This window comes from Paenibacillus sp. J23TS9, from assembly GCF_018403225.1.
GTDB lineage: Bacteria > Bacillota > Bacilli > Paenibacillales > Paenibacillaceae > Paenibacillus_AQ.
Genome location: NZ_BOSG01000011.1, coordinates 1 through 49,291 on the forward strand (window position 1 = coordinate 1; position 49,291 = coordinate 49,291).

General features: G+C 47.4%; 47 protein-coding genes, 1 tRNA gene, 1 rRNA gene, 1 other RNA gene and 2 riboswitches. Of the genes, 14 read left to right on the forward strand and 36 right to left on the reverse strand.

The features are described from left to right. Positions 1-419: 419 nt before the first annotated feature. The 14 genes from KJS65_RS29105 to rpoE form a co-directional block, all read right to left on the reverse strand. On the reverse strand, positions 420-686 hold the full coding sequence (locus KJS65_RS29105) for a pro-sigmaK processing inhibitor BofA family protein (RefSeq protein ID WP_213653248.1): 267 nt from the start codon (positions 684-686) through the stop codon (positions 420-422). 43 nt (positions 687-729) lie between these two features. After that, complete coding sequence (locus tag KJS65_RS29110; RefSeq protein WP_213653249.1) at positions 730-1,008, reverse strand: DUF2508 family protein; 279 nt, start codon at positions 1,006-1,008, stop codon at positions 730-732. Between the two features lie 157 nt (positions 1,009-1,165). Next, positions 1,166-1,765 carry a recombination mediator RecR gene (recR, locus tag KJS65_RS29115; protein WP_213653250.1) on the reverse strand — a complete coding sequence of 200 codons (600 nt, stop codon included), beginning with the start codon at positions 1,763-1,765 and terminating at the stop codon, positions 1,166-1,168. A gap of 25 nt (positions 1,766-1,790) precedes the next feature. After that, a complete protein-coding gene (locus tag KJS65_RS29120; protein WP_213653251.1) occupies positions 1,791-2,102 on the reverse strand; it encodes a YbaB/EbfC family nucleoid-associated protein in 312 nt (103 codons plus the stop codon). A 47-nt stretch (positions 2,103-2,149) separates the two neighbouring features. Then, the gene (gene dnaX / locus KJS65_RS29125; protein ID WP_213653252.1) at positions 2,150-3,898 is read right to left on the reverse strand and encodes a DNA polymerase III subunit gamma/tau; all 1,749 of its coding nucleotides are present in this window, start codon (positions 3,896-3,898) and stop codon (positions 2,150-2,152) included. A 223-nt stretch (positions 3,899-4,121) separates the two neighbouring features. Next, an RNA gene (gene ffs, locus KJS65_RS29130) (signal recognition particle sRNA large type) lies at positions 4,122-4,389 on the reverse strand. A 106-nt stretch (positions 4,390-4,495) separates the two neighbouring features. Next, positions 4,496-4,693, reverse strand: coding sequence for a 50S ribosomal protein L31 (gene rpmE / locus KJS65_RS29135; RefSeq protein ID WP_127607030.1), 198 nt, complete (start codon positions 4,691-4,693; stop codon positions 4,496-4,498). Positions 4,694-4,803: 110 nt separating this feature from the next. After that, a complete protein-coding gene (locus KJS65_RS29140; RefSeq protein WP_213653253.1) occupies positions 4,804-6,084 on the reverse strand; it encodes a radical SAM family protein in 1,281 nt (426 codons plus the stop codon). Between the two features lie 26 nt (positions 6,085-6,110). Further along, complete coding sequence (gene rho / locus KJS65_RS29145; RefSeq protein ID WP_213653254.1) at positions 6,111-7,442, reverse strand: transcription termination factor Rho; 1,332 nt, start codon at positions 7,440-7,442, stop codon at positions 6,111-6,113. 183 nt (positions 7,443-7,625) lie between these two features. Next, a complete protein-coding gene (locus KJS65_RS29150; RefSeq protein ID WP_213653255.1) occupies positions 7,626-8,879 on the reverse strand; it encodes a UDP-N-acetylglucosamine 1-carboxyvinyltransferase in 1,254 nt (417 codons plus the stop codon). A 199-nt stretch (positions 8,880-9,078) separates the two neighbouring features. Next, positions 9,079-9,933, reverse strand: a complete 855-nt coding sequence (fba, locus tag KJS65_RS29155) for a class II fructose-1,6-bisphosphate aldolase (protein ID WP_213653256.1) — start codon at positions 9,931-9,933, stop codon at positions 9,079-9,081. A gap of 177 nt (positions 9,934-10,110) precedes the next feature. Beyond that, the gene (locus KJS65_RS29160; RefSeq protein ID WP_136607626.1) at positions 10,111-10,494 is read right to left on the reverse strand and encodes a response regulator; all 384 of its coding nucleotides are present in this window, start codon (positions 10,492-10,494) and stop codon (positions 10,111-10,113) included. Positions 10,495-10,667: 173 nt separating this feature from the next. Further along, the gene (locus tag KJS65_RS29165; protein ID WP_213653257.1) at positions 10,668-12,272 is read right to left on the reverse strand and encodes a CTP synthase; all 1,605 of its coding nucleotides are present in this window, start codon (positions 12,270-12,272) and stop codon (positions 10,668-10,670) included. Positions 12,273-12,667: 395 nt separating this feature from the next. Beyond that, a complete protein-coding gene (gene rpoE, locus KJS65_RS29170) occupies positions 12,668-13,216 on the reverse strand; it encodes a DNA-directed RNA polymerase subunit delta (RefSeq protein WP_213653258.1) in 549 nt (182 codons plus the stop codon). Positions 13,217-13,620: 404 nt separating this feature from the next. Between rpoE and KJS65_RS29175 the strand changes: the two genes are divergently transcribed. Beyond that, complete coding sequence (locus KJS65_RS29175; protein ID WP_213653259.1) at positions 13,621-14,787, forward strand: S8 family peptidase; 1,167 nt, start codon at positions 13,621-13,623, stop codon at positions 14,785-14,787. A gap of 72 nt (positions 14,788-14,859) precedes the next feature. Here the strand turns inward: KJS65_RS29175 and argS are convergent, their stop codons facing one another. Together argS and KJS65_RS29185 are read right to left on the reverse strand one after the other, a co-directional pair. Further along, positions 14,860-16,539, reverse strand: a complete 1,680-nt coding sequence (argS, locus tag KJS65_RS29180; protein ID WP_213653260.1) for an arginine--tRNA ligase — start codon at positions 16,537-16,539, stop codon at positions 14,860-14,862. Further along, entirely contained in the window at positions 16,536-16,961 is a 426-nt protein-coding gene (locus tag KJS65_RS29185; RefSeq protein WP_213653261.1) for a YwiB family protein, read from the reverse strand. Before KJS65_RS29185 ends, argS begins: the two co-directional genes overlap by 4 nt. Positions 16,962-17,192: 231 nt before the next feature. On the opposite strand from KJS65_RS29185, the gene KJS65_RS29190 reads away from it, so the two are divergent. Then, a complete protein-coding gene (locus KJS65_RS29190; protein ID WP_213653284.1) occupies positions 17,193-17,738 on the forward strand; it encodes a GNAT family N-acetyltransferase in 546 nt (181 codons plus the stop codon). 57 nt (positions 17,739-17,795) lie between these two features. Here the strand turns inward: KJS65_RS29190 and KJS65_RS29195 are convergent, their stop codons facing one another. The 3 genes from KJS65_RS29195 to speE all read right to left on the reverse strand — a co-directional run bounded on the left by KJS65_RS29195 (position 17,796) and on the right by speE (position 20,883). After that, positions 17,796-18,989 (reverse strand): WD40/YVTN/BNR-like repeat-containing protein, encoded by a 1,194-nt coding sequence (locus KJS65_RS29195; RefSeq protein ID WP_213653262.1) that lies wholly within the window; start codon positions 18,987-18,989, stop codon positions 17,796-17,798. 182 nt (positions 18,990-19,171) lie between these two features. Continuing rightward, positions 19,172-20,041, reverse strand: a complete 870-nt coding sequence (speB, locus tag KJS65_RS29200; RefSeq protein ID WP_213653263.1) for an agmatinase — start codon at positions 20,039-20,041, stop codon at positions 19,172-19,174. A 14-nt stretch (positions 20,042-20,055) separates the two neighbouring features. Beyond that, entirely contained in the window at positions 20,056-20,883 is an 828-nt protein-coding gene (gene speE, locus KJS65_RS29205) for a polyamine aminopropyltransferase (RefSeq protein ID WP_136607617.1), read from the reverse strand. A gap of 357 nt (positions 20,884-21,240) precedes the next feature. Between speE and KJS65_RS29210 the strand changes: the two genes are divergently transcribed. From KJS65_RS29210 to KJS65_RS29220, 3 genes are all read left to right on the forward strand, one after another. Continuing rightward, positions 21,241-23,292, forward strand: coding sequence for a transglycosylase domain-containing protein (locus KJS65_RS29210; protein WP_213653264.1), 2,052 nt, complete (start codon positions 21,241-21,243; stop codon positions 23,290-23,292). Positions 23,293-23,478: 186 nt separating this feature from the next. Next, positions 23,479-24,540, forward strand: a complete 1,062-nt coding sequence (locus tag KJS65_RS29215; protein WP_213653265.1) for an endonuclease/exonuclease/phosphatase family protein — start codon at positions 23,479-23,481, stop codon at positions 24,538-24,540. 19 nt (positions 24,541-24,559) lie between these two features. Then, complete coding sequence (locus KJS65_RS29220; protein WP_213653266.1) at positions 24,560-25,207, forward strand: DNA-3-methyladenine glycosylase; 648 nt, start codon at positions 24,560-24,562, stop codon at positions 25,205-25,207. 93 nt (positions 25,208-25,300) lie between these two features. Here the strand turns inward: KJS65_RS29220 and KJS65_RS29225 are convergent, their stop codons facing one another. Next, a complete protein-coding gene (locus KJS65_RS29225; protein WP_136607613.1) occupies positions 25,301-25,810 on the reverse strand; it encodes a YwhD family protein in 510 nt (169 codons plus the stop codon). A gap of 203 nt (positions 25,811-26,013) precedes the next feature. On the opposite strand from KJS65_RS29225, the gene KJS65_RS29230 reads away from it, so the two are divergent. The 6 genes from KJS65_RS29230 (at position 26,014) to KJS65_RS29255 (ending at position 31,995) form a co-directional block, all read left to right on the forward strand. After that, entirely contained in the window at positions 26,014-28,002 is a 1,989-nt protein-coding gene (locus tag KJS65_RS29230; protein ID WP_213653267.1) for a M1 family metallopeptidase, read from the forward strand. An 11-nt stretch (positions 28,003-28,013) separates the two neighbouring features. Next, a complete protein-coding gene (locus tag KJS65_RS29235; protein ID WP_213653268.1) occupies positions 28,014-28,847 on the forward strand; it encodes a hypothetical protein in 834 nt (277 codons plus the stop codon). A 265-nt stretch (positions 28,848-29,112) separates the two neighbouring features. Next, a riboswitch (cyclic di-AMP (ydaO/yuaA leader) is annotated at positions 29,113-29,252 on the forward strand. Positions 29,253-29,257: 5 nt separating this feature from the next. Continuing rightward, positions 29,258-29,722 (forward strand): C40 family peptidase, encoded by a 465-nt coding sequence (locus KJS65_RS29240; protein ID WP_136607610.1) that lies wholly within the window; start codon positions 29,258-29,260, stop codon positions 29,720-29,722. A 387-nt stretch (positions 29,723-30,109) separates the two neighbouring features. Continuing rightward, a riboswitch (cyclic di-AMP (ydaO/yuaA leader) is annotated at positions 30,110-30,247 on the forward strand. A gap of 4 nt (positions 30,248-30,251) precedes the next feature. Further along, entirely contained in the window at positions 30,252-30,743 is a 492-nt protein-coding gene (locus KJS65_RS29245; RefSeq protein WP_213653269.1) for a C40 family peptidase, read from the forward strand. Positions 30,744-30,987: 244 nt separating this feature from the next. Beyond that, on the forward strand, positions 30,988-31,479 hold the full coding sequence (locus KJS65_RS29250) for a GNAT family N-acetyltransferase (RefSeq protein WP_213653270.1): 492 nt from the start codon (positions 30,988-30,990) through the stop codon (positions 31,477-31,479). Between the two features lie 156 nt (positions 31,480-31,635). After that, positions 31,636-31,995, forward strand: coding sequence for a c-type cytochrome (locus KJS65_RS29255; RefSeq protein WP_136607607.1), 360 nt, complete (start codon positions 31,636-31,638; stop codon positions 31,993-31,995). An 84-nt stretch (positions 31,996-32,079) separates the two neighbouring features. On the opposite strand, the gene KJS65_RS29260 is transcribed toward KJS65_RS29255, so the two are convergent. Both KJS65_RS29260 and KJS65_RS29265 read right to left on the reverse strand, forming a co-directional pair. Continuing rightward, complete coding sequence (locus KJS65_RS29260; RefSeq protein WP_213653271.1) at positions 32,080-32,385, reverse strand: 4a-hydroxytetrahydrobiopterin dehydratase; 306 nt, start codon at positions 32,383-32,385, stop codon at positions 32,080-32,082. Between the two features lie 190 nt (positions 32,386-32,575). Next, positions 32,576-32,869, reverse strand: a complete 294-nt coding sequence (locus tag KJS65_RS29265; RefSeq protein ID WP_213653272.1) for a hypothetical protein — start codon at positions 32,867-32,869, stop codon at positions 32,576-32,578. A 339-nt stretch (positions 32,870-33,208) separates the two neighbouring features. On the opposite strand from KJS65_RS29265, the gene motA reads away from it, so the two are divergent. Together motA and motB are read left to right on the forward strand one after the other, a co-directional pair. Next, positions 33,209-34,009 (forward strand): flagellar motor stator protein MotA, encoded by an 801-nt coding sequence (gene motA, locus KJS65_RS29270; protein ID WP_136607605.1) that lies wholly within the window; start codon positions 33,209-33,211, stop codon positions 34,007-34,009. Then, a complete protein-coding gene (motB, locus tag KJS65_RS29275; RefSeq protein WP_213653273.1) occupies positions 33,993-34,802 on the forward strand; it encodes a flagellar motor protein MotB in 810 nt (269 codons plus the stop codon). Before motA ends, motB begins: the two co-directional genes overlap by 17 nt. 88 nt (positions 34,803-34,890) lie before the next feature. On the opposite strand, the gene rluF is transcribed toward motB, so the two are convergent. Both rluF and KJS65_RS29285 read right to left on the reverse strand, forming a co-directional pair. Next, entirely contained in the window at positions 34,891-35,595 is a 705-nt protein-coding gene (gene rluF, locus KJS65_RS29280) for a 23S rRNA pseudouridine(2604) synthase RluF (RefSeq protein ID WP_213653274.1), read from the reverse strand. A 14-nt stretch (positions 35,596-35,609) separates the two neighbouring features. Next, complete coding sequence (locus KJS65_RS29285) at positions 35,610-37,904, reverse strand: ATP-binding protein (protein WP_213653275.1); 2,295 nt, start codon at positions 37,902-37,904, stop codon at positions 35,610-35,612. 343 nt (positions 37,905-38,247) lie between these two features. On the opposite strand from KJS65_RS29285, the gene tadA reads away from it, so the two are divergent. Beyond that, positions 38,248-38,754, forward strand: coding sequence for a tRNA adenosine(34) deaminase TadA (tadA, locus tag KJS65_RS29290; RefSeq protein ID WP_280531369.1), 507 nt, complete (start codon positions 38,248-38,250; stop codon positions 38,752-38,754). Positions 38,755-38,843: 89 nt separating this feature from the next. Here the strand turns inward: tadA and KJS65_RS29295 are convergent, their stop codons facing one another. The 12 genes from KJS65_RS29295 to rrf all read right to left on the reverse strand — a co-directional run bounded on the left by KJS65_RS29295 (position 38,844) and on the right by rrf (position 49,284). Beyond that, complete coding sequence (locus KJS65_RS29295) at positions 38,844-39,926, reverse strand: hypothetical protein (protein ID WP_213653276.1); 1,083 nt, start codon at positions 39,924-39,926, stop codon at positions 38,844-38,846. Between the two features lie 301 nt (positions 39,927-40,227). Continuing rightward, on the reverse strand, positions 40,228-40,386 hold the full coding sequence (locus KJS65_RS29300; RefSeq protein ID WP_213653277.1) for a small acid-soluble spore protein P: 159 nt from the start codon (positions 40,384-40,386) through the stop codon (positions 40,228-40,230). A gap of 21 nt (positions 40,387-40,407) precedes the next feature. Then, on the reverse strand, positions 40,408-40,584 hold the full coding sequence (locus KJS65_RS29305) for a hypothetical protein (protein ID WP_213653278.1): 177 nt from the start codon (positions 40,582-40,584) through the stop codon (positions 40,408-40,410). Positions 40,585-40,604: 20 nt separating this feature from the next. Next, positions 40,605-40,949: a hypothetical protein gene (locus tag KJS65_RS29310; protein ID WP_213653279.1), complete on the reverse strand. Its 345-nt coding sequence runs from the start codon at positions 40,947-40,949 to the stop codon at positions 40,605-40,607. A 160-nt stretch (positions 40,950-41,109) separates the two neighbouring features. Beyond that, positions 41,110-41,198, reverse strand: a tRNA-Ser gene (locus KJS65_RS29315). 76 nt (positions 41,199-41,274) lie between these two features. Next, on the reverse strand, positions 41,275-42,561 hold the full coding sequence (gene serS, locus KJS65_RS29320; protein WP_213653280.1) for a serine--tRNA ligase: 1,287 nt from the start codon (positions 42,559-42,561) through the stop codon (positions 41,275-41,277). A 260-nt stretch (positions 42,562-42,821) separates the two neighbouring features. After that, complete coding sequence (pdxT, locus tag KJS65_RS29325; protein ID WP_213653281.1) at positions 42,822-43,400, reverse strand: pyridoxal 5'-phosphate synthase glutaminase subunit PdxT; 579 nt, start codon at positions 43,398-43,400, stop codon at positions 42,822-42,824. A gap of 23 nt (positions 43,401-43,423) precedes the next feature. Beyond that, a complete protein-coding gene (pdxS, locus tag KJS65_RS29330) occupies positions 43,424-44,305 on the reverse strand; it encodes a pyridoxal 5'-phosphate synthase lyase subunit PdxS (RefSeq protein ID WP_136607596.1) in 882 nt (293 codons plus the stop codon). 148 nt (positions 44,306-44,453) lie between these two features. Continuing rightward, a complete protein-coding gene (locus KJS65_RS29335) occupies positions 44,454-45,761 on the reverse strand; it encodes a D-alanyl-D-alanine carboxypeptidase family protein (protein ID WP_213653286.1) in 1,308 nt (435 codons plus the stop codon). Positions 45,762-45,992: 231 nt separating this feature from the next. Then, the gene (guaB, locus tag KJS65_RS29340) at positions 45,993-47,450 is read right to left on the reverse strand and encodes an IMP dehydrogenase (protein ID WP_213653282.1); all 1,458 of its coding nucleotides are present in this window, start codon (positions 47,448-47,450) and stop codon (positions 45,993-45,995) included. 266 nt (positions 47,451-47,716) lie between these two features. Next, positions 47,717-49,030 carry an S-layer homology domain-containing protein gene (locus tag KJS65_RS29345; protein ID WP_213653283.1) on the reverse strand — a complete coding sequence of 438 codons (1,314 nt, stop codon included), beginning with the start codon at positions 49,028-49,030 and terminating at the stop codon, positions 47,717-47,719. A 137-nt stretch (positions 49,031-49,167) separates the two neighbouring features. Beyond that, positions 49,168-49,284 (reverse strand): 5S ribosomal RNA (gene rrf / locus KJS65_RS29350). Positions 49,285-49,291 lie beyond the last annotated feature (7 nt).

The window sequence follows — 49,291 nt, forward strand, 5'->3', positions numbered from 1 at the left end:
GCGTTCGTCCTGAGCCAGGATCAAACTCTCCAAGAAAGTTGATAGCTCATTTTGAAACTGACGAGATATAATGAAATTTTGAATTAAGCAATGCTAATCAAAATATTCATTACTGTTAATCTCATTTGTGCTCCACCATCGATTCAGACAGAAGTCTTGAACCCGATGATTTCGCGTTTCGACCTTGCAAGCAAGGTCTGTATCTCACTCGTTGTTCAGTTTTCAAAGATCAAATTCTTTCGTTTTCGAAGCCGCTCAGTTAGCTCAGCAGCAACTCTTATAATATATCATGCTGCCCATCATTTCGTCAAGCACTTTTTTTAAAATCTTTTTTCTTACCTTGTTTATCAGTCCGGTAAGCTTGTACCTTTTTGAAAGGGGCGAGTTATAATGTACCACAGTTTTAAGAGGTCCGTCAACTACCCCATTAAAGAAATTTTCAAACCGTACAAAAGAGCCACTCCCGGAAGGCCTAAAACCATTACCGTCCCTACGGTGGTGGGATTCAAAGGAATATATACCTCCGTCATTAACCCTGAGAAATTCACCAAATAGAGTCCCAATGCAGCAAGTACCAGGTGCGTGCCAAACACCGTCAACCAACCGAAGCCGATCTTCTTCCTTACTACAATAAACAAGATCAGCAATAAAGACACCAGCAATACTCCCATGACCGCCAGCCTCATTCTGTTTTCCTCCTTTTATTAAAAGATCCGCCGCTTTGCTTGCTCACGCCTCTGCCTTGTGGCGGATCGGCAGCTGAGCCCGGTTCAGCCCTATTCGCTTAGCAGCCCTCAAATTCATCTGGTACTTAAGCTCCGCTGCCTCAAGCATATATATCGCATAGTCTATCTGCTCTTCCCCTACCGCTTCTTCAAAGACAATCCTCGCCCGTTCCCAATCGGTTTGCGCCTTTCGTACATCCATATAGACCGCCAGTTCCTCCTCCTGCTTCTCCTTAAGCTGCCACGCAGGTACTTTCGGTTCTCCCCTCCGAAACCATGCCATTGAGCATGCCCCCTCTTCCAAAAAGTGATGCCTGTATTCTTGCGCGCTCTCCATTTTCATTCATACGGTCCAGGGGACAAACTTAGAACCAAAAAAGGGAAGCCCCAAATGAGGCTTCCCTTTTCTGTAGCAATATCATTTCCGTCTAAAAAATCAATCAGTTCAATTGACGCCGGCCTTCAAGCGCCTTGGATAATGTCACTTCATCCGCATATTCCAAATCTCCGCCTACCGGGAGTCCGTGAGCAATTCGGGTAACGATGATTTCAAACGGGCGAACAAGCCGTGAAATATACATCGCCGTTGCCTCGCCTTCGATGTTTGGATTCGTTGCCAGAATAAGCTCTTTAACGCGTTCATCACTGAGACGCGTCAGAAGCTCCTTCAGACGGATGTCATCCGGGCCTATACCCTCCATAGGTGAAATTGCTCCCTGAAGGACATGATAATAGCCGCCAAACTCTTTGGTGCGTTCCATGGCCACAAGATCCTTGGGATCCTGTACCACGCATATAACGGATGGATCGCGCGTTTTATCCTGGCAAATCCGGCAAGGATCGGTGTCGGTGATATTGCAGCACACGGAACAATAGTGAAGATTGCGCTTCACGCTGACGAGTGCCTTCGCAAAATCAATTACATCGTCTTCCTTCATATTCAGCACATGAAAAGCCAGCCGGGCCGCAGTCTTCGGCCCAATGCCTGGCAGTCGTGTAAATGCGTCGATCAGCTTCGCGATCGGTTCGGGATAGTACAAACGCAGGATCTCCTTCTGCCTTAAATTAGAACAAGCCCGGGATTTTCATTCCGCCTGTAAACTTGCTCATGTCTGAATTGGCAATGTCATCAGCTTTAGTCAATGCGTCGTTAACAGCGGTCATAACCAAGTCTTGCAGCATTTCCACATCTTCTGGATCAACGGCTTCCGGCTTGATTGTAATGGACAGCAATTTCTTATGCCCATTCACTTCTACTGTCACCACACCGCCACCGGAGCTACCTTCTACCTTTTTTTCAGCGAGAGCTTCTTGGGCTTTCAGCATTTGCTCCTGCATTTTTTTCACTTGCTTCATCATTTGGTTCATATTATTCATAAGTATCGTCTCCTCTTAGGCTTATTGGGGTGCACTTAACGTGCGGATCAATCCTTTATGATCACGAGATCCTCTCCAAAGATTTGGAGTGCCTCATCAATCCATGGCTTTGCATTCGGGTCTTTACCTTCGTGCTCATTCTCCAGCTTCAATTCCTCTTTCTGCTGGGTACCTGCGCCTTCCAGCGCCGCAGTCCAATCCTTTTGCATCATGGTGACCAAATGGTAAGGCTTGCCGAACTTGTCATTCAGCACGCTCTCAATAACCTGTTTATTCGCAGGCTTCTCCGTAGTTTCCCGGTGGATATTGTTTTTGAAAGCAACCAAAACCGCATCCTCCAGCACCGAAACCGGATCCCCATCCATAAACCAAGCGTGAACAGTGACTTTCTCTTCCTTGACTCCCTGAAGAACCTGTCCCCACTGCCGATGTACTTCCACAAATTCCGGGCTGCTCTTCTGAGCCAGAAACTGCTCCATATTAGATGGAATTTTGGCCGTAGATGATGCTCTTGGTGCGGGAGCACTATGTGAAGATCGGGCGGATGCCCCTGTGGAAGCCCCGGAAGGCACAGTGCCTGTCTGTATGAGCTTCTCCAGTTTCTTCTCCAGCGCGGCAACCTGCCGTTTGAGCTGATTCACTTCATCGGAGTTTACAGGTGCTGCAGCTTGATGCTGCGCCTGGGATTGATCATACTCTACAGCAGCCCCCTGCGGAATACCACAGAGCTTCAAAAGCGCTACTTCAAACAGCGTTTGCGGCTGGGAAGCATATTTCATCTCACTTTGGTAGCGATTCAAGGTGTCGATCATATAGAACAGCTGCTGCCTTGAAAAGGTTGCGGCCATCTCTTTGTATTCCTCCGGATGCAGCACCCGGTCCGTCAGCTTGTCAGCATTCGGAATCATTTGAATCATCAGAAGATCGCGGAAATAATACAGAAGGTTTTCCATGCACTTATCCGCACTTTTACCTTCCTGCATAAAATCCTCCACCATTTGCAGCACAAGACCTGCATCACCCTTGTGAATAGCTCCAGCTAGTCTGCCAAACTGCTCAGAGGCTATCCCCCCTGTCATGCTTAGCACCTGTTCATAGGATACATGACCGCCTGTAAAGGATGCAATCTGATCCAGAATGCTCAAGGCATCCCGCATACCGCCATCCGATAAGCGGGCTATATATTGAAGAGCCTCATTATCAGCTTCCATTCCCTCTTCTTGGACAATTTGACGAAGTCGCTGCGTCTGTTCCTCCAGAGAAACCCTCCGGAAGTCAAAACGCTGACAGCGTGAAATAATGGTGGCCGGCAGCTTATGAGGCTCCGTTGTTGCCAAAATAAACATGACATGCGGAGGCGGTTCCTCCAGTGTCTTTAGCAGCGCGTTAAACGCTTCTGTCGTCAGCATATGCACTTCGTCGATGATGTACACTTTTTGTCTAACTTCTGTCGGCGCATATTTAACTTTCTCACGCAAATCGCGGATTTCTTCCACACCCCGGTTCGATGCGGCATCAATTTCCTGAACGTCCATGACCGCTCCGGTCGTTATTCTCCGGCAGGATTCACATTCATTGCAGGGCTCGGCTGCCGGACCGCGTTCACAGTTGACGGCCTTGGCCAAGACTTTGGCCGCGGTTGTCTTACCGGTTCCACGCGGACCGCTGAACAGGTATGCATGAGAAACCCGCTGTTCGCGAATGGCGTTCTGCAGTGTCTGAATAATATGCTGTTGTCCAACCATGTCCTGAAACGACTGTGGCCGCCAGGCACGGTAGAGCGCTATATGTTTCACTTTGCTATACCCTCTTTCAACTTCCACTTGCGTGCGTGTTCATCGCTTCATCATTATACTATAATCCGGCGCTATACAAAACGTCTACACGCTATGGATGTATTCGCTTTTTTTAGCAATCCACCCAAATAATATGGGCAGCAGGCTTCACTCTCGGTTCAAGAAAATAAAAAGCACCCTTGCCCCTTCGGGCAAAGATGCTGACATTTTATCATAAGTTATACCGTGCACCCGTTATTGATAATTGCGATCCAAGCGGCACCCCTGAGTAACAACTCGGGCTAGGCCACCCTCCGGCACAAAAGCTGGCTTGCTTATGGCTGCTTCCTTCCGGACCTGACCAGATTCACAAGTGCTCATTGCGGAGGACCCAACCGTCAACATTGCACGCAGGGACCAAACCTCACATCGACAAAACCTCTAACAGGAATTCAACCTCGCTACAGCGGATTGCGAGTTACAGGGCACCGCTACCTCCCCGTCTAGCACGGTAAGGATTAGTATAGTTCATTTCGAGATAAAGTGCAACCCACGGCAAATGTTGCCTAAAAAAAATCCCCTGTTCGTGTGGCGAACAAGGGATTTGTTGTATGCGTATTAGATACCGTATTTCTTTTTAAATCTATCAACACGGCCGCCGGCATCCAGGAATTTCTGTTTGCCTGTGAAGAATGGATGGCAGTTGGAGCAAATCTCAACGCGCAGGTCTTCTTTAACGGATCCTGTTTCAAACGTATTGCCGCAAGCACATGTTACGGTCGTTACGTGATATTTTGGTTGAATTTCTTGTTTCATGTCTTTCACCTCTTTTTGCCCTGAGTCTCATGCGTACACAGAGTTATAATGACACAATATATATATTATAACAGGGACAAACATAATAATCAATGAATTGTTGGAAACTGCTAGTCCCGCGCCAACACAGGCTTTTTCGGTCGTCTCAAGGCCTCAGGAGGCACATGGGTATAAGAACCAATGACGACATCCGGCAGCTCTTCCTGGAAGATCTCGATCATTTGCTTCATACCCAGAATTTCACCCTTAGCTGGCGGGATCAGTTCCAGATAGCTTTCCGGATCAATATTCAAATTACGCATCTGAATCAGCTTCAATCCTGTGCGACGGGCAAACTCCACCATTGCCTCAATTTCTTCCTCACGATCGGTTACACCCGGGAAAATGAGATAGTTAATGGATGTATATACTCCTTGGTCGGAGGCATATTTCAATGATTTTTCCACATTGGCGAGCGTATATTTACGCGGCTTGTAATAAGCGTTGTAGTGGTCATCCAGCGCACTGATTGTACTCACCCGCATCAAATCAAGGCCAGCATCAACGATACCACGGATAAAATCCGTTAAACCGGCGTTGGTATTGATATTAATGTACCCCATATCGGTAATGGAGCGGACTTCACGCATCGCTTCAATAATGATCTTGGCCTGCGTGGACGGTTCACCTTCACAGCCTTGTCCAAAACTGATAATGGATTCCGGCGTCTTCAGATGCTCCAGCATGATCTGAACCAGCTCTTCCACCTTTGGTTTAAAGTTCATGCGCGTCTGCGGAGCCACAAAGCCACTGTCATCCGGCTGCTCCGAAATACAGCCAAAACAGCCAGCATTACAGGAATAGGATACCGGTACAGCTCCTTCCCAGCGATTCAAGAAGGTGTTGGAGGCTGTAAGGCATTCATAGCCAAGAGCACAGTTGGACATATGTTCATACAAACGGTTATCGGGATATTTCTCAGTCAGACGCTTTACCCCAAGCTTAAGATCCTTTACATCGCAATTGAGCGGATTCCACTTTTCGGGATCATCTGAAAGACGTGCTGTTGTATAAAAACGGCCGTCCTTCCATACCACTGCGGAATATCCGAACAGTGGCAGCTTGTATTCCTTATCTGTCTTCACATATCCAGGCAGACACAGCCGGGTAAATCCTTGAGGAAGCAGAGCCCCAACGGCCTGAGCATCACCAGGTAGTGGCTTCATCTCCCCGGTTTCAGGGTCCATGCCAATAGCCCGGGTATTCGGAAGCCCCACCAGCGTGGCTCCATCCGGTAGCGGAATCAGTTCATCCTCCAAGATTTCCACGATCATATCACCACTGCGGGCTAGCCCGTAGAGTGAGGGATGATCGAATACATTGCCTTTCTCATCTGCATATACCAGGTACATGATGTTCTCCTCTTTGTTCGAAAAGTTTAGGTCGATGGCACGGATGCTGCAGCAGGTCTTGATGTCCGGCGGTTCCCGTTGCTGCTGTGGCTGCTGGACCCCTTGCTGTTCACACTGCTGACATCAAAGGATGCCAAAAATTCCGCATTGGTTTTGCAATCACGCAGCTTCTTTAAGAAGCCTTCGACAAAATCAGCTGATTCATTCATATTTTTACGGATCGCCCAAATGGTATCCAGTTCTTCTTTCGTTAACAGCACTTCTTCGCGGCGTGTTCCTGAGCGGCGAATATCGATGGCAGGGAAAATACGGCGTTCTGCCAGCTTACGGTCCAGATGCAATTCCATGTTGCCCGTTCCCTTAAATTCCTCGTAAATGATGTCATCCATCCGCGATCCTGTATCAATCAGTGCCGTCGCTAAAATGGTCAGGCTGCCGCCTTCCTCCACATTTCGGGCAGAACCAAAAAAGCGTTTCGGACGGTGAAAAGCAGCCGGGTCGATACCACCGCTTAGTGTACGTCCGGACGGAGGAATCACCAAGTTGTAAGCACGGGCCAGGCGGGTAATACTATCCATCAGAATGACAACATCTTTTTTATGCTCTACCAGACGAAGTGCACGCTCCAAGACAAGCTCTGCCACTTTGATATGGTTCTCCGGCAGTTCATCGAACGTCGAAGCAATCACTTCACCTTTAACGGAACGCTGCATGTCCGTCACTTCTTCAGGACGTTCATCAATAAGCAGTACAAAAAGTTCAATTTCGGGATTGTTGGTAGAGATGCTGTTGGCAATTTCTTTTAAGAGGAGCGTTTTACCTGCTTTTGGAGGTGCAACGATCAAACCGCGCTGTCCCAAACCGACGGGCGCAAGCAAATCCATAATCCGGGTAGACAAATGGTTAGGGGATGTTTCAAGCACGAGCTTCTTTTGCGGAAAGAGAGGTGTAAGTGCTGGGAAGTGAAGACGTTCCGCGGCTGTTTCCGGGCTTTCTCCGTTGACCGCATTAACCTGAAGCAAACCGAAGTATCGTTCATTCTCTTTCGGCGCCCGGCATTTCCCCGAGACTACATCTCCTGTTCTAAGATCAAACTTGCGGATCTGTGAGGCAGAGATGTAAATATCCTCCGTGCTCGGCAGGTAGTTGATCGGTCGAAGGAAGCCATAACCTTCAGGAAGGATCTCCAGAACACCTTCCATGAACATGAGTCCGCTATGCTCTGCCTGTGCTCTCAAGATAGCAAAAATCAGCTCTTTCTTCTTCAGCTGGCCGTAATACGGGATCTGATACTTCTTCGCAAGCTTGTACAGCTCGGTCAGCTTCAATTCTTCCAAATCGGCAATTTGCAAATCCATGTAATAACCACCTATTCAATTTTATAAGTCCAGTCAAACTATACGTGATGCAGCTTTCTATCAGTCTATGAAAATCCTCATTAGGATAGCATTACCCAAATTAGAAGGAGATATGCAATTCCACTATAAAATAGTTACTCCGGCGTATGCCGCAACCTGCAAAATCCCCTTCAGATATATGATTTATTCTGTTTCACGCCATACGTCTGCACCCAGCAGGCGCAAATTGGTTACCAGATGGTCATAACCCCGATCGATATACTCAACTCCGGTGACTTCTGTGACACCATCGGCAACGGTAAGTCCCGCAATAACCAGCGCAGCTCCGGCCCGAAGATCCGTCGCCTTCACTTTGGCAGCATTTAACCGGCTGCGTTCAATGATGGCTGAACGTCCTTCCACCCGGATTTTTGCGCCCATGCGAACAAGCTCAGGTACATGCTTAAACCGGTTGCTGTATACAAAATCGCTCAGCACGCTTACGCCTTCCGCCTGCGTCAGCAAACTGGTCATCGGCGACTGTAAATCCGTAGCAAATCCTGGATAAATCAGTGCTTTCACGTCAACATGCTCATAGTTCGGTTGACCGAGAACACGAATGCTTTCATCCAGCTCCTCGATACGAACTCCCATTTCAATCAGCTTTGCCGTGACCGCCTCAAGGTGTTTGGGAATGATGTTGTCGATCAAAACATCTCCGCGGGTTGCGGCAGCGGCAATCATATAGGTGCCCGCCTGGATCCGGTCCGGGATAATGGAGTGACGGCAGCCGTGAAGTTCAGAAACACCCTCAATGCGGATGGTTTCCGTGCCTGCACCTTTAATCACTGCCCCCATGGAATTGAGAAGAGTTGCTACATCTATAATCTCAGGCTCTTTAGCCGCGTTTTCAATAATTGTAGAGCCTTTGGCTTTGGAAGCCGCCAGCATAATGTTAATCGTCGCACCCACACTGGATACGTCTAAATAAATTTTGGCGCCCTTCAGCTCTTTTGCGTGAAGGTGAATCGCTCCATGTTCATTTGTTACAGTAGCTCCTAGTGCTTCAAAACCTTTAATGTGCTGGTCAATCGGACGGGGTTCAAAGTTGCATCCCCCAGGAAGACCGATAACAGCTTCCTTGAAACGACCGAGCATGGCTCCCATCATATAATAAGAGGCTCTCAACTTCTTAACAGGGCCGTTAGGCATCGGTATAGACTTAATATCGGAAGGGTCGATTTTCATCTGACTATCCTTCCAGCTGACTATCGCACCCAGCTCCTCTAAAATCTCGGCATAGACCGCTACATCACTCAGAAGCGGCAGGTTGTCGAGCACGACTTCGGACTCGGCCAAAATCGCAGCAGGTATCAGGGCAATGGCGCTGTTCTTGGCTCCGCTGATTGTTACGGTGCCATGCAGTGGGCGTCCGCCACTTATCATCAATTTTTCCATACGTTTCAGGTTCCCTCCACATACTTCGCTGCAGCAATGGTGTTAATTTTAGTGTATGAAATGGAAAAACACCGGCTAAGCGGTGTGCTTTCCATTCCAACCTATTCGATTGGACAACCCGGCAGGGGCTGTCCGCTTTCTTATCAAACCACACTTAAGCTCTCTTGTGCGGCAAAGCACAGAAACAATGAAAAGCGTTTTACGCTTTGTTGTTGGAGCCAAATTCGCGGATTTTTCCAACGACAGTTGCTTTAATAGCGTCGCGTCCTGGCACGATGTATTTACGCGGATCATAAGCATCCGGTTTCGCAGCGAGCACTTCACGAACAGCTTTTGAAAATTCGATTTGGTTCTCCGTGTTTACGTTGATCTTGGATGTTCCCAAAGAAATGGCTTTTTGAATATCATGAGTAGGAATGCCTGTACCACCATGAAGAACGAGTGGAAGGTGGATTTCATTCTTGATTTCTTCCATTTCTTTAAAGCCGAGGTTTGGTTCGCCTTTGTAAGGACCGTGTACAGAACCAAGCGCAGGAGCCAGGGTATCGATACCGGTTTCTTTCACGATACGAACGCAATCTTCAAGCTTCGCGTACATTACGCCGCCGATCACATCATCTTCCTGTCCACCGACAGTACCAACTTCAGCTTCAACGGAAACACCTTTGGAGTGAGCATATTCAACCACTTTTTTAGTAGTTTCAATGTTTTTCTCGATCGGGCTATGGGAATCGTCGATCATAACGGAAGTAAATCCGGCGTCGATCGCTTCTTTACATTTGTCAAAGCTGGAACCATGGTCCAAATGAATGGCTACAGGAACCGTAATTTTCATATCATGGATAAGGCCTTCAACCATTTTCACTACCGTATAGAAACCGCTCATATGACGGGCAGCACCTTCAGATACGCCGAGAATCACAGGAGATTTTTCTTCTTCCGCTGCACTCAGAATGGCTTGTGTCCACTCAAGGTTGTTGATATTGAATTGACCCACCGCGTATTTTTCTTTCAGTGCTTTGTTTAACATGTCAGTCATAGATACTAATGGCATGGTTTCAATCCTCCTAAAGTATTTGTATTTTTCTATGGTTTTTAGCCGACTTCTCTCATTCGGAATCATTATACCACATCATGTCACAAATACTAAACAAGCATTTGAAATTAGGCTGTGCTGTATGATACATCAGGGCAAAAAAAGAATTCTGCACTAAGCAGAATTCAGGACGGGTTACCCGAATTGCACCGGGTTATGTTTAAGCTGCATGTTTACGGCAACGCGCATTTCATCGATATCAAACGGCTTGGTAAAATGCATTAAGGCGCCGAGATCGGTGGCCTCCTTGATCATGTCCAGCTCACCATAAGCGGTCATCATAATGACTTTAATGGCGGGGTTCATTTCCTTGATGTGCTTCAGAATTTCCAGCCCGTCCATTCCGGGAATCTTCATATCGAGCAGAACCAGATCGGGTGCGTCGTTCTCTACAATTTCTAACGCAATTTTGCCGTTGGCTGCCTGATACGTCGTATAACCCTCGCTGCTGAACACTTCCATTAATAAAATGCGTATTCCGTTTTGGTCGTCGACGATCAAAACTTTTTTCTTATCCACTTAAGCTAACCTCCCAACATCAGCCTGACCCAGCCTATCCATACATCTTCATTTATTGTCAAATCCATTCGTTGCATATCCAATTAATGTTATTCGCTCCCTAGTTACGAATTCCTGCCTCTGCGCAAAAATGAAAATAGGACCTCCGAAGAGGTCCATTAATGAAATTTATATTATAGGGATTTATGTTCAAGCGATGCTTTAACAAACTCGCGGAACAACGGCTGTGGACGGTTCGGACGGGATGTAAACTCAGGATGGAATTGTACAGCGAGGAACCACGGATGACCCGGAAGCTCCACAATTTCAACCAGACGACCATCCGGGGAGGTACCGGAAATACGCAGTCCTGCTTTTTCAATCATCTCGCGGTACTGATTGTTGAATTCATACCGGTGACGGTGTCTTTCGTAAACCAGTTCATCATTGTAGCATTTCATTGCCAGTGAGTCATCTACAAGCTTGCATGGATACAGACCAAGACGCATGGTACCACCGAGATCCTCGATATCCTTCTGCTCAGGCAGCAGATCGATGACCGGATACGGCGTAGCCGGATTGATCTCCGAGCTGTTGGCTCCTTCCATGCCAAGAACGGAACGAGCATACTCGATAACCGAAACCTGCATGCCAAGGCAAATGCCGAAGAATGGGATCTGCTGTTCACGTGCATAACGAATCGCAGAAATCTTGCCTTCGATACCACGGTCGCCGAAGCCGCCCGGAACCAGAATACCACCGATGCCATGAAGGAGGTCTCCCACATTCTCATCAGTAATTTCTTCCGCGTTCACCCAGCGTACCTTAACCTCTGCATTGGAGTCGAATCCGGCATGTGAGAGCGACTCAACCACACTCAAATAAGCATCATGGAGTGCAACATACTTGCCGACAATGGCAATTTCCACGGTTTTTTCGAGCTTGTTAATCCGGTCTACCAGACTCTCCCATTCAGTCATATCCGGTTTTGGTGTCGTCAGCTTCAGGTAATTCACGACGATTTCGTCGAGACCTTCGTCACGCAGGTTCAGCGGAACCTCGTACAAGGTCGACGCATCACGGCACTCCACAACAGCATTTTCATCAATATCGCAGAAAAGAGCAATTTTAGCCTTCATGTCTGCAGACAATTCATGCTCAGTACGGCATACGATTACGTTCGGTTGAATACCGATGCTGCGAAGTTCCTTTACACTGTGCTGAGTCGGTTTTGTTTTCACTTCACCAGCAGCTTTAATGTAAGGAATCAGCGTCACGTGAATGTACATGACATTCTCACGGCCGATCTCGCTCTTAATCTGACGGATCGCTTCGAGGAAAGGCAAGCTCTCGATATCGCCTACTGTACCGCCGATTTCTGTAATAACAACATCCGAACCCGCTTCGCGGCCCGCACGGAATACGCGCTCTTTAATTTCATTGGTAATATGAGGGATGACCTGAACGGTACCACCCAGATATTCGCCGCGGCGTTCTTTGCTGATAACCGACGAATACACTTTACCGGTGGTGACATTGCTGTTCTTGGACAGGTTGATGTCAATAAATCTTTCATAATGTCCCAAATCGAGGTCCGTCTCGGCTCCGTCATCAGTTACGAAGACTTCACCGTGCTGATAAGGACTCATGGTTCCTGGATCCACATTCAAATAGGGATCGAATTTCTGGATCGTAACCTTTAATCCTCTGTTTTTCAGCAGCCTGCCAAGTGAAGCCGCAGTAATCCCTTTACCCAGGGAAGACACAACCCCGCCTGTCACAAAAATATACTTTGTCACTATAAAAACCCTCCTATTAAAGTCCAGTAAATTCAGGCGACATATGATGTTTAGCGTAACCCTTTTTCATGATTTCCACCCGAAAAAGAGGCTGCGCCGGTTTTATTGCTTTTTACCGTCCGCTTGAACAACAATGCGCCATTTGAAATCAAATGGCACAAAGTAGGTTTTACGGCATCTATATAGAGTGAACTTTTAGCAAATCAGTTCAATCTACAGAAGCAAAACACCTGAAAAACAGCTGTTTTTGCCTCAAAAAAACAAAAAAAGTGACACCCGTAGGACGGGGCACTTTTTATTATTTTGCGCATATTTAAATCTTAATCATAAGCCCATGCAATAGTTTACTCTGTGCCTTGTCCCCTGTCAAGAGAGAAAGGCAAACGGATTGATTTTTAGTCTTCCTCTGATTCCTCAGCGGATTCCTCTTCATCTTCATCCAGATCTTCTTCTTCATCCTCGAGCTCTTCATCTTCCAAGATGCTCTCTTCTTCAACCTCTTCCTCGGAATCATCGTCGGAATAGATATCATCATGATCCTCGTCGATGCGGTCGAAATCCTCGTCGCTGTCATCTGCACTGAAGGTATCATCTTCATCGGTGAAGTCGTCATCGTCATCATCGTCTTCATCGTTGATGATACGCGGACGCTTCGCGCTTGCGATCGGATCCTCGGAGCGGTCAACCGGATACCAGCGCTTCAATCCCCAAAGGTTCGTACCGACACAGGCAAAACGACCATCGATATTAATTTCTGTATATAGCTGCGCAACGGTATCTTTCATTTCCTCTTCCGTCAAGCCGCGAAGCTTGGCAACCTCTTTCATCAGGTCAAGATAGTAAAATGGCGTATTCGCTGCCTTCAGTACGGCAAAAGCCAAATCCACCAGAGGCATTTCCCTGATCTTTTCAGGGTCCAGCTTTAATTGGAGTGAGTTACTCACTAACGGACACTTCCTCTCACGCAATGTTCACTTATACGGAAATCTTGAAGTAGTTCAGTCCGTATAACATCCTGCTTTATAACAACATATCCATTATCAAAACTAAGTAAAACCTATTTAGAAATAAATTGCAAGTTTTAATGTTGTGAACATCCTCGCAGTCGCCCAAACGAAAAAGGCAGGGTCGCCCCTGCCCATTGACTGTATCCTTCCCGAGGCAGAGCCTGCCCACCGGGAATATTGAAAGAGCCGCTTGGGACTCTTCCATTTATCTTATGTTTACGGGCTTTATTTGACATTCAGGCAGGGCCTATTTCCGTAAAAAAGGGCAAGTTCCCACTCGAAGCGGCAGTCTCCCACATACAATGCAAAAGCAGGGTTCATTATGAGGGGGACTGCCCAATATGGACTACACCGGATTGATACAGATGCTGCTTGAGAGCATGGAAAGTCCCGCGCCATCCGGAGCCAAACGAATACTCACTTTTGTAAATCCCCAGCATTACGAAGCATTCCAGCAAACATTGCAGGAGCTCAAAGTTCAACATCCTGATTGGCCCGACCTGCCGTCGTCCAATCTGCTTCATTCCGTCATGACGCCCCTGTCCGGCAGTACAAAGCATTTAGATTCTTATAAGAACCAAATTCGGGTCGAGGAAGACAGCCTTATCCAGGTGCATACGCTGGCTAACAAGGTCAATCAAGGCCCAGGCGTTCCCTATGGCGTCAAACAAATTCAAGCACCAAAGGCTTGGTCCACTTCAACCGGATACCGGGTAAAGATTGGCGTCATCGACACTGGTGCTGATTACTACCATCCGGATCTTCGTCAATCCCTGGCAAAGGGAATTAATCTGCTTAACAGGCATATGATGCCGCTCGATGACAATGGGCATGGCACCCATATTGCAGGCACTCTTGCGGCTGCCAACAGCACGGAAGGCATGATCGGCGTCGCGCCGCGGGCCACCATCTATCCGGTCAAGGCCTTCGACCATAACGGCTCGGCTTACGTGTCTGACATTATTCAGGGAATTGACTGGTGTATCCGGAACCACATGCATATCATCAACATGAGCTTCGGGATGAAAACGCGCAGCAAGACCCTGCTGGATATTGTGAATAAAGCCTATCTGTCCGGCATTTCCATCGTTGCCTCCTCCGGCAATGACGGGAAACGGCGCAATATAGACTACCCCGCAAAATATCCCCAGACCATCTCAGTCGGTGCAACAGACCGCCAGCGGCGCATCGCCAGCTTCAGCAACCGCGGTGAGTTTATTGATATTTATGCGCCTGGAGACAAAATTATTTCTTCCTGGACTCATGGCAAATATCATGAAATGAGCGGCACCTCCATGGCGACATCGCATGTGAGCGGCGCTATTGCCCTGCTGCTTGCACAAAATCCAGATCTGCAGCCTGCGGAGATCAAAGCACTGCTGCTGCAAACCGCTACACCGCTGCGCTCCAAAAAGGGGCAGCGGCGGTCCGGAGGGGGCTTGGAGGTCAATGCACTGAGGCTGCTAAAGGAAGGGATGAAGAGGAAACCCTTGAATCCGCAATATTAAAGGCCGTCTCTGCTGATGCTAACAGCAGGACGGCCTTTTCTTTTCGCTATATACACAAGTGAATCCCAGAAATTACATTTGTTCCGGCGCACTCACGCCAACCAGTCTCAATACATTGGCAATGACTGTACGGACGGCTCCCAGCAAGGCAAACCGGGCCTGTGTTTGAGCGGCATCCTCGGAAATCACGCGCTGCGCTCTGTAATAGCTGTGGAACAGAGATGCCAGGTCATAGACATAGCGCACCATCCGGTGAGGCGCGTAGTTGGCTGCCGCCATGGCAATTTCCTCAGGAAGCTCACCGATTTTACGGAGCAAATCGTATTCATGCTCGGTATTCAGCATACTTAGATCTACTTCAGCCAGCGGCAGCAGCGTAACGCCCTGTTCCTCTGCCTGACGATAGATGCTGCAAATACGGGCATGGGCATACTGCACATAGAATACCGGATTTTCATTGGATGTCGAAATGGCCAGATCCATGTCAAAATCCAAATGAGAATCCATACTGCGCATCGTAAAGAAGTAGCGAATGGCGTCGATGCCGACTTCTTCCATCAGATCTTCCATGGTTACGGCTTTACCTGTCCGCTTGGACATCTTCACCTTTTCGCCGTTCTGGAACAGACTTACCATCTGTGCAATGAGTACCGTTAGTCTTGCCGGGTCATAACCAATCGCTTCCATAGCTGCCTTCATCCGTGGAATATATCCGTGGTGGTCGGCACCCCAAATGTTGATCAGCTGGTCATAGCCGCGCTCAAACTTATTGCGATGATACGCGATATCCGGTGTAAGGTACGTATAGGTTCCGTCATTTTTTACGAGTACGCGGTCCTTGTCGTCACCATATTCCGTGGTACGGAGCCAAGTTGCGCCGTCCTGCTCATACACCTGTCCCTTGGACTTGAGCTCGTTCAGGGATTCTTCAACTAATCCATTTTGATACAGCGAGGTTTCGCTGAACCACTCGTCAAAATTCACTCTGAACTTGCCCAAGTCTCGCTTGATCTTGTTCAGTTCCTTTTCGAGTCCGTACTGACGGAAGAAAGCCGTCCGCTCTCCAGGATCCATGGACAACAACGAGTCGCCCTTCTCGGCGGCAAGCTCTTTGGCAAAGCCCTTGATGTCTTCTCCATGATAACCATCCTCAGGCATTTCAGCATTTTGGCCAAGCTCCTGCAGGTAACGGGCTTCAATGGATTTGCACAGGTTCTCGACCTGGTTGCCGGCATCATTGATGTAATACTCACGTGTCACTTTGTATCCGGCAAAATCGAGCACATTACAGAGCGCATCCCCTACAGCTGCGCCGCGCGCATGACCCAGATGCAGGCTGCCAGTCGGATTGGCACTGACAAACTCCACCTGAATTTTTTGGCTTTGACCGAGATTTACGCGTCCATAGTTGTCACCCTGCTCATGAACCTGCTGTACAACGGGGTACAGGTAGCTTTTATTTAAAGTAAAGTTGATAAAGCCAGGTCCGGCAATATCCGCCTTTTCGATAGAAGCCTTTTTCATGTCAAAATGCTCCAAAATCGCCTCGGCAATCTGGCGCGGGTTTTTCTTGGCGATTCGTGTCAGCTGCATGGCTGCATTCGTAGCCAAATCCCCGTGGGACTTGTCCTTCGGCACTTCAAGCGCAAAGACGGGCAGCTCCTCGCGGCTGACGATCCCTGCAGCAACTACTGCGTCGGCAAGAGCCTCGGTCACCAGCTGATTAATATGTTCTAATGGATTGGTTGTCATTGATTTTCCTCCTGTATATGCAAACTGATGTCGAAATTTCCTGTGCATTCCTCATAAACGTACAGATCATATGTCCAGGCAACCGTGCCAGAAAACCCGCCATCAAGGTCAACCTTGAGCGAGCTCGTCTGTGTTGAAAGATTAAATGTAGTATACGGTGAGCGATAAAAGCCGGGCAGCATATGCCCTTCCTGAAACGTTTGTTCCGATTCCACCGCGCCGTGCCGGATCATTTTCAGACTGTCCGGGGTGATCTTAAGCAGAGTCCGGGTCTTTTGTCCCTGCAGATCCACATCCGGTTCCTCGTATTTGAGATAGAGCGCGCCGCCGCGTTCGAACACTTCGGCCTCTGTCTCCTGCTCCACACTCTCACCTTCATGCCGGCTTTGAAGACGAATGCGGGCTTTTCTGGCTTCTTGCATAAGTATTCGGCTCCATTCTGTTCTTTCCTATTGTAATACTATATCCAGTTCAGTGGCTCAATTCAACAAGAAGAAACATATCGAAAATAGTATTCCGGCCCTTTTCCCTTCTGCTATTATACAGGAAAAAACGCCATTCACTACGAATATAGGTATATCGCATGATTCTATAATAACCAGATCATTCTATCTGCAAAAGCTGTCAAAGAAAAATAGGGAGGTTTTCGATTGATATCAAATAAAGACAAAAACCTCATTATCCGGCCAATACTGGAAAAAGATCTACCCACGTTGTGGGAGTTGTCTTTTAAGGAGGAAGCACCCGAGTGGAAGAAGTGGGACGCCCCCTATTACGAGCACAAGGCTATTCCTTTTGATACATATATGGAGAAAAAGAAAAATTGGCTGGCCCAGGACGATTATTGGGCGATTGAAGCGGATGGGGAGCTAATCGGTACCGTCAGCTACTATTGGGAGCATGAGCCTTCCCATTGGCTTGAAATGGGCATTGTCATTTACCACCCTTCCTATTGGAGCGGAGGCTACGGGACCCGGGCGCTCACGCTGTGGATTAACCATCTGTTTGCAACCCTGCCGTTGGTCCGCGTAGGTTATACCACATGGTCGGGCAATCACCGGATGATCCGGGTCGGCGAAAAGCTGGGCTTCACAATGGAAGCCAGGCTCCGAAAATGCCGGCTGTATAACGATGTCTATTATGATTCCATCCGTATGGGCATTCTCCGTGAAGAATGGGATGCACTGCAGGGTCAATAAAGAAAATGCTTTTAAAAAAGGATAGACCTTGTCGGTCTATCCTTTTTCTTGCTTCAATTATGGCTGGAGTGCTTCCTTAAAGGCAAATTTCCGGCTCCAACTAGCACCGCCGTCCAGCGTTTCATAAATGGAGGACTTGGTAGAGCTGGTGACAACCAGCCAGCCCGTTTTGCCATCCACGAAGGAAATGCGTCCGTCATAACCATTAACGGTTGGTTTTACATTCTTCCACGATTTCCCTCCATTATAGGTGACACCGATAGAAACGACGCCACCAGCAGGAGAGCCGCCAGCCAGGAATGCTGTCTCTTTACCAAAGAGCTGCATATTGCCCGGATGTCCACCCGGCTGTGCAGGTCCTTCTTTAACTACCGGTGTCCAGCTGCCGGGAGCGGGGCCTCCTCCTGCTGTATCCTGTGCAATCACCCGTTTCCAGTGTGAGCCTTGATCCGTGCTTCCATACAGGGAGTACGATACTTGAGACATACCGGAATCCCCGTAAAGGACAGCCCACACCTGATTATCTTTGCTGTAAATTTCACCGCCAGCCATCGATGGTGTTTTCACCGTCAGCTTCGTAGTCCAGCTGTGCCCACCGTTGCGTGTTTGCAGAACTTTATAGCCTCCGCCTGGCACAACCGTCAGCACATATCCGGTTTTCGTATCATTAAAGCTAGTGTAGCGGGTATTGGCAGGGGTAGGAACCTTCACCCAGCTGTTGCCGCCATTATCGGTGCGATAAGCGCCGGTACCGGTGTATCCGTAGCCCGTATTCTTGTCGATCACTTGCATTCGGTCGAAATGAATTTGTCCGGTGTAAACACCTTTCCAATGTGAGCCACCATCTGTTGTCTTGATCAAATAAGAGGTCTGCTGCGATGGCATCGTGGCCAGCGCCCAGCCGTTGACATTATCAACAAAATCCATTTGCTTAAACTGCCATTGCCCTTTATAAATTTCCTGCCAGTGACATCCGGCATCCGAAGTTCCAATCATAAAGCCCGTACCGGCTGCTCTGCCGGTCTTCCCGCTGAGGAACTGAATGTCTGTAAAATGCACCGGATCCTGATCCGGTCCGGAATGCTCCTTCTGAAGGCTTTGCAGCAGACCATGATCGCCACTACCGCAAGGAGCTGGTGTTTGCGCCGCAGCCGATGCCTCCCGCGCCGGAGCAGCCCAGCTCATCGGTACGGCCAGCAGCAGGGCTGCGGCAGCCAGTGAGGAACGCTTCATCCATTTGTGTAATATCATCTCAACACCTCCGTGTACTATGAACTTACCCGATTCAGGAGAGAATCACACGAATATTTCAATATTGTCATATGCCGTTTCAAAAGTGAAAAATACAAATAAAAGCATCTCTACGTTCAACCGGGGGCAGGCTTTCGTCTGTGCTCCCCGGCATCTCGTTAAAGATGCTTCTATAACATTATTTATTTTACAAAACCGAGCAGCATTTCGCGGATCAGCTTGGCTGCCACGATTTGTGTTTGCTGTGTTGGATCATAGATCGGTGCCACTTCCACCAGATCACAACCCACAACATTCACAGCCGAACCGGCAATCAGGTGCACGGCTTCCAGCAGTTCCTTGGAAGTAATGCCTCCAGCTTCGGCTGTACCTGTGCCAGGCGCAGCTGACGGATCAAGCACGTCAATATCAATGGTCACATAGACCGGACGGTTGCCCATCTTTGGTAGTGCTTCCTTAAGCGGGGCAGCTACTTCAAACGGATGGAAGTTAATATTTTCGTGTCCGAATTTAAACTCCTCACGCGAACCCGAACGGATACCGAATTGATAGATGTTTTTTCCACCCATCAATGCAGCCGCTTTACGGACTGGCGTGGAGTGAGACAATGGCTCACCCTCATACTGCTCACGCAGATCGGCGTGTGCATCGATGTGGATCAGAATGAGGTCAGGGTACTTCGCGTACACCTGCTCGATGATCGGCCAAGTCACCAAATGCTCGCCGCCAAGACCAATCGGGAATTTGCCGTCTTCAAGCAGTTTGCCGACATACTCTCGGATAACATCCAGGCTGCGCGCTGCGTTGCCGAAAGGCAGCAGCAGATCGCCGGCATCGAAATACGTCATGTCGTCGATGCTTTTGTCCAGATAAGGACTGTACTCTTCCAGACCTACGGAAGCCTGACGGATATGGGAAGGGCCAAAACGCGAACCTGGACGGAAGCTGACGGTATAATCCATCGGCATACCATAGATGACGGCTTTGGAGCCTGCATAATCCTCGGAGCTGCAAATAAATACGTTTCCTGAGTAAGCTTGATCAAGTTTCATCGTATTAGCGCCCCCTATTTTATCAAATCTTCCACAAATTTAGGCAGGACGAACGCTGCTTTATGAAGACGAGACGTGTAATACTTGGTATCCATTTCTGGAATGTCCGCTTCGTTTACTTCAAGCGGATCATATTTTTTGCTGCCCATTGTAAACGTCCACAGACCACTTGGGTATGTAGGAATGTTAGCACCATACACACGTACAATCGGGAAAATTTCCTTCACGTCGCGGTTGACCTGTTGAATCAGATCGGCCTTAAACCAAGGATTATCCGTTTGTGCCACGAAAATACCGTCATCTTTCAGCGCTTCATAGATGCCTTGGTAGAAGCCGCGTTCAAACAAAGGCGCTGCCGGACCTACAGGCTCGGTAGAGTCAACCATGATAACGTCATACTCGTTTTTGTGCTGATGAATATGCATAAAACCATCATTCACATGCACTTCGACACGTGGATCCTCAAGCTTGCCAGCAATCGAAGGAAGATATTTTTTCGAATATTCAATGACTTTACCGTCGATGTCGACCAGTACTGCCTTTTCCACTTCCGGATGCTTGATGATTTCGCGGATTACACCGCCGTCACCGCCGCCGACCACAAGCACATGCTTCGGATTCGGATGCGTGTTCAGTACAGGATGCGCTACCATTTCATGATAAACGAATTCATCCTTCTCCGTTGTCATCACCATGCCGTCCAGCAAAAGCATATTTCCAAATTCTTCAGTCTCCACCATAGCCAGATCCTGAAAATCGGTTTTCTCACTTACATATGTTTGTTTGATTTTAGCCGTAATCCCGAAAGCGGGGGTCTGCTTCTCCGTGAACCACAATTCCATCGCTATTACCTTCTTTCCGCTAGAATAGAGGGGATTTCGTTCAGTTCTTTCGTACTCCCGGATGATTCCGGTCAGGCTGAATCCCCGCCTTGTCCATAGACGTTAGTCCATGCCTTGTTATTGTACCAAACTATGGATGTATAAACACATCCTTTGAATTATACGCGATGTGAGAAATAACTGTAAAGATACAGTTCATCTCTCTTTTTATAACAAAATAATAATGGTTCCGCCCCCGAAAAATGCCGATTCTCCGGTTATTCTGTACCTGATCCCTGCGTGTTTATCATTTTGAAGTGAATATCCTGTCGCCTCCTTTCCCATAATGGTTGTATAAAATGGAAGGGGAGAAACGCCATGCCGCAGCCACGTCACTCTAAGCCCAAACATAAAAGCCGGTTTGCTGCATTCATCAAGCTGATCCTGGCCATGACCGTCGCCATAATCATAGCTGGAGGTGTTTTGCTTGGATACCTGTATCAGAAAAGCCTCCCCGTCGCCGACACGGACCGCAATTCCCGCCTTCTGGACAGTCAGGGCAGCATTATCGCCACCTTCTCAGCCAGCGGCCGCAACTATGAACCCGTCGAACTTAAACAGATATCTCCTATGCTTATTCAGGCGACACTCGCTGTCGAGGATCGGAAGTTTTATGATCATATCGGGTTTGACCTGAAAGGTATGGGCCGGGCCATTCTCGTCAATCTGAAGGAAATGGAGCGGGCGCAGGGAGCCAGTACATTAACCCAGCAGCTGGCCCGTAATCTGTATTTGTCTCATGCAAAGACCTGGACCCGTAAGATAAAAGAGGCTATGTATACCGCGCAGCTGGAGATGAAATACAGCAAAAATGAAATTTTGCAGATGTACCTCAATGAAATCTATTATGGCCACGGAGCCAATGGGATAGAAGCCGCCTCGCAAATGTATTTTGGAAAGCCGGCAGCTGATCTTGATCTAGCGGAAAGCGCCATGTTAGCAGGAATTCCCAAAGGACCAACCTACTATTCCCCATATAATCATATGGATAGTGCCAAGAAGCGTCAGAAAATCGTGCTCGGTACTATGGTGGACACCGGTGATATTACGCAGCAGGAAGCAGACGAGGCCGCAGCTGAGGTACTCCACTTCAAACCGCAGGGGCAGCAGCAGGCCCGTGTTACCGCGCCCTTTTTCCGCGACTATGTTAAAAATCTTGTCACTACCCAACTCGGCATCAGCGAAGAGCAGCTGGATCATGGCGGTCTGAATATCTATACGACGCTGGATCCCCATGCGCAGATCGCAGCGGAAGAGGCCGTCGCACAGGGAATGGACCCGCAAAGCGAGCTGGAAACGGCACTTGTATCCATTGATCCCCGCACGGGCTATGTCAAAGCCATGGTTGGCGGCAAGAATTATAAAACAAGCCAGTTTAATCATGCGCTCGCCAAAACACGCCAGCCGGGCTCCTCCTTCAAACCAATCATGTATTTGGCAGCCTTGTCTTCGAAAACAATGACCGGATTGAGTACGTTCAATAGTGAGCCGACTTTATTCCACTATGACAACAACCGGAAGACATACCAACCCAGCAATTTCGGAGAAAAATATTTGGGCGAGATCAATATGCAGGAGGCTATCGCTGCATCAGACAACATATATGCGGTCAACACGCTCCTTAAGGTAGGTGCTGACAACGTCATTACTATGGCCCAAAAGCTTGGGATTATCAGCCCGCTTCAATCCGTTCCATCCCTGGCGCTTGGCACTTCGCCGATCAGTCCATTTGAAATGGCCTCCTCCTTCGCCGTGATGAGTAATGCCGGTAAGCGCATGCCTCCTGTCGCCGTGCTTAAAATCACCGATGCCGCAGGCGAAGTACTGTACCAGGCCCCGGAAACAGCCGGTGAACAAGTTGTTGATCCTGCGGCAGCCTACGTGCTTACACATCTCATGGAAAGCGTATTTGAGTCTGGCGGGACCGGCAGCCGTGTCTCCTCCCTTATCAAAAGACCTGTTGCCGGTAAAACCGGCACAACGGATACCGATGCCTGGATGGTCGGCTATACGCCGGAACTGGCGACCGCCGTCTGGGTCGGCTATGACAAAGGCCGTGATATTTCTACTATGGATGGTCACCGGGCAGCCCCAATCTTCGCACAGTTTACCGAAAAGGCACTGGAGAATGTACCCCCGAAAATTTTTGCCATACCAAGCGGAGTAGTCACCGTGTATGTGGATGAAGCGTCAGGCAAGCTGGCCTCCGCCGATTGCCCGGCCAAGAAGCTTGAGGTGTTCATTGCCGGCACAGAACCGACCGAATACTGCTCGCTTCACGGCGGAGAGAAACAGCAGCCGACTACAAAAAGCGGCAGCCCTGAAGAGCGCTCCTGGTGGAGCGACTTCAAACGTTGGCTGACAGAATAATAGAAGCGAATAAGGCCTCCTCGCGGTCATTCACATGATCACGGGGTTGGCTTTTTTTAATCGAAGCTCACGCTAGACCTCCTTCATCCCGCGTGATACATTAGGATTGCATCCAGGATATGGGTGATTGCATCCAGGATATGGGTGATATTCGCTATGATATTTTGTAGATAAGGGAGACTCCGAATGGCCAAAAAAATCATGTGGATCCTCGGTAGTATCGTGCTTGCCGCCGTTTTGTTCGTAGGTGGGTTTTTACTGTATGTGACATTGACAGATTATAAGCCGGAGGCAACGGAGCCCGTTGCAATCACGGATAACCAGGAGAACATGCTGCAAAAGGAGACCGCGTTCACCGTCACGACGTTTAATATCGGTTATGCCGGGCTGGATAAGGATGAAGACTTCTTTATGGACGGCGGAACTCAGTCACGCTCACGCAGCAAGATACAAACGGTTCTAAATCTGAACGGCATTGGAACCTTTTTAAAGAGCAATCATTCCCATATGATCTTTCTTCAAGAAGTTGATATCAAGTCATCGCGCAGCTATAACATTGATGAGGTTGGTGCTTTGCAGAATTTCCTTAAGGGCTATAGCTACTCCTATGCGGATAATTACAAAGTGCCTTGGGTTCCCGTGCCGGTGATGCAACCTATGGGCTCTGCTCATAGCGGGATGCTGACACTCTCTTCCTATAAAAGCACCAGCGCGACCCGTTATGCTCTTCCCGGTAAAGAAGCATGGCCGCAGCAGTTGTTCGACCTGGACCGGGCCTTTATCGAAAACCGTATTCCCGTGGAGAATGGAAAAGAGCTTGTCCTTGTCAATCTTCACCTGTCTGCGTTCGATAAAGGGGGAAGCATCCGCAAGCAGCAGCTGCAATTTTTGGGTGAATATATAAAGAAAGAAGCCAAGAAGGGTAATTATCTGATTGTGGGAGGCGACTGGAATCACTCGCTGCCCGGAACCGATCCTAAAGCGTTTAAAGCTACCCAGGACTGGCCGGAGTGGCTGCAGCCGTTTCCTGAAAGCTTCAAGCCGGAAGGCTTCCAGTGGGCGGTGGACAAAAACACACCCTCTGTACGGACGGTGGATGTCGCTTATCAGGAGGGCGTGAATTTCCGGGCTGTCATTGACGGCTTTCTCGTCTCTCCAAATGTGGAGATTGTTAAAGTCGAGGGCCACGACTTGAAACATGAGCACAGTGATCACAATCCGGTTACGGCTCAATTTAAATTGAAGTAAAGCCAGGAGGCGCTGTGACATGCACAAAACGAATCTGATCAGCCCTTCTCTGCTGTCGCGGACAGCACTGGAGGCAGCCCCGCTTCTGCTTGGACAAACGCTGGTCCGCGTGACCGAGGACGGCGAAATCCGCTGCCGCATTATAGAGACCGAGAGCTACGGAGGCGCAGAGGATCAGGGAAGCCATGCCTTTGGCAATCGGCGTACTGCGCGGACGGAGGTCATGTTTGCCGCAGGTGGTATCGCCTATGTGTACCTGATCTATGGTATGTACTCCTGTCTGAATGTGGTTGTGGGGGATAAGGATGATCCACAGGCAGTTCTTATCCGTGCCGTAGAGCCTTTAAGTGGTATGGATGAAGAGCTTATGTGGAGATACCGGGGGCCAGTTTCAGGAAAGACAGTCGGTCTAAGCAATGGACCCGGCAAGCTGTGCCGCGCACTGCGCATTGACAGAAGCCTGAATGGATGTTCGTTGAACCAAATGAATAAACCTCTTCGTATTGAGAGCGGAGATCCCGTGCGGTATCTTCCTATTGTGGCGTCTCCGCGGGTCAACATCGATTATGCCGGTGACTATGTATCGAAGCCATGGCGCTTCTATATAGAAGGAAATCCGTATGTATCCGTCAAAGATAAACATCCGATTCCGTTTAGACAAGCATAAATCTTCATTTATAAAAAAGGGTCTGACCTACTCTTGTTGATTACAACAAGCAGTCGGCAGACCCTTTTGATATTTTCGATGCCTCTTCGAAGATTAAGCCTCCAGCGCTTGCTTCAGCTCTTCAGGAGACTTCTCCCACCATTCCTCGTTATGGGAAACCAGCAGGTCCTTAAGCAGCTTCTTCTCCTCGGCACCTAACTCATCCAGCATAAATTTGCGTTTGAGGGCAGAATCCATCCGGTTGACATGCTCCGCGAGAATTTTCCAGCCCCGGCGCTCTTCCTCATCAACCCACATCTCACTGGCTGTGGCTCCGCCGTAGAACTGACCGTCCTCATTACGATCAACCGCTACCCAAATGATCCACACCTGGCGTCCGTTTGGTACATCTTCACGGTTTGCGGAAAAACGGATCCGGCGTTCCGGCTTACTTTTGGCATGCATGGCACCGATGTCAATCGTCGCCACGCCGCGGTCAATAATGACCGGCGAAATATTATTCAGATCAATCGAACCTGCACCAAATCCCATTTTATGCTTGCTCTTGCCACTGACAATATTCAGTGCGATTTGTTTTTTGCCTATCTGCTCCTTATTATCCATACCCTCGTGTTCCTCCTATTAGAAAAACGTCTACTCGGGCTTGCCTCTCGCTGAAGCGGGAGCCGCGTTTTTGCGGAACTGACCGAATAGGCATCCTGCTTTGATATTTTGATATCCATGAACTTAATTTTATTTTAACTAATAATCGCTGGAATGCCAACATATACATGCTTTAGATGCTTGTCAACGGGAGGTATTCGTATATGGCTCCAGCACGCGCCAAAATCGTCATTTCGTCGTTACTCGCCCTTTGTATCCTGCTCGCGGGAACAGGGTGGCTCTTCTTCAGGGATACACCGGAAACACAGCCTTCCTATGCTCCGGATCAGGCCAAGCCTCCCAAGGTATCCACTCCGATTGTTCAGCAAGAGAGCGTACAAAAACCAACGGCTGAGATTCTCAGCAAGCGGGTTGTGGAATACCACATCGACACGACACTCGATCCGGAGAACCGTGTGATCAAAGGAACCCAGACGTTGACATGGACTCACCCCGGGAAAAAAACAGTGAACGAGCTGTACTTTCATCTGTACCCCAACGCCTTCTCATCCATGGACTCCACTTTTATGAAAGAATCTGGAGGCAAGCTCCGGAATGACTCCATGCCTGCGGACGGCTTTGGCTCCATGACCATTACCGATATGAAAACTGCTGAAGGCCTTTCACTTATGCATCGTATCCAGTATGTCCAACCTGACGACGGCAACGCAAAGGACAAGACTCTTGTCAAAGTCCGGCTTCCTAAACCCGTCAAGGGTGGAGAAAGCATCACGCTCAGCATCCAGTTTGAGGTCAAGCTCCCTAAAATATTCGCCCGAATGGGTACCGCGGACGATTTTGTCATGGCCGGACAGTGGTTCCCAAAAATCAGCGTCTACGAGCCTGCGGGCGTGAGGGGGCGGACGACAGAGGGCTGGAATTTGCATCAATACCATGGGAACTCCGAATTTTATGCTGACTTTGGCATCTATAGCGTCCGCATTCATGTACCGGACAACTATATCGTCGCCGCAACCGGATTTCCTGTACAGGCCGCACAGGTTCGCAACAACGAAAAAATCTATCAGTTTTATGCCGACGATGTTCACGACTTTGCCTGGGCAGCGTCACCAAACTTTGTTGTCGCTGAGGAGCCCTTCTCCTCTGCCGAGGTACCGGGCGTAAAGATCAAGCTTTATTTGGACCCTGCTCATAAGGACTTGAAGGAAAGATATTTCTTCGCCGCCAAAGCTGCTCTCAAATACTTCAGCAAATGGTATGGTTCATACCCTTACTCTACCTTGTCCATAGTCGTTCCGCCTGAATCAGGCAACGGGGCTGGCGGGATGGAATATCCAACGCTGGTAACAGCCTTCGGCGCCAAAGACGAATCACCCGGTTATGATCTGGAACGGACGGTCATCCATGAGATCGGACATCAATATTTTTACGGCATGCTAGCCAGCAATGAGTTTGAAGAGGCATGGCTGGATGAGGGTTTCACTTCATACGCTGAGGATAAGCTCATGGAGCAGGAGTATGGCGTTATTCCAAACCTGCCGATCCAAGCCTCAATCATTTCTTCACCCATGTCTTTAACGCAAGAAGCATGGAAATACGGCTCACAGGATCAATACGCGCTCAACGTTTATTACCGCGCCAAGCTGCTTCTGAAAGGGATGGAACAGCAGGTCGGCTCGCAGACCATGAGTAAAATTATGAGCACCTATGCTAAAAAGTACCGGTTCAAGCATCCTGCAACAGCTGATTTCCAAAAGGTGGTCGAGCAGGTTACCCATGAATCGTGGCAAACCTTCTTTGACCAGTATGTATACGGCAATCAGATGGCCGATTTCGCAGTAGACTCCATCTCTGTACACAAAAATGACAACGATACAGCACCTGTCTATGAATCCACCGTCAAGATTTCGAAAAAGGGTGGCGACTATTCTGAGGTTCCGATCATGTTCACCTTTACCGACGGCCATACGCTGAACAAGGTTTGGAACGGAACAGGTGACAGCGCCGAGTTTAAGCTGGAATACAGCGCGCCGCTGGCCTGGGCAATGGTTGATCCGAAATACTCGATTGTGATGGAGAACAAGCATATTAACAACTATTTAAAGGCGGATATGGATAACAAGGTGCTGATCCGCTGGAACTTGAGCATCACCAAGCTGATTGAGACTCTGCTTGGAAGTCTGTCCTGGTGAGGTGAGAACTGGTGAAATCCCATATTTCAAATGGCTGGAAAAGTCTTAAAAATCAATTTTATATCGTCATCATTCTCTTTTTGTACCAGCTGATCTGGGGATACTTCCTGTACCGTCTGGTCCATTCGGCCGTCGTTCCGCTGCTCATGCGCTATCCTGATCCACCACCCAATGAGCTGAGCCAACTGCTCTACTATATTGAAGGCAAAATGAGCCTGTCCACGAGCGGAACCGTTCATACGTACGTCTGGATCCTGATCTCCATGTGCGTGCTGCGCATGCTGGCCACTCCCTTCATCCATGCTGGGATCTTCTACGGACTGCACCGGGAACGTGAAGGTGAAATTGGTCTATACTTCTTCCAGGGGATGAAACGCCATGGAAAGGTCGTGTTTTTATTCCACCTGGTGGAATGGATATTGATTGCGGCACCTGCCTACTGGATCGTTCCTAAGATCTATGAGATTCTGCTGAACGGTATGCAGGTGCAAACCCTTGCCCTGCAAATCCTTCCTTATGCAGCAGCATGGCTCCTGTACAGCTATATCATTCGTCAGCTCAATCTCTTTATGCAGTTTGGCAAGACCGGCGGTACCGGCCTCCTTGCTCCCTTATGGCATTGTCTGCGCGGTTCGGCACCTTTAATCGGTATTTCGATTGTGCTTGGTATAACTAGTCTGCTCCTATTTAGTATCTGTACAGGCATCTCATTAATCTGGGCCGGGATCATCGCGCTCATTCTCCAGCAAGGCTATCACCTGGTCAGCTGTATGATGAGATTATGGGGTATTTCCGCCAAGTTTGATCTATGGCATCATCAGGCTCACAAAAATATAGAAAAATAAAAATTCTAATGGTTAATTTTTTGTCATCACTTCAATCCCTTGATAGAAGAAAAACCCCACCCTTCCACAAGGAAAGGGATGGGGTTTTATTTGTTTTTAAGTGCCGGATGTATTTGCCAAAGCGGCATTCCTCTGATACAATAATCCGGTACGAACTTAGTAACAACTTTGTAATAATTACTGTAACTATTCAAATTGTGCTGTAAACGAATTTCAACAACAACTACCAATTAATAAGATACCATGCCACCAGTCACTTTCAGGTGCTTGATCAAGGCCGAATTCCTTGGCACCAGGAAGCGGGGGAACCACTTTGGGTGAATTGATCTCGTAACAGAGGGATCATAGGGGACTACCTTCTACCGAATCCTTAAGCTAACCTCGCAGGCAACCGGAAGGGGTTTATGTTTTTGAAAAAGAAGTTTGCAGCAGCCGCACTTGGCTTAACACTTATGTTCTCGATGGGAACCAGCGTATTCGCGGATTCATCACTGAATAATGTTGTCCATAAAACGATCGGGGTTACTTACAAAACCGGCGGAACCACCACAAACGGGTTCGACTGTTCTGGTTTTACACGTTATGTATTTCAAAAGCTGGGTGTTTCCATTCCACGCCAATCCAGCGCCCAATTTAAAACAGGCACCGCAGTCTCCAAGAGCAACCTGAGAGCTGGAGATCTGGTATTTTTCAATACGACTGGCGCAGGCGTTTCCCATGTCGGAATCTACGTTGGTAATGGAAATTTTGCACATTCATCCTCTTCCAAGGGTGTTACAATCAGCAAACTAAGCAACAGTTATTTCGCCAACCGCTACATTGGCGCCAAACGAGTCATGAGCACTGCTAAATATAAAGCAGCTGTCTACAACTAATACTTACCCATAAACATACGTAATACTTACACGCCCGCGCTGGAGATTTTTGCCGAAATCCCCTACCGCGGGTTTCTTGTTACCTATTAGACGTATGAAACGGCTAATAGGTAACAACTTTTCATAAAAAAATTTATAAAAACTTCAAATATCTTTTCTCGCTTACCCCTCAATTACCCATCCCATCAACAAATAAACATATTTTCCTATAAAATCATCTAAATATTTCCTTATTTCTAAAAAAAATTGATTTTTTTCGCTTATTAATGATAGAAACAATTGCCAAATTAAAATTCCTTTGTTACAATAGTCCCAGTGAGTTAGTAACAACTTTGTAATCTTTGCAGAACCGTTTGAAAAAGAAACGTTTCCTGATTTATATAGTGTAGAGAATATATGCCGAATTTCCTCACACTAGGGAAGCGGGGGAACCATTACGGGTGAATTGATCTTGCAACAGAGGGATCATAGGGGACCTTCTACCGAATCCTTAAGCTAACCTCGCAGGCACCGGAAGGGGTATATTTGTTTGAAAAAGAAGCTTGCAGCAGCAGTCATGAGTTTTGCAATCGTATTTACCGTTGGAGCCGGAAGCGCTTTCGCAGACTCCAAAATGGACAAAGTCATTGATGATGTTATCGGTACGAAATACAAAACCGCAGGAACTACAACGAGTGGCTTCGACTGTTCCGGATTTACAGCATACGTATTCAAACATCTGGGCATTAACCTGCCGCATCAATCCGGATCACAGTTTAGTATGGGCTCGGCCGTTTCCCGCAGCGACCTGAGAGCAGGAGATCTTGTATTCTTCAATACCTCTGGCTCCGGCGTTTCCCATGTCGGAATCTATGTCGGCGACGGAAAGTTTGCACATGCCTCCACATCCCGCGGAGTTATGGTTAGTTCGCTAAGTGATAGCTACTACGTCAACCGCTACGTTGGCGCGAAACGAGTCATGAGCACGGATACTTATCAAACCGCCGCCGTTGATTCCGAAGACAATGATGACGTGCAGTAATGCTTTTTAGCATCTGCCAGGTTTGAACGAAAGCCCGTACCTTGAGATTTTTGCCGAAATCTCAAGTAGCGGGTTTTTTTGTCGGCATCTTTGCTGTATTTAATTACCAGGAACTGCCTACATTATTTCATTACCCCTCCTACTGGTAAATAAACATGTGAAATGACAGAGGTAAGGAATATATTTTAAAATATTTTCAAATCCTAAGGATCAGCGCTTTCTCTAACAAAAGGGGGCCTACGCTATGAGCGTTTCAAAAGATGTTTTCACTGTTGTTCCCATGAATCATGAGCAAGCTGAGATTTGCTGCAGTTGGAGATATGAACCACCTTACGACCGGGTTTATGGCTGGCTTCCTTGGGAGCAAATGGAGGCGCTCGGAATTGAGCTTGGAGATCCTGAAGTACGGAGACAGCAGTATATGTCTGTTCTGGACGCTGAGAGGGCTCTATGCGGCTTTGCACAGCTCTTCCCCATGGTGAATGTTATACGGCTCGGAATCGGCATGAGGCCTGATTTATGCGGACACGGACTGGGTAAAAGCTTTGTACATGCTATCATCCAGGCAGCGAGAACACGCTATGCCGGACTGCCTGTAGATTTGGAGGTCCAAGACTGGAATGAACGTGCCATCCGCACCTACCTTAAGGCAGGATTTGAGATTACCGACACTTATGAAAAGCAGACACCGGAAGGTATCGGCCGTTTTCACTGCATGGTCTATAAAGAAGATTAAATTGCGTCAATGATAAATGGTACAAAATTGTGTATTTTTAATGGCCTTTCCGCTGCTTTCGTTTACCTTTTTGTCACAAACTATTTGATGTACCGGCTTGTTCCGTTATAATGAAGAAATGAAGAACCGTAGTTTACATAGAAAGGACGAAAACGGATGCAAAAATGGATCTTGAGCGGTGTGTTAGCGATTGCATGTGTATTTGCCATCGTGCTCATGTTTACACTGCCTGGCAAAGAACAAGTTGCTGAAGAACAAAAACCAACGATGCCTGAAGTGACCATGGATGCTACAGCGGCTGAAGCAACGATTAAAGCCCAAAGCTGTATTAGCTGCCACGGTGACCAACTGCAGGGTGGTGTCGGACCTAACCTGCAAAAAATCGGCTCCCAGCTTTCTGCCGAAGAAATTTATACGATCGTTACTAAAGGTAAAGGCGGCATGCCTTCATTCAAAGACAAGCTGAAGAGTGAAGAAATTGCTAACGTAGCCCAGTGGCTCGCAGCCAAAAAATAATGATCCTTAAGAAATAAAAAAACACGCTTCGAGACCGTGAGGTCTTACCGAAGCGTGTTTTTTTTGCTGTACGAACGCCTGAGTCTAGCGTTTCTCGCCTGAGCGCATCTTTTCGAACAGTTCATTAAACTGATGCGCTTCCTTGATGTCAAGGGCGGTAATACCACCGTCATCCCAGGACGTCAGGCGTAATGTTACATTCTTATAATCAATCGAGATAAAAGGATGATGATCGAAGGCTTCAGATATCGCAGCAACCTCGTCGACAAATGAAATCCCCTTCATAAAGTTGGAAAAAATAAATTTGCGCACGATCCAGCGCCCTTCTTCCAGTTCCCAGCCTTCCAACTTCGCTAAATGTGCTTCCACTTCTTCTAGCGTATAAACCATATTCTTATTTCCTCCCTGAAACCAAACACCCTTCATGCAAGAGCGTAAAGGATGTGTCTTTACCTGGCTTTCCTTAACTTTTTCCATTGTATTCCGGTCATTAAATATTTATGAATATGGCCGTCCTCAAGGCCAAGCACTTGTTATATCTTAACACGCCAGATATTCAAAAATCCATTCGGCCCATGGACTAGATGAGTGGGACTACGGTCAGCTCCTCATCCCCGATCAACAGGTTAATGCGGTGGTTATCCTTGTCATACATAACGACACCGCTTCCAACTTCAATGACAGGCTCAGCACCCAAACCATAAAAGAGATCTTCCGCCAGCGCCTCATGTACCTCCCGCTTCTCATCGGGACTCAGCTGCTGCCATTCACCTTCTTCCATTTCAAAAAACTGATAGCTGTCAGGGATCTCACCCACTGCATTCGTCAGATCCTTCAAAATTCCGTCATAATCACGTCCATGCTTAACTCCCATAGCTATTCCCTCCGTCTGGTTACATATCGCCCTGATCTATGCAGGTCCCAACTCCGTTTGCTTTCAAATATCCCGATTTGTTCTGTCGATAATGAACGTCTGTTTTATCTATAGTTCATTTTATATAGGGTAGTGCTTGTATATTGGCCGTTTTAACCAAGCGATGATAGGACTGATGAACCCCTTTGTTTCATTATAACGGAAAAATCCCCTTAAAAAAAAAGAGAATCCTGACGATAAATAATATATTACGTTTCTTGGTGCAGCACATCATTTTGCAAGGATGCAAACATGGTGCACGAAAGGATTCAATTTTATTTCTCATGGATGAGGTGTGCAATGGAAATTTCAACAATTATCGGCCTGATACTCGGTTTGGTCTCGGTCTTTGTCGGCATGATACTCAAAGGGGCACCTTTGATATCTCTGCTTACCCCCGCCGCTTATGTCATTATTCTCGGGGGCACGGCCGCTACGTTATTTATTGGTTTTCCAATGTCAGAGCTTAAGAAATTTCCTAAGCTGCTGAAAATGGTATTTGTTAAGCAACGACTGGTAGAGCGCCGTGATTTAATCACAATGTTCATGGAATGGGCGTCCATTACCCGCCGTGAAGGACTTCTTGCCTTGGAAACCAAGGTGGAGGAGATCGATGACGACTTCCTGCGGAACGGCATGCGGATGATTATTGACGGCAATGACCAGGACTTTGTGCGTGATGTTTTGATGGAAGATATCACAGCTACAGAAGAACGGCACCGTGCGGGTGCACTGCTCTTTTCCCAAGCCGGTATGTATGCTCCTTCTCTCGGGGTGCTCGGGGCCGTTGTCGGCCTGATCGCCGCCCTGACCAAGATGGAGAATATGGGCGAGCTGGCGCATGCGATTGGTGCGGCGTTTATCGCGACACTACTTGGTATTTTTACAGGCTATGTGCTGTGGCACCCGATTTCCAACAAGCTGAAACGCTTATCCAAGAAGGAAATCGAACTGAAACTCATGATGATCGAAGGACTGCTGTCCATTCAATCCGGGGTTTCCACAATTGCAATCAGTCAAAAGCTTTCCGTCTTCCTAACCCCTTCCGAGCGCGCTCAAATGAATGAGAAGGAGGCTGCTGCAGGTGAGCAAAAAGACTAGACATGAGCCTCATGAGGAGCATGCCGATGAATCGTGGCTCCTTCCCTATGCCGACCTTTTGACCCTGCTGTTGGCGCTGTTCATCGTGATGTACGCTATGAGCGCCACGGATAACAAAAAATTCGAAGAAATGAGCGAAGCTTTTAACACAGCGCTCAGTACCGGCAATGGAGTTCTGAATTTCAGCTCGGCTCTGCCTTCGGACAAAAACCTCGATAAAGGCAAGAAAAACAGCGAGGAAAATGTCGTAAACAATGCCGACAAGCAAAAACAGAAATCCCAGCTGGCGAAACAGGAACAAGAAGACCTGGAGAAGCTGAAAAAGCAGCTCGATCAATATATTAGCAATAATGGACTGACCACTCTGCTCAATACGAAGCTGAATCAATCCCAGCTGACGATTACGATCAGTGACAACGCACTCTTTGCATCAGGCAGCGCTGTCGTGAAGCAGGAATCCCGGCAGTTAGCCGGAGCGATCAGCAATATGCTGCAGCAGTTCCCAACCTATAATGTGGTCGTGTCGGGCCATACGGATAATATGCCAATCTCTAACAGTGAGTATGCCTCCAATTGGGACTTAAGCTCCGACCGGGCGCTTCACTTTATGAAGATTCTACTGCAAAATGCAAAACTTGATCCGGTAAAATTCACTTCAACTGCTTATGGAGAATTCCATCCTATCGCTTCTAATGCGACGGACGCAGGCCGGGCGAAAAACCGCCGGGTTGAAGTGTCCATCATCCGTAAATATACGGATGAATCACAGCAAACATCGGATAAAACCAAATAACAACTTAAAAAGCTAAAAGCTGTATTATTCGTTATATACGATAAATACAGCTTTTAATCGTTATTTTCATTATTTAGCGTGATGGCCTCTACTGAAGTTCGTAATTGAGCAAACCGCTGAGTTCCTTTTTCTCAGCATCGGTCAAATCGCGCCATTTTCCCTTTGGGAGAGATCCCAGGGTGATATTCATAATCCGGATGCGTTGAAGCTTCCGCACGCTGTATCCAAAGGCGCTGCACATTCGGCGGATCTGCCTGTTCTTTCCTTCTGTCAAAATAATTTTGAACACCCGCTCGGATACACGTGTAATGATACATGGGCGTGTCATCTCACCTAGGATCTTCACGCCTCCGGCCATCCCCGTTAGGAATGAGGTCGTAATGGGCTGATCGACCGTCACGATATATTCCTTCTCATGCTTGCCCTCGGCCCGCAGTATTTTATTGACGATATCCCCGTCGCTGGTCATGAGAATGAGCCCTTCCGAATCCTTGTCCAGCCTTCCGATCGGAAAGATCCGCTCGGTATGCCCTACAAAATCAACGATGTTGCCTTTGATATGCTGCTCTGTCGTACTCGTAATGCCCACAGGTTTATTCAGGGCAATGTAGACATGACTTTTATTCTTCTCATTCAGAGGACGGCCGTCAATGCGCACATCATCCCCTTCCTCCGCTTGGCTGCCGAGAACCGCTGGCTCGCCATTAATGGTTACTTTACCGCTCTCTACCCACTTATCCGCTTCGCGACGGGAGCAGAACCCTGTCTCACTAATAAATTTGTTAATCCGCAATGGGCTCTTCCCCCTTATGATTTGGTCTGTTCTGTATCTCCTGCCAAAGGCAATATGATGTCAACCCGGGTTCCTTGCCCCGGCTTACTGAATATTTCCATCATCCCCTTATGGCCTTCAATAATACCTTGGCTGATCATGAGCCCAAGGCCTGTACCATTTTCCTTGCTGGTAAAGAAGGGTTCACCCAGCTTCGGCATGATATGGCTCGGAATACCAATGCCCTGGTCGGTAATGGTTATCCCAATTTCCTCAGGATTTAGTCTGAATAATTCTATTCTGATGATACCGCCGTTTTCCATAGCTTCAATCGAGTTTTTGATGATATTAATAAAAACCTGCTTCATCTGATTCTCTTCGCAATGCACTTTGAAGTCCTCCTGCTCGAATTCAAATTTGAATTCGATGCCGAATAAATGTGCTTGGCTGTCGAGAAGAGAAATCACATCATTTAAAATACTCCGGATGCTCTTCACCTGAAATTGAATGGCCTGCGGCTTGGCCAGAATCAGAAACTCGCTAACGATCAGGTTAATCCGATCCAGCTCCGACAGCATAATCTCATTATGGAGCGGCGATAAGCGATTATTCTCACGCTGCAGCTGCAAAAATCCTCGCAGAGTCGTCAGTGGATTGCGTATCTCATGCGCTACGCCTGCGGCAAGCTGTCCCACCGTAGTCAGCTTTTCAGAGCGCCGCAGGAGCTCGTCCATCTTATTGCGTTCTGTCATATCTCTAGAGACGCTAATAAAAGAAATAATATTGCCGTCCTCATCCTTTACAGGAGCCGTACTTATACTTACCTCAACCAGAGAGTCATCTCTTTTCAGGCGCAGCGTTTCCGTTGGTGGCAGCTGATCGCCTAATCGCAATGCTTTCAGCCTCTGTTGCTCTTCATCCTCCAGGAAGTCGGGGACAATCTTCAGACGCCTACCGAGCACCTCGGAGCTGCTCCAGCCATAGAGATTTTCAAAGGCCTTGTTAACCTGAAGAACACGGCCTGACCAATCGACGGTATGGATCGCATCCGCCGTTTGCTGGATAATTGACTCCAAATGATCTTTTACCGATTTGTTCTCCTCTACTGCCTGCTTCAGCTGGTTCGTGTAATCGCTTAAGCTGGCGGTCATGGTATTAATCTTCGAGGACAGCAGACCCAGCTCATCCTTGCTGTTGATGATAAGAGGTGTGTCGAAATGCCCTTCCGATACATGCCTGACCTTCACCAGAATAGACTTAATCGGGCGAATAAAATAGCCGGCCAGCACATAACTTCCAATGATAACAACCAACAGCAGGACCGCCGATATCGCAATGTAGTTAAATAACTGTTCATGAAGGATCTGTGAAATGATCTGATAGTCCATGACAATGCTGATAATGTAAACCGATTGATCGGGATTAAAAACCGGAATGAAACTTTTAATTACCTTCTCCCCATGAATACGGGTATCGAATACAACATTGGAGCCTGTTTTAACGGCTTGGGATACGGCTTGCTTGTCCTTGGATACATCTCCGTAATTATAGGTACCATATTGAATCGGACGGTTTCGTAATTTTATATTAAAACTGTCAAATCCATTATCCGTCATGCGCTCATTACCAAATGTCTGCGGATTGATGCATGTGATCTCCAAAATTTGCGGGTTCACTACCTTGGTCTTGTCCAGGACAGCCTCTGGACTTACCATCTTGGCATAATCGTTGACGGCATCGCTTCTGATATAAGGGTCAATCATATAATTTCGTTTGCCATCATAGTAATAGCCCCATTTGTCGATATAACCGGGGTTTGATGTTGAATATTCAAAAGGGCCTGACCAAAACTTATCTATATACATTCCTTGTGATACCGTAACCTTCTGCATGTTAAACAGCTGTTTAAATGCAGTGAACCAAAATCCCCAATCCTGTGTGGACATGCCTATTTCCTTAGGATCAGAGGATTTAATAATGACCACATCTTCTCTAGTGCGCACCATAAGGGAAATATCGGTTACGCCTACTTCCTGGCTCAGCTTTTTAAGCTTGTTGTTGTCGATATCATGATAATCCTCCGGCAGCTCTTTGGCTGCCAATATCGAGGCCATCCTAAGCATTTCGCCGATCTGGCGCTCGACATAATCTGAACTGTATCGGCTTTGCTCAATGGATGCAGCGACCTGCCTGGCAGCGATAAGCATTTTGCTCTCACTGTCCTTCTTCAGATTGGCTTGTGTCGTGTAGAAGCTAAGAAGTATGTATAAAAGCAGTATCAACAACAAGGAGCCAGACATGATGAGGGTTATTTTATTTTTAATGGACAAAGGACCACCTCTTGGCAAGGAAAGCTCTGAAGCTAAATAAATACACCTTTCATCATAACTCCAAACCCTCTCATTTGAAAAGACTGCCTTAAAAACTGGATCGCTTCTTATAACCCGGAAAAAGCGGAAATTAATCACTTTAGATTGATATTCGGCTAATCCTTCTCTAAAATAAGAAGATGATTTATACACTTTATACACATATCCACATTTTATCAAGGAATAATTGTGGATAAATCTGTGAGTAACGAAATTGTTATCCACAAAAATATTCACAGCATGTTAACAACCGAATATTTGTTCGCTGAATAAACCGTTTTTTGACAAGAGGAGGCTTTTAACCTTGAAAGAACAACAGAAGCATCCCCTTACTGTGGATGAAACTGTGGATAAAGTTGTGCATGAGTATTGGATGAGGGAAGCCATGATGCAGGCTAAACTGGCTGCAGATATTGGCGAGGTTCCGATTGGGGCCATTATTGTGCGCGGGGAAGAAATTATCGGACGAGGATACAATCTCCGTGAAACCTCACAGGATGCCACCGCACATGCGGAAATTGTGGCCATCCGGGAAGCCAGCCAAACCATCGGAGCCTGGCGCCTACTCGATTGCCGTCTTTACGTGACGCTTGAACCTTGCCCCATGTGTGCAGGAGCCATTGTTCAGTCTCGAATTCCGCAGGTGATATACGGAACTGGAGATCCGAAGGCTGGATGCGCCGGTACACTGATGAATCTGCTGCAAGAGCCGCGTTTTAATCACCGCACGGAAGTTATTGAGGGTGTACTGCAGGAGGAATGCTCCTCCATGCTAACGCAGTTTTTCCGCAAGCTGCGTAAGAAGCCATAAAAACATCTTATCGGTTGATCCGAAAAAATATAAAAGGCCTGGCCGGGGTTCATCCCGGCCAGGCCTTTTATTGTATCGGTTTTCAGCGCTTAGTAAGACGCACTGCCCATTTGTTTTTGGAGCTCATCCATGGTGATAACTTCGCTGTCTTTTGGAATGCCGATTTTAAAGGTTTGTTTTTCGTTAACCTTGCTGTATTGGTTCGTCATTTGCATCGAAAGCATCATGTTATCCTTGGTTTCAGGATCATTCATTTCAACGTTGACAACAGCATCCTGGTAGGAAGGGAAATCCTTTTTGTCAATGGCTGTATTCACGTTAAACTGGTTAATCTTCAGGTAATTCTTAAGGTCGTTCAGCCCTTTACTGAGCTCATCCTGATTCGCCGAATTCAGATCTGATTTCGCTTTATCAATATCTTCTTTTGTCAGACCCAGCATTTCGCGGTACTCATCCTTCGCAACGATATCCAGAATTTTAGGCATCGCCTTGTTCACGAAGATTTCCGCTGCTTCCTTTACGTTCTCGTTGGTTACATAGAACTGAACCACTTGCTTGGCATCTACACCCTCAGGCAGGTTCGCGTCCTTAACTTTAATGTCTTTGAAGTATTTGTTTCCGTCATATTCACCGTATAACGTATTCATGATTTCATTGGAGAGCTGCTGTGTTTTCTTCGTATCCATTGAATCTGGATTGAATTTCGTTCCCTCTTGCTCAGCCAGTTCCTTCATATCTAGAACCAGATATTTACCAACTACGTCTTCCGGAATTGGCAGCATTGGAATGCTTGGAATTTTAACATACAGCTTTTCCTTAGTCATTACCATTGGAATATTAAAGCTCATGGACATATCGCCCTTCAGATTAATACCCATGGTAAGCTCAGTTTGCATCGGATCGTTTTGATATACCCCATCAACTGTCAATTCCGCATTTTTGAGCATGCTCATTACTTGCTCGGTAGCCGCCGTGTTTTCAGTATCCGCGCTGGTTACCTTCAAATCTTTAATGACCACCTTGCTTTTCATTTCATATGAAGTCATCTTCATCGCATTCCCCGTTGCGCTCTTCATCGCGTCTTTCGGTTCCTGCTTACTCGTGCATCCTGCAAGGACCACCGTCATGGACATGAGCAGTGTAAGAATCAGGATAGCAAACTTCTTGTTCATGGATTTCTCTCTCCTCTCGGTTCTCTAAAACGATAACGCACCTATTAATCATAAACGATTTTGATCTTAACTGAAACAGATTTCTGGAAATTTTATGTTTGCAAATTAAGTAATTTCCTTTTTTTCCTGTTGCGTGAGCTCACATTTTGTAATACGGCACTATTCTTATGAGGTTGCAAAAATACGGAAAATGACAGCTGCTTCGTATTTTTTCACATATAACGACCATAAAAATTCAACAAAAAAAGCACTCCAGCGGATGCTGGAATGCTTTTTGCAGTTTCCAATTTTGCGAGAGATTTTAGCCCTCTTTATTCAAATGATCCACATGATTACGGTTTTTAACCTTTTTCGAGCCAGAAAGTGGCTCCTGCATCGAGTTTCCACCGGTGTTCCGGTGATGCTCGCGCTGTTCTTCCCTCTGGGCTTCAGGTACGGGAATCGCTTTTGGTTTGCTCATCGGTATTCCCCCCATTTTGGATTAAGAATGCGGATGTGTCAGATCCGCGGGCTTGTGATGATTGCGGGCGTCTTCATGCCGGCGATCGTTTTCGTCCTGCTGGATTTGCTGAGCATGATGGCTATTTACAGGTGCTTCGTTCAGCTCATCAATGACATTGCTCAGGTTCTTATCCAGTCCGGGTTTGGCCTTAGTCATCTTCTTCCCTCATTTCCCTTTTAAGAGTGATGAGTCACATCATGGAGTGCTTGAGCGCATTCATGGATCTGACGGGAATACCCCTGTGCCATATCCTGAATGATCTCTGTTCTTTCATCCACTGTTCTTCCATCCCGCTCCACATCCACCAAATCGACCTTTACTTCACGCGTATCCATATAAGAGCACTGGAAGTCAAAGGAGTACATTTGGCGCCCTGCGGAATCAATATGGATTCTGAGGGCATTAGGGTTTGCCTCATCAGCGAGGACCTGGGCGGAATCCGACGGATCAAGGTTTTGCGGCAGCTGCGACTGCCAGGCATGGACTAACTGGTTTTGGTTTAGTTGAAAATCTCGGTTCATTTCATCACACCTCCCCTACACTTTAATGTGCGGAGAAGCTTAAAAATTTATTCGTTATGATAAGCATCATCGCGCGATCCGAATTGATTCCCAAGAAGAAAAAAGGGCATAAAAAAAGAAGCCATTCTTTTAAAGAAATGACTTCTGTCGTTGTTATATATGGCGGAGAGGATGGGATTCGAACCCATGTGGAGTTGCCCCCTAACGGTTTTCAAGACCGCCCCGTTATGACCGCTTCGGTACCTCTCCAGGTGGTAAAAGAATTTTTCAATTACATAAAGCGTAACAAAAATATCTTACCACAGATTTTTATTATGATCAAGCTTTATTTATTTTTAGGACTAATAACCTTCACATTGCCCATGTAAGGCTGCAATACCTCAGGTACTGTCACGCTACCGTCAGCCTGCTGATAATTCTCCAGAATGGCAGCGACTGTTCGGCCAACTGCAAGCGCAGAACCATTCAGTGTATGCACAAATTCAGGCTTGGCTTTCGGTTCAGGACGGAACCGGATATTCGCCCGGCGAGCCTGGAAGTCCTCCGTATTGGAACACGAAGAGATTTCACGGTACATACCGCTCTCAGGCAGCCATACTTCGAGATCGTAGGTTTTTGCGGCGGAAAACCCCATATCACCTGTACAAAGCGCCAGCACGCGATAAGGCAGCTTCAGAAGCTGCAGCACATGCTCAGCATTGGCAGTCATTTTCTCAAGCTCTTCATAAGAGGAATCCGGAGACACAAGCTTCACCAGCTCTACCTTGTTAAATTGATGTTGACGAATCAGTCCGCGGGTATCACGGCCTGCCGAACCGGCTTCAGAACGGAAGCAAGAGCTGTACGCAACAAAATGCTTCGGCAGATCCTCTGTTGACAAAATTTCATCGCGGTAATAGTTCGTTACAGGCACCTCAGCAGTAGGGATCAGGTAATAATCCGTGTCACGGATTTTGAATAGATCCTCTTCAAACTTCGGCAGCTGGCCTGTGCCACGCAGACTGTCTCCATTTACGATGTAAGGCGGAAGCATCTCCACATAACCATGCTCACTGCTGTGCAGATCCATCATAAAGTTAATCAGAGCACGTTCCAGACGCGCCCCAAGTCCCTTATAAAAGGTAAAACGCGAGCCCGTTACTTTGGCTGCTGCTTCAAAATCAAGAATGTCCAGAGCCTGTGCAACGTCCCAGTGAGCCTTGGGTTGAAAATCGAATTCCGTTGGCTCTGCCCAGCGGCGAACTTCCACATTCTCCTCTTCGGAAGCCCCAACAGGGACCGACTCGTGCGGAATATTAGGAATCGCCATCATCAGATCAGAAATGGAAGCCTCAAGCTCACGGACTTCTTCATCCATGGCTTTGATCCGATCTGACACTTCACGCATCTCAAGGATTAATTCTTCCGCGTCCTCCTTGTTCTTTTTCCGTTTAGCTACTTCACCCGACACGGTGTTACGGCGGTTTTTCAGTGCTTCACTTTCCTGCAGCAATTCTCTGCGGCGCGTATCAAGCTCAGGAAAACCTGCGATCAAATCCAGCGATTTGTTGCGGTTCTTCAGCGCCTGTTCGACTTTTGCATAGTCGCTCCGCAATATTTTGACATCCAGCATTGGACAATTCCTCCTAAAAATCTTGCATGTATCCTTACTTCATAAAACTAAAGAAATCTTCTAAGATGTACTCCCGTTTACATACACATCAAAAAAATAACCCCGACCCTTGTGGAGATGCCCAGCCTGCCATCCGGTTTGCACCGGAGAGGCAAGCTGTATCATTCCCCTTATCTAAAGCTTACCCTATTGGGGCCTTTAGATATCATAAAAAGAGTCAAGGTGTCTGTCATGTTATATATCGGTATAAAGGCAGGCTTCTATGACGCTCGGCTGGCCTTTACCATATCCACGAAATACTGATGGAACCGGTAATCATCGGTGAGCTCCGGATGGAATGAAGATGCCAGTAAATGCCCCTGTCTAGCCGCTACGATCTCACCATTGTAAGAGGATATTACATCCACTTGTTCTCCCACGCTGCGAATTAATGGCGCTCGAATAAACACAGCCCGGACTGGCTCATCGACCCCTTTGATATCCAGGTCGGTCTCAAAACTCTCCCGCTGGCGTCCAAAGGCATTACGGGCTACGGTCATATCCATCAGCTCCAAGTGAGCCTCTTCCTGACCTTCTATCGATTTGGCAAGCACGATCAGGCCCGCGCAAGTCCCAAAAACAGGCTTACCCTCCGCGGAGAACTGGCGTATGGCATCCATAAAATCGTATTTACGCATCAGCTTGCCGATTGTCGTGCTTTCACCGCCAGGGATAATCAGGCCCTGAATCTCCTGAAGCTCTTCCTTTTTCTTAATCGCGACGCCTTCTGCGCCAGCAAGCTCAATGCTGCGAATATGCTCTGCTACGGCACCCTGAAGTGCCAATACCCCGATTTTCATATGTCGTTAGCCTTCTCTCTCGTTTACCAGCCGCGATCCGACATCCGTTCAGACGGACTCAGCTTCGAAATCTCGATGCCTTTCATTGGAGCACCCAGGTTCTTCGAAACCTCAGCAATCAGCTTGTAGTCTTGGAAGTGAGTCGTTGCCTCAACGATCGCTCGGGCAAATTTTTCAGGGCTGTCCGATTTGAAAATACCGGAGCCTACGAATACGCCGTCTGCACCCAAATGCATCATGAGCGCGGCGTCAGCTGGTGTTGCCACTCCGCCTGCAGCAAAGTTTACAACTGGCAGCTTGCCGTTTTCATGTACGCCAACGAGAAGGTCGTAAGATACGCCCAGGTTTTTCGCTTCGGCATAAAGCTCGTCCTTCGACATGTTTTGTACTTTACGGATTTGGCTGTTAATAAAGCGCATATGGCGGACAGCCTCAACAATGTTGCCTGTTCCCGGCTCACCCTTTGTACGGATCATGGATGCACCCTCGCCGATACGACGCAGCGCTTCACCCAGATCTTTGGCTCCGCATACGAACGGAACTGTAAAATCCCATTTGTCGATGTGGAATACTTCATCTGCCGGAGTCAACACTTCACTCTCGTCAAGATAGTCCACACCCAGAGATTCCAGCACTTTAGCTTCCACAAAGTGACCGATACGGGCTTTTGCCATAACCGGGATGGATACCACTTTCATCACTTCTTCGACAATCGTCGGGTCAGCCATGCGGGCTACGCCGCCGGCTGCACGAATATCGGATGGTACGCGTTCCAAAGCCATAACCGCTGTTGCACCTGCGGCTTCAGCGATTTTTGCCTGTTCAGCATTCATGACGTCCATGATGACGCCGCCTTTTTGCATTTCTGCCATACCTCTTTTGACTCTCGAAGTTCCCGTTTCCATGTCTACGCCTCCCGAAATGTATATCATGTCATCTGTTTTCCCTCTATAAGTAGATAGGAAAGTACAGTTCCACATTCAATTTGACTAGCTCGAAATTAAGAAAACCCTCTTACCGCTGTATTCTTTTCAGAACGCAGTTACTGATATCTTAAAAAAGATTTTTAATCCCGTTAAACAGGTCGCCAAACATGTCTTTGATTGCACGGAAGAACAAACGGAACCAGCCGCCCTTTTCCACTTCCTCGGAAGTGACCAGGTTCACCGTTTTGGTCTGTGCCTTATCGATGCCTTCGGCTTTATAGGTGTAGGTAATCGTACCGACCTTGGTGCCTTTTTTGATTGGCGCTACAAGGCCGTCCGCTTTATCCAGCTTGGTTGTGAACTTAACGCCTTTGGCTTCTGCGCCTTTAGGTACGATAAAGCTGATATCACCGTCGGTCACAACGCCAACGCTGGTCTCAACGCCCTTTTTGACAGGAACGGAATCCAGACCTTCCACTTTGGATTTGCTTGCTACAACCTGTTTAACGTCAAAGTTATCGAAGCCGTAATCGAGAAGTTTCTTGGTTTCCGTAAAACGGTGAGCCTCGGAGTCGGCCCCCATGACGACGCCGATCAGGCGCACACCGTTACGGACTGCCGTTGATGTGAAACAGTTACCCGCGTTTTGCGTATGCCCTGTCTTTAGACCATCCAACCCTGGGTAAGCATAAGCTTTGAAATTCTGAATATTCTTGTTGCTTTCCAGCATCCAGTTATAGTTAATAATTGGAGCTTTATCCCGTTCACGGAATTTATACGATTGAATCGAAGTATATTTGGCATAATCCGGATGGTCGGTAACAATATGCTTGCCCAGAATGGCCGCATCCATTGCCGACATGACATCTTCTTTATCGGTGTCCGGCCGGAAGTCTTTCGGCATGTCAGCTCGGTCAAGACCTGTTGCATTAATAAAATAGGCCGTCTTCATACCCATTTCCTGAGCGGTCTTGTTCATCAGCTTCACAAACTCCTGCTCGGTTCCCGATACCTTCTCGGCCAGTGCAACCGTTGCGTCGTTTGCGGAACCAACAGCCATCGCTATGTACAGTTCCTCTACGGTATGTACGTCCCCTTCAGCAAGAAAAATACGCGAGCCGATGGTTTCTTCGGAGTTTTTGCCTACGGTGACCTGATCCGTCCATTTCAGCTTCCCCTGCTTGATCTGTTCGGCGACGATGTACTCCGTCATCATTTTGGTCATGCTTGCCGGAGGCAGTGGCTCATCCGCATTCATGGCATAGAGAATTTGACCCGTTGTCGGCTCGATTAATACCGCGGACTTCAGGTTCAGTTCAGGCTTTTGAATGCTGCTTGCAGTGCTTGTCGCGGTGCTGGTTGCAGCAGTGCTTGCCGGAGCAGCGAATACCATGGCCGCAGGCAATGCGGACAAACATAACATATTCAATAGCATAACCGAAGCTACGCTCTTTTTAACGAGATGACGTTTGTGTTTTTGTTGTCCCGCCTTCCGGCTTGGACGATTCCAATGCTTACTCAATGAATGTATAACTCCCCTCTTGCCTAACTTAAATTCTTACTTGTTCTATTCTATCACAGGGGATAAAGCAAAAAAAGACAGACAGGGCGAAATTCGACCTGTCTGTACAAGAAGATGTTGGATTTATGCAAACATCCTTCTGAATTATACGGAATAGTTTGGAGCTTCTTTGGTAATTTGTACGTCATGTGGGTGACTTTCGCGCAGGCCCGCACCCGTAATACGAACAAATTGGGTATCTTCACGAAGCTCATCAAGAGATTTCGTTCCGCAGTATCCCATACCGGAGCGTAGTCCGCCGATCAATTGGTGAATCGTGTCCGCAAGTGGTCCTTTGTATGCGACACGTCCTTCAATGCCTTCCGGGACGAGCTTCTTGTCATCATCCTGGAAGTAACGATCCTTACTACCTTGCTTCATCGCTGCCATGGAGCCCATGCCACGATAAACCTTGTAACGACGTCCTTGATAAATTTCAGATTCACCAGGACTCTCTTCTGTACCGGCAAACATACTTCCAAGCATAACGGCATGTCCACCTGCAGCAAGTGCCTTCGTAATTTCACCAGAATATTTGATACCGCCGTCGGCGATCAATGGGATACCATATTCACGTGCAACCTGTGCACAATCATATATTGCGGTAACTTGCGGTACGCCGATTCCAGCGATAACGCGAGTCGTACAAATGGATCCAGGACCGATACCAACCTTCACCACAGATGCACCGGCTTCGATCAAATCACGAGTCGCTTCACCCGTTGCAACGTTGCCTGCGATGATCGTCAGCTCCGGATATAGGCCACGCAGCTCGCGAACCGCATCCAGAATGTTGATGTGATGTCCATGGGCTGAATCCACAACAACCACATCCACACCAGCGTTAACCAATGCCTCAGCACGGTCGAATCCGTCTTTGGAGATACCGATAGCTGCACCGACTAGCAGACGTCCCTGTGCATCTTTTGCTGCGTTCGGGAACTGGATCGCTTTCTCAATATCCTTTATAGTAATGAGGCCCTTCAGGATGTTATGATCATCGACCAAAGGAAGCTTTTCAATTTTATGCTTTTGAAGAAGTACTTCCGCTTCCGCCAGCGTCGTGCCGACAGGTGCAGTTACGAGATTTTCATGAGTCATCACTTCTTTGATTTGAATGCTGTAGTCATGAACAAAACGCAAATCCCGGTTCGTCAGAATACCAACCAGCTTTTTCTGATCATCTACAATCGGGACTCCGGAAATACGGAATTTTGCCATCACTTGCTCAGCATCCGAAACCAATTGCTCAGGTGTTAAGGAGAATGGATTCGTAATCACGCCGCTTTCTGAGCGTTTTACACGATCTACTTCTTCAGCCTGCTGCTCCACCGGCATATTCTTATGAATAATCCCGATTCCGCCTTCTCTTGCTATGGCAATAGCCATGGCTGATTCGGTAACGGTATCCATACCCGCACTGATGAGTGGAATGTTGAGCTTCACATGTTTGCTTAATCTTGTGGACACGTCCACTTCCTTTGGCAATACCTCAGACTTGCGCGGCACCAGCAATACATCGTCAAAAGTAAATCCTTCTTTACTGAATTTGTCTTCCCACACCTCGGAATTTCCCCCTCATTTATCATGTATTGTATTCGTCAAAACCCTTATGCTGCAAGGCTTGAAAATCATTTTCTGAAAATATATTATTGCCATCTTAGCAAAGGCGCTGTGAAGCTGTCAAGGAATTGAGGCTGGTAAAACTAACAGAACAAGGACCTGTCTAATCCCTGCAAATACATGTCCACTGGTACTAGACAGCTCTCAAAAAAAAGACATCCCTTGGTGGGATGTCCAATTTTCGTAAGTTTCATTCAAAAATATGATTAGTTCCCTGTTTGAGACTGTACAGCTGCAGACATTTGAGCCGTGTATTCCTCCAGTGTCAAAGCCTTTTTCGCTTCTTCTGGCAGCTTAATCGATTGCGGCTCATTATACTTGCTGTACCCCATGTTCATCGTCATGTCCATTGATATTTCCGGTGTTTCCTGAGCAGCCGGCATCGTATAGGACATATTCATGTCGGCTTTATATATACGATGAGTCTCTTCATCAATCCAGTATACAATGTTGGCAGCCACTCCCATATTCTCCACGGCTGCTTGGCCTTCACTTGGCAGAGAACTCATCATATCACCCACTCCGGTCAAACTTTGCGTATCATTAAGCAGCCCTTTGAGTGAAGGAATTTTACCGTACAATGCCACCTTCGCATACGATTTGCCCTCAATGGTGTCTTTGCCCAAGTCACGGAAAATAAAATATTTCTGATTCAGGATGCTGATCTGGGTCGCATTTTCTTTTTGGAGCTTCATGAGCTGATCAAAGGAAGGCATCCCTTTGGACATATTGATCCATTGCTTTTCTCCTGTTCCCATATCAGGGCTTTGCGTAAAGATCCCTTCTGGCACCATATACGTTAAAGACTCCATATCACCGGATCCCATAAAATCCTTCATTGTCATCTTTTCCATCATGCCCTGTTTGTCATCCAGATGAATCTGTCCTTCGACAGCCATCTTCATAGATACAGTGTTTTGTTCATCGCTGTTCTTGTCTTGAAGATCCTTATTAAAACTATTTTGATTCATATCATTGCCTTGAAGACGCATATTTAGAGACATTCCGACTTGGGATTCGTAAGAGTGTAAGCTAGCCATCTCCTTCTGCACTGCATCCATCAGCTGAATCGCAGACTGATCATTACGAAGTATCTTGGCCAAGGAAGACTGTACATCGGAAGCATTTAGGACCTGTTGGGTCTGCCAATCAATACCCATTTCAGATTGTAAACGTTTAATGCTTTCTTCGTCTTTAAAACCCAATACCCTTCCCAGAACCACAGATGCATCTTTCCCGGTGATCAGCTCGTTTGGACGTATACTTCCGTCCGGGAATCCTTTAATTACTTTACGTTCCAGCATCGCACTGACAGCATCTTTATAAGGAGAGTCAACCGTTACATCCTTAGGAAGCGGTGTAGAAGATGTCCCTGCAATATTTAAATCAGAAGTAACCAATTTCAGAAAATCACCGCGAGAAATCCCTTCCGAATCTGCCGCATAGGCGGGTAGAGAAATTCCCATCACCAAAACACCCGTAAGAAGCGCTGATGCCAAACCTTTTTTATTCTTTTTCATATGTACTTTACCCCTCTCTCATGATACATCAGGAATAATTTAACTATAATATATAAGTATACCATGTAATTCTATTAAAAAATAATTCTAGAGAACACAAAAAAACCACCGTCGATTGTTATCAACAGTGGTTTTTTGCTTGGCGGCATCCTACTCTCCCAGGACCCTTCGGTCCAAGTACCATCGGCGCTGGAGGGCTTAACGGTCGTGTTCGGGATGGGTACGCGTGGAACCCCTCCGCCATCGCCACCAAACAGGATT

Excerpts from the sequence above, each read along its gene's own strand:
- KJS65_RS29105 (WP_213653248.1), bottom strand. The coding sequence starts at position 686 with ATGAGGCTGGCGGTCATGGGAGTATTGCTGGTGTCTTTATTGCTGATC.
- KJS65_RS29110 (WP_213653249.1), bottom strand. The coding sequence starts at position 1,008 with ATGGCATGGTTTCGGAGGGGAGAACCGAAAGTACCTGCGTGGCAGCTT.
- KJS65_RS29120 (WP_213653251.1), bottom strand. The coding sequence starts at position 2,102 with ATGAATAATATGAACCAAATGATGAAGCAAGTGAAAAAAATGCAGGAG.
- rpmE (WP_127607030.1), bottom strand. The coding sequence starts at position 4,693 with ATGAAACAAGAAATTCAACCAAAATATCACGTAACGACCGTAACATGT.
- KJS65_RS29140 (WP_213653253.1), bottom strand. The coding sequence starts at position 6,084 with ATGTACCTGGTATATGCAGATGAGAAAGGCAATGTATTCGATCATCCC.
- rho (WP_213653254.1), bottom strand. The coding sequence starts at position 7,442 with ATGGATTTGCAAATTGCCGATTTGGAAGAATTGAAGCTGACCGAGCTG.
- KJS65_RS29150 (WP_213653255.1), bottom strand. The coding sequence starts at position 8,879 with ATGGAAAAATTGATGATAAGTGGCGGACGCCCACTGCATGGCACCGTA.
- fba (WP_213653256.1), bottom strand. The coding sequence starts at position 9,933 with ATGCCATTAGTATCTATGACTGACATGTTAAACAAAGCACTGAAAGAA.
- KJS65_RS29175 (WP_213653259.1), top strand. The coding sequence starts at position 13,621 with ATGGACTACACCGGATTGATACAGATGCTGCTTGAGAGCATGGAAAGT.
- argS (WP_213653260.1), bottom strand. The coding sequence starts at position 16,539 with ATGACAACCAATCCATTAGAACATATTAATCAGCTGGTGACCGAGGCT.
- KJS65_RS29185 (WP_213653261.1), bottom strand. The coding sequence starts at position 16,961 with ATGCAAGAAGCCAGAAAAGCCCGCATTCGTCTTCAAAGCCGGCATGAA.
- KJS65_RS29195 (WP_213653262.1), bottom strand. The coding sequence starts at position 18,989 with ATGATATTACACAAATGGATGAAGCGTTCCTCACTGGCTGCCGCAGCC.
- speB (WP_213653263.1), bottom strand. The coding sequence starts at position 20,041 with ATGAAACTTGATCAAGCTTACTCAGGAAACGTATTTATTTGCAGCTCC.
- speE (WP_136607617.1), bottom strand. The coding sequence starts at position 20,883 with ATGGAATTGTGGTTCACGGAGAAGCAGACCCCCGCTTTCGGGATTACG.
- KJS65_RS29210 (WP_213653264.1), top strand. The coding sequence starts at position 21,241 with ATGCCGCAGCCACGTCACTCTAAGCCCAAACATAAAAGCCGGTTTGCT.
- KJS65_RS29215 (WP_213653265.1), top strand. The coding sequence starts at position 23,479 with ATGGCCAAAAAAATCATGTGGATCCTCGGTAGTATCGTGCTTGCCGCC.
- KJS65_RS29220 (WP_213653266.1), top strand. The coding sequence starts at position 24,560 with ATGCACAAAACGAATCTGATCAGCCCTTCTCTGCTGTCGCGGACAGCA.
- KJS65_RS29225 (WP_136607613.1), bottom strand. The coding sequence starts at position 25,810 with ATGGATAATAAGGAGCAGATAGGCAAAAAACAAATCGCACTGAATATT.
- KJS65_RS29230 (WP_213653267.1), top strand. The coding sequence starts at position 26,014 with ATGGCTCCAGCACGCGCCAAAATCGTCATTTCGTCGTTACTCGCCCTT.
- KJS65_RS29250 (WP_213653270.1), top strand. The coding sequence starts at position 30,988 with ATGAGCGTTTCAAAAGATGTTTTCACTGTTGTTCCCATGAATCATGAG.
- KJS65_RS29255 (WP_136607607.1), top strand. The coding sequence starts at position 31,636 with ATGCAAAAATGGATCTTGAGCGGTGTGTTAGCGATTGCATGTGTATTT.
- KJS65_RS29260 (WP_213653271.1), bottom strand. The coding sequence starts at position 32,385 with ATGGTTTATACGCTAGAAGAAGTGGAAGCACATTTAGCGAAGTTGGAA.
- KJS65_RS29265 (WP_213653272.1), bottom strand. The coding sequence starts at position 32,869 with ATGGGAGTTAAGCATGGACGTGATTATGACGGAATTTTGAAGGATCTG.
- motA (WP_136607605.1), top strand. The coding sequence starts at position 33,209 with ATGGAAATTTCAACAATTATCGGCCTGATACTCGGTTTGGTCTCGGTC.
- KJS65_RS29295 (WP_213653276.1), bottom strand. The coding sequence starts at position 39,926 with ATGAACAAGAAGTTTGCTATCCTGATTCTTACACTGCTCATGTCCATG.
- KJS65_RS29300 (WP_213653277.1), bottom strand. The coding sequence starts at position 40,386 with ATGAGCAAACCAAAAGCGATTCCCGTACCTGAAGCCCAGAGGGAAGAA.
- KJS65_RS29305 (WP_213653278.1), bottom strand. The coding sequence starts at position 40,584 with ATGACTAAGGCCAAACCCGGACTGGATAAGAACCTGAGCAATGTCATT.
- KJS65_RS29310 (WP_213653279.1), bottom strand. The coding sequence starts at position 40,949 with ATGAACCGAGATTTTCAACTAAACCAAAACCAGTTAGTCCATGCCTGG.
- serS (WP_213653280.1), bottom strand. The coding sequence starts at position 42,561 with ATGCTGGATGTCAAAATATTGCGGAGCGACTATGCAAAAGTCGAACAG.
- pdxT (WP_213653281.1), bottom strand. The coding sequence starts at position 43,400 with ATGAAAATCGGGGTATTGGCACTTCAGGGTGCCGTAGCAGAGCATATT.
- pdxS (WP_136607596.1), bottom strand. The coding sequence starts at position 44,305 with ATGGAAACGGGAACTTCGAGAGTCAAAAGAGGTATGGCAGAAATGCAA.
- KJS65_RS29335 (WP_213653286.1), bottom strand. The coding sequence starts at position 45,761 with ATGCTATTGAATATGTTATGTTTGTCCGCATTGCCTGCGGCCATGGTA.
- KJS65_RS29345 (WP_213653283.1), bottom strand. The coding sequence starts at position 49,030 with ATGAAAAAGAATAAAAAAGGTTTGGCATCAGCGCTTCTTACGGGTGTT.